Source organism: Thioalkalivibrio sp. ALE20, assembly GCF_000381405.1.
GTDB lineage: Bacteria > Pseudomonadota > Gammaproteobacteria > Ectothiorhodospirales > Ectothiorhodospiraceae > Thioalkalivibrio.
In genome coordinates this window covers 115,344-173,014 of record NZ_KB906475.1, presented here as the reverse complement: position 1 = coordinate 173,014, position 57,671 = coordinate 115,344, and the positions used below count along the sequence as shown (strand labels likewise).

The following is a 57,671-nucleotide window of genomic DNA, read 5'->3' as shown; positions in this document are numbered from 1 at the left end:
CTGACCGCGCGTGTCGAGGCCTTGGAGTTCCGCCGCATGTTCTCCGGCGAGATGGACGAGGCCAATGCCTACGTCGACATCCAGGCCGGTTCCGGCGGCACCGAGGCGCAGGACTGGGCCAACATGCTGCTGCGGATGTATCTGCGCTGGGCCGAGAGCAAGGGCTTCAAGGTGGAGGTCACCGAGCTCTCCGAGGGCGAGACCGCGGGGATCAAGAGCGCGGCGGTGCGTGTCGAGGGCGACCATGCATTCGGCTGGCTGCGCACCGAGACCGGCGTTCACCGCCTGGTGCGCAAGTCGCCGTTCGACTCCGGCAACCGGCGCCATACCTCGTTCGCGTCGGTGTTCGTCTCGCCCGAGGTGGACGAGAACATCGAGATCGAGATCGATCCCTCCGACCTGCGCGTGGATACCTACCGTTCCTCCGGGGCCGGCGGGCAGCACGTCAATACCACCGACTCGGCGGTGCGTATCACCCACGAACCCACGGGCATCGTGGCCGCCTGTCAGGCCGGACGCTCGCAGCACAAGAACCGCGAGATGGCGATGAACCAGCTGCGGGCCAAGCTGTACGAGCAGAAGATCCAGGAGCAGAACGCGGCCAAACAGGCGCAGGAAGAGACCAAGTCGGACATCGGCTGGGGCAGCCAGATACGCTCCTATGTCCTGGACCAGTCGCGGATCAAGGATCTGCGCACGGGCGTGGAGGTCGGCAACACCCAGGGCGTGCTCGACGGCAACCTCGATCCCTTCATTGAAGCCAGCCTGAAGAGCGGGCTGTAACCCCGGAAAACCCTCGATGACCGAAACCACCGACGAGAACAAGCTGATCGCGCAGCGCCGCGCCAAGCTCGACGAGCTGCGCACGGCCGGGAACACCTTCCCCAATGACTTCCGCCGTGACGCGCTGGCCGGGGAGCTGCACGCGGCCTATGGCGAGACCGAAGGCGAGGCGCTGGAGGCCGAGGGCATCGAGGTCTGCGTGGCCGGGCGCATGATCGGCAAACGGGTGATGGGCAAGGCCAGTTTCGTGCGCCTGCGGGACATGAGTGGCGACATCCAGCTGTTCGTGCAGCGCGATGCCCTGCCGGAAGGGGTGTATGCGGCCTTCAAGCAGTGGGATCTGGGCGACATCGTCGGCGCGCGCGGCACGCTGTTCCGCACGAAGACCGGCGAGCTGACCGTCAACCTGACCGAATTCCGCCTGCTGACCAAGGCCCTGCGGCCGCTGCCGGAGAAGTTCCACGGCCTGACCGATCAGGAGGCGCGCTACCGCCAGCGCTACGTGGACCTGATCACCAGTCCGGAATCGCGCGAGCTGTTCCGGCGGCGTACGCGGATCATCCGCTTCATCCGTGACTACTTCGAGGACGCGGGTTTTCTCGAGGTGGAGACCCCGATGATGCAGGTGATCCCGGGCGGGGCCACTGCACGTCCGTTCGTTACCCACCACAATGCGCTGGACATGCCGCTGTACCTGCGCGTGGCCCCGGAGCTGTTCCTCAAGCGCCTGGTGGTGGGCGGGTTCGAGAAGGTCTTCGAGATCAACCGCAATTTCCGTAACGAGGGGCTGTCCACGCGGCACAACCCCGAGTTCACCATGCTGGAGTTCTACGAGGCCTTCGTGGATCACCATGCGCTGATGGATCGCACCGAGGCGCTGCTGCGCGGGCTGTGCGAGCACGTGCTGGGGACCACCACCGTGGAATACCAGGGCGTGACCTACGAGTTCGGCCGGTCGTTCGCGCGCATGACCGTGCGCGAGGCGATCCTCGCCCACAACGACGACATCGCGGACGCCGACCTGGACGACATCGAGCGCGTGCGTGCGCACTGCGAGCGCAAGGGCATCGAGGTGAAGCCGGGGGTCGGGCTTGGCAAGCTGTGGACCGAGCTGTTCGAGGCCACCGCAGAGAATCAGCTGCACGACCCGACGTTCATCACCGCCTATCCCACCGAGGTCTCACCGCTGGCCCGGCGCAATGACGACAACCCGTTCGTCACCGATCGCTTCGAGCTGTTCGTCGGCGGGCGCGAGATCGCCAACGGGTTCTCCGAGCTCAACGACGCCGAGGATCAGGCCGAGCGTTTCCGCGAGCAGGTCGCGGAGAAGGACGCGGGTGACGACGAGGCCATGCATTTCGATGCCGACTTCATCCGTGCCCTCGAGCACGGCCTGCCGCCCACCGCCGGGGAGGGCATCGGGATCGACCGCCTGGTGATGCTGCTGACCGACTCCAGCTCCATCCGCGACGTGCTGCTGTTCCCGCACATGCGCCCGGAGGCCTGATTCCCCCGGCCGATGCCCGGGCGGGGGCGTGACCGGGGCGGTGGTCGCGGGTCAGGGTTTGTCCGGGGTGATGACGCCCCGCACGAGGAGTCCGGCGCACTGTGCCGCGGGAGCGGGACGGGCGAGCAGGACCCCCCTGGAGCGTGCCACAGCCGGCGGCTTCCAGGAAACGCTGCTGTTCGATGTTTTCCACCCCTTCGGCGACGGTCTCCAGGTTCAGGTTTTCGGCGAGGCTGAGGACCGTACGTACGATGGCCTTGCCGCTGCCGCCATTGTCGAGGTCGCGCACGAAGCTGCGGTCGATCTTGAGCACGTCCAGCGGGAAACGCTGGAGGTAGGCGAGTGACGAGTACCCGGTGCCGAAGTCGTCCAGGGCCACCCGCAGCCCCATGTCGCGAAATGCCCCCAGGGTGTGGATGACCCGCTGAATGTCGGCCATCAACATGCTCTCGGTCACCTCGAGCTCCAGCGCATCGGCCGGCGTGCCGGTTTCGGCGAGGATCCGGCGGATCCGCCGCGGCAGGTCCCGGTCACGGAACTGCGGGGCGGCCAGGTTGATGGAGATCCGCGGCGAGGGCAGTCCGCTGGCCTTCCAGCGCTGATGCTGGAGGCAGGCCTCGCGCAGGATCCATTCGCCCAGTTCCCGAATCAGTCCGGTTTCTTCCAGTACCGGGATGAAGGTCCCCGGCGACAGCACCTGTCCGTTGGGATCCTGCCAGCGGAGGAGGGCTTCGAGACCGGTAATGCGCCCGTTCCCGGCCTCGACCCGCGGCTGATAGTGCAGGAAGAAGCCTTCCTGCCGGTAGACGGCGCGCCGGAGCTGGCCTTCTAGGGCGACCCGTGCACGCGCCGTGGTGTTGAGTTCGCCGGAGCAGAAACGCAGTCCGTTACCGCCTTCCCGTTTGGCCTGATCCATGGCGGCACCCGCGCGGCGCAGCAGCTCCTCGGGTTCGCTGCCATCGTCGGGGTAGAGGGCCGCCCCGGCCGAGCCGGGAACGTAGACCTCTTCGCCATCCATCGCGAAGAGTTCCTTCAAATGATCCACCAATCCGGCCGCCTGGCGGACCAGGGTTTCGGCCTCGGCACTGTGGCCCAGCACGATGCCGAATTCGTCGCCACCGATCCGGGCCAGGGTGTCGCCTTCCTCGAGGGCGCCTGCCAGACGCTGGCTGACCCGCTGCAGCAGTGCGTCGCCGGCGGCGTGGCCGAGCCCCTCGTTGATCCCCTTGAAGCGGTCGAGGCCCAGATGGAGGATCAGCAACGGCGAACCGCGGTCGCGGGCGTATTCCATGCTTTCGTTCAGACGCTGCAGGAACAGTTCGCGGTTGGGCAGCCCGGTCAGGGGGTCGTGCCAGGTCAGGTATTGCAGCCGGTCTTCGGTCTCGCGGCGTTCGGTGATGTCGTGCACGATTCCGGCCATGCGCCGTGGACGGCCCTGCTCGTCGAAACGCACGGTGCCACGCTGATAGACCACCCGCGTGGTGCCGTCCGGGCGGCGAATGCGGTGTTCGATGTCATATTCCGGACCGTCCGGACGCAGGGAGGCATTGATCGCCTGCTGGACCCGCTCCCGGTCGTCGGGGTGAACGGCCGCCATGAACGATTCGTGGTTGGCACCCCACTGATCCCGGGTCATGCCGAAGATGCGATAGACCTCGTCCGACCAGCGGATCTCGTCGTTTTCGAAATCCGAGATCCAGGAACCCAGATGGGCGATGCGTTGCGCCTCGGCGAGTTCGGCCTCGCGCTGTTCCAGCGCTTCGCGGGCCTGGTGGCGCTCGGTGGAGTCGATGCCCAGGGTCTGCAGGTGGGTGAGCCGCCCGTGCTCGTCGAAGAAGGCGCGGGAGGTCCATTCGACCCAGCGCCGGGTACCGTCCGCCCGAATGACCGGGTTTTCGATGATCCGGACCGGCTGTTCCGGCGTGAAGCGCGCCAGGTCGGCGAGGTTGGCCTCCTGGTGTTCGGGGGGCAGATCCTCGATCCAGCGCCGGCCGACCAGATCCGCCCCGAAGTATTCCCGCGCCATGCGGTTGGCGAACAGGATCGTGGTGTCGGGCCGGTAGACCGTGATGATGTGCGGGTGGTCCTCGATCAGGCTGCGGTAATCGATGACCAGCGTATCGTCGGGCCCGTATTGATGTTGATCCGTTTTCATCCTTGATCCCTGCTTGGTGCCCGATCGCTATTGGCTCATTATGGAGATGGAAATTCGCCCGGTGCAATCGCGCCGGATCCGCCCGGCGAGTCCGGTTGCGCGAAACACCATGCGCAGATCGGGTATCCTTGTGAATCTGAATCCGTACTCAGGGAGCCATCAATGCAGCCCTTTGCCTCGCGCAATGTCTTCGGTGAGGAACTCGAGCCCTGTGGCCGCGACCCGGTGACCGGGTTCTATCGCGACGGGCGCTGTGCCACCGGACACGACGACACCGGCATCCATACGGTCTGTGCCGAAGTGACGCAGGCGTTTCTGGATTATTCCCTGGCGCAGGGCAACGATCTGGTGACGCCGATGGAGGCCTTCGGCTTCCCCGGGCTCAAGCCCGGAGACCGGTGGTGCCTGTGCGCCGGCCGCTGGGTGGAGGCGTATCGGGCCGGCGTGGCGCCGGGGGTATACCTGCGGGCGACCCACGAGGAGACCCTGGCGATCATCCCGCTGGACGTGCTGCAGGCGCACGCCCGCGATCCGGCAGAGTAGCGCGGACGCGTTCGCGTACGCCTCAGGCGGGGCGGGCCAGATACCAGCGGATGACCGCCCAGTCGTAGGCCGCGTGCGCGATCATCACCACCACCAGGTTCTCGGTCACGTGGTAGACCCAGCCGAGATACAGGCCGATGAGGGTGGCGAAGACGAAGTACAGATGGCTGACGTAGTGCGCCAGCCCGAACAGCACCGAGGCCAGCAGGATCGCGGCCCCGGGCGGCAGGTGAAGACCCAGCCACTGCTGTAGCACGCCGCGTACCAGAAGCTCCTCGCCGACCCCGGCGAGCACCGCGATCAGCACTACCGAGCCGGCCGGGGCCCCGCGAAACAGCAGATCCAGGAATTCCTGCAGCTGTGCCCGAATGTCGCGAAACGCCGGGTGGTCGGTCCAGCCCAGCACGGCGACCAGCAGGAACATCGGGGTGGTGACCAGCAGGCCCAGGGCCACGGCCTCGATGCTCCAGTCCATCGCGCCCAGCAAAGGCACTCCGGCGAGCGCCGCCAGCGCGAACGCCACGGGGATGAGTGCACCCTGGAACAGGGCCCCGGCGAGCAGGGGATGACGGGCGATGAACGGTCGCAAGGTGGCGGGAGGGGCAATGGTTGGTTGCGGGTGAGCGGGTCGGCCGGCCGGGCGATCGCCGCGGCCGGCAGTCCGCCCGGGGCTTTGCCTCAGGCCAGACGCGCGCGGTGGTCGAGGATCACGCGCACGCCGTGACGCTTGCCGCCGGGCAGGGCACCGAGCACGTCACGGCGCTCGGACTCCGCCAGGTGTTCGCAGGCCTGCGCCAGACCATGGCTGGGCAGACGGTCGGCCAGCCGCGCCAGGGTATCGGGATCCAGCGCCTGCAGCACCTCGGCCTGCGCCCGTTCGGTCAGCTTGAGGAAGCGCATGCGGGCGGCGGCCAGCTGGCCGGCGTCCAGCGCGCCCAGGATACCCGCCACGGCGGGGTCGGGACGCATGTCGGCCCAGTGCACGCCCCCAGCGGCATGATCGCCGCGGAATTCAGTGGCCGTGGGGAAATCCTGCACGGTGTCCATTGCCAGTTCGGTCATCTTCGGTCTCCTCGCATCGATTCAGTGAAATTAACCAACAACACGATGCGAAAGCCGTCCGGAGGTCCCCGATCGGGGAGCGGGCGGTGGGGCAGGCACGACCCGGTCACTACCAGGATGATGTGCGGGAACCCGTGATCCGGCGTGTATCCAGGTCACGACGGACCGGGTTCCGGGGCCTCGTTCAGGCGAGGAGGCGGCGGGTCCGGGTCCGACGGACAGCTGGATACACGTCATCCGCCGCGCCGGCGGCCTTCGTGCATCGGCAACTGCAACTGTCCATGGGTGTCGTCATACCTCGTATGGCTCAACATGCGCTCGTGGCACCCGGCCACGAACGGGCGCGAATCATAGCGAAAGCGCGGGTGGCGAAACAAGCCTTGCGGCGGAATGCGTTGACAGGTTCCGGTGCGGGTTATAGTTTGACCCGTTTCCCGGCGCGCGCCGGATCAGGGTGCGCGTATCCTGATCGCGCCGGTCGCCAGCGCCGCAAAGCCTACGCCCGGTGATCCCGGGCCCAATCAGGAATCGACCCGTGACCGACGTCTTTCCCCGCATCGAGCGACTGCCCCCCTACGTCTTCAACATCGTGAACGAGTTGAAGGCCGAGGCACGAGCTCGCGGCGAGGACATCATCGATTTCGGCATGGGCAATCCGGACCAGCCGACGCCGAAGCACATCGTCGACAAGCTGACCGAGGCGGTACAGCGCGGCGACACCCACCGTTATTCGGTGTCGCGCGGGATCCCGCGCCTGCGCCGTGCCGTCACCCGCTGGTATCAGGATCGTTTCGACGTGGAGCTCGATCCGGAAACCGAGGCGATCGTGACCATTGGCTCCAAGGAAGGCCTGGCGCATCTGGCGCTGGCCACCCTGGGGCCGGGAGATGCGGTGCTGGTGCCGAACCCGGCGTATCCCATCCACCCCTATGGCTGCGTAATCGCCGGCGCCGACGTGCGCCACGTGCCGCTGACGCCGGACGTCGATTTCTTTGCCGAGCTGGAGCGCGCGATCCGCGATTCCTGGCCCAAGCCGAAGATGCTGATCCTGAACTTCCCGGGGAATCCGACCACGCAGTGCGTGGATCTGGAGTTCTTTGAACGGGTGGTGGAGATCTGCCGCGAGCACGGGATCTGGATCGTGCACGATCTGGCCTACGCCGAGATCGCGTTCGACGGCTATCGGGCCCCCTCGATCCTCGAAGTGCCGGGCGCCAAGGACATCGCGGTGGAGTTCTACACCCTGTCCAAGACCTACAACATGCCCGGCTGGAGGGTGGGATTCATGTGCGGCAATCCCACGCTGGTGGCGGCCCTGGCGCGCATCAAGTCGTATCTCGACTACGGCACCTTCACGCCCATTCAGGTGGCGGCGATCTCCGCACTGGAAGGGCCGCAGGACTGTGTCGACGAGATCCGCGAGACCTATCGCGTGCGCCGCGACGTGCTGTGCGACGGCCTGAACAAGCTGGGCTGGGCAGTGGAAAAGCCGAATGCGACCATGTTCGTCTGGGTGCCGATCCCCGAGCCCTATCGCGAGATGGGGTCGCTGGAGTTCGCCAAGAAGCTGCTGCGCGACGCCAAGGTGGCGGTCTCGCCCGGGATCGGCTTCGGCTCCTACGGGGATGACCACGTGCGCTTCTCGCTGATCGAGAACGAGCAGCGCACGCGCCAGGCCCTGCGGGGGATCAAGGCGATGTTCCGGGCGGATTCCGTCCTCGCCGATGCCTCCGCGTAACCAGGCATTCGAAGACCAAAACCCGGATGCGGTGCATCCGGACGATCAGGGAAACAGGATCATATGACGCCGGTAAAGATCGGAATTCTCGGACTGGGAACGGTGGGCTGCGGCACGGTGAACGTGCTGGCCCGCAACGGGACCGACATCGCCGGGCGCGCCGGCCGCGGCATTGAAGTGGTGGCGGCCGCCGCCCGCGACATCGAACGGGAGCGTGACTGCGACACCACGGGGATCCGCCTGACCACCGATCCGGCGTCGGTGGTGGAGGACCCGGAAGTGGAGGTGATCGTCGAGCTGATGGGCGGAACCGATGCCCCGCGCGACCTGGTCCTGCGGGCGATCGACGCCGGCAAGCACGTGGTCACCGCGAACAAGGCGATGATCGCCCTGTACGGCAACGAGATCTTCGAGCGCGCCCATTCGCGCGGCGTGATGGTGGCGTTCGAGGCAGCGGTCGCCGGCGGCATCCCGATCATCAAGGCGATCCGCGAGGGCCTGGCGGGCAATCGTATCGAATGGCTGGCGGGGATCATCAACGGGACCGGCAACTTCATCCTGACCGAGATGCGCGACAAGGGTCGTGACTTTGAAGACGTGCTGGCGGAGGCCCAGTCGCTGGGTTACGCCGAGGCCGATCCGACCTTCGACGTGGAGGGCATCGATGCCGCCCACAAGCTGGCGATCCTGGCGTCCATCGCGTTCGGGATCCCGCTGCAGTTCGACCGCGTGGCGGTCGAGGGCATCAGCGGCATCACCCGCGAGGACGTGGGCTTCGCCGCGGAGCTGGGGTACCGCATCAAGCATCTGGGCATCGCGCGGCGCATGCCGGACGGCTACGAACTGCGGGTGCATCCGACCCTGATCCCGGAACGCCGGCTGATCGCCAATGTGGACGGGGTGATGAATGCCGTGCTGGTGCAGGGCGACGCGGTGGGGCCCACGTTGTACTACGGCGCCGGAGCCGGTGCCGAGGCGACCGCCTCGGCCGTGGTCGCCGATCTGGTGGACGTGGTGCGCGCGCTGACCACCGACCCCGAGAATCGCGTGCCGCATCTGGCGTTCCAGCCGGACGCGCTGTCGGAACGCCCGGTGCTGGCGCTGGAGGATGTGCAGACCTCGTTCTACCTGCGCCTGCGTGCCCAGGATCGTCCGGGGGTACTGGCCGACATTACCCGGATCCTGGGCGAGCATGGCATCAGCATCGAGGCGATCCTGCAGCGCGAGCCCGACCCGGAGCGGGGCGAGGCGACCATCATCATGCTGACGCACGCCGTGCGCGAGGGCGCGATGAACCAGGCGATCACGGCGGTGGAACAACTGCCGCACCTGCTGACACCGATCACGCGTATCCGCATGGAAGCGCTCTGAACAACCAACCGATCCGATCCACGACACGAGAATCCGCATGGCCCACGGACACCGCTACACCGGACTGATCGACCGCTACCGCGATCGGCTGCCGGTCCACGACGACACCCGCGTGATCTCCCTCGGCGAGGGGGCCACGCCGCTGATCCGGCTGAACAACATTCCCCGCGAGCTGGACAGCGAGGTGGAGATCTACGTCAAGTACGAGGGTCTGAACCCCACCGGCTCGTTCAAGGACCGGGGCATGACCATGGCGGTCACCCGCGCGGTGGAAGAGGGTTCGCGGGCGATCGTTTGCGCCTCCACCGGTAACACCTCGGCCGCCGCCGCGGCCTATGCCGCCCGCGCGGGGATCACTGCGTTCGTGGTCATCCCGGACGGCAAGATCGCGATGGGCAAGCTGGCGCAGGCGATGATGCACGGGGCCACGGTGATCCAGATCGCCGGGAATTTCGACGACGGCATGCGGCTGGTCAAGGAGGTGGCCTCGAATACCCCGGTGACCCTGGTCAATTCGGTCAACCCGTACCGTCTGCAGGGGCAGAAGACCGCGGCCTTCGAGATCATCGAGGAACTGGGCCGGGCACCGGATTATCACTGCCTGCCGGTGGGCAATGCCGGCAACATCACCGCACACTGGATCGGCTACAGCGAGATGGCCGCCCGCAGCAGCGAGGACGTGACCGACGCCTGCGCCTACTGCCAGGGGCACTGCAAGTATGCCGGCGGCGGCATGGTCGGGAACCGGCCGCACATGGTGGGCTATCAGGCCTCGGGTTCGGCGCCGTTCATGCGCGGGGCCATGGTGGACGATCCCGACACCGTCGCGACCGCGATCCGCATCGGTCACCCGCAGTCCTGGGACATGGCGTGGAAGGTGCGCGAGGAATCCGGTGGCTGGTTCGACGAATGCGCGGATGACGAGATCCTGGCCGCGCAGAAACTGCTGGCGGAGAAGGAAGGAGTGTTCTGCGAACCGGCCTCCGCCGCCTCGCTGGCCGGTGCCCTGCGCGACATTCGCTCGGGGCGAATCCCGGCGGGGTCCACCGTGGTCTGCACGCTCACCGGCAATGGCCTCAAGGACCCGGACACCGCGATCAGTCAGAGCGTGGTCCAGCCGACGCGGGTGCCCGCGGAGCTGGACGCCGTGTCGCAGGCGATCCGCGACAACCTCGCCTGAAGCCGTCGGCCTGAACCCCGGGGGCCGATTCCGGCCCCCGGGCAGGGTCAGTTTGCCGGTCGTTCGGGGATCTCGATCCGGGCGGCCTCGCGCAGGCGTTCGATCTCTTCCTGGATCGCGCGGCTTTCCAGGATCTCGATCAGTTCGGCCCGCACGTCTTCCATGGGCGGCGGGTCGACCGGGCGCGTCTCCTCCAGCCGGATCAGGTGCCAGCCGAAGCGGCTTTCCACCGGATCCGTCGTCGTCTCGCCGGGTTCCAGGCGCTGCACGGCATCGCTGAAGGCCGGCACCATGCGGCCGGCTTCGAACCAGCCCAGGTCACCTCCGCGTTGGGCGGAGCCGGGGTCGGTTGAATGCGTTTCGGCCAGCTCGGCAAACGAAGCCCCGTCCTCGAGTTCGGCCAGCAGGTCCCGGGCGGTCTCCTCGCTCTCGACCAGGATGTGGCGGGCGCGGTACTCCTCGGCGGCCATCTGCTCCACCTGCCGCTCGTATTCGGCGCGCAGGTCGTCCTCCGTGAGTTCCAGTTCGGCCGTCAGGCGTTCCATCATCTCGGAGGCGAGGAAATTGGTGCGGACCATCTCGAGGATCCGGCGCGTTTCTTCTTCCTCGTGCAGGCCACGCCGCTCGGCTTCCTGGCGCAGCAGCCGCAGGCTGATCAGTTCGTCGATCACGCCATCATCGCCGGCCAGCCCGGGGTCGTCGTCCAGGCCGGAATAGGTAAAAACATCGGCCCGGGTGATCGGTTCGCCATCGATGCGCGCGAGGATTTCGGCGTCTTCGGTCGTCGTGGCGGCATCGGTTTCGTGGCCATTGCGTTCGTCAGACGGACCATCGTTGCCGCAGGCGGCAAGCGAGGTGACGGCGGCCAGGATCGCGGCCGCGAGCAGGCCGCGGGGTGCGGACAGGGGGAACGTTGATGCGGCCATTCAGAACACCTGCTTGAAGGGGCGGACATCCACCGAGGCATACACCCCGGCCCGGACATAAGGATCGGCATCGGCCCATTCGCGGGCCGCTTCCAGCGACGGGAATTCGGCGACGATCAGGCTGGCGCTGAAACCGGCCGGCCCCGGATCGGGGCTGTCGATCGCGGGGCACGGACCGGCCAGCACCAGGCGTCCGGCATCGCGCAGGGCCTGCAGGCGTTCCAGGTGTTCCGGACGCGCCGCCAGGCGGGCGTCCAGCGAATCGGGGGCATCGTGGCCCTGGATCATGTAGAGCATCGGCATTCCGTGTCGGGGGGACAGGCGGGCATTGTAACGTCACGGGCGGGTGCGGCGTGATGGTCGGGTCACAGTTGCGCTACACTGCGCGCTTTGTCCGATCTGCGGTTCCCCATGAGTACGTTCGCGATCCACCCCGAGAATCCCCAGCCACGGCTGATCCGCCAGGTCTGCGACCGGCTGCAGGAAGGTGCGGTGATCGCCGTGCCCACCGATGCCTGTTATGCGCTCGCGTGCCTGCCCGGTGACAAGACCGGCGCCGATCGCATCCGCCGCATCCGCGAGGTGGACGAGACCCATCATCTCACCCTGCTGTGCCGTGACCTGTCCGAACTGGGGGTGTACGCCAAGGTGGACAACAGCGCCTTTCGGCTGATGAAAACCCTGACGCCGGGGCCCTACACCTTCATTCTCCCCGCCACCCGCGAAGTCCCGCGGCGGTTGCAGCATCCCAGGCGCCGGACGATCGGACTGCGGGTGCCGGACAGCCCCATCGTGTCCGCGCTGCTGGCGGAACTCGGTACGCCGCTGATGTCCGCCACCCTGCAACTGCCGGGGGACGATACCCCGCTGACCGAGGTGTGGGAGATCGAAGAACGTCTCGCGCATGCGGTGGACGCGATCCTGGACGGCGGCGCGGGAACGCTGGAGGCCACCACGGTGCTGGACCTGACCGGTGACGGCGTGGAAGTGGTGCGACAGGGCCTCGGGGACGTGGCCTTTCTGGAAGAATAGCCATGCGTAAATGGATCATCCTGGTCGCTCTGCTGGTCGCCATTGGTGCGGCGTGGCCCTGGTATGTCGGGGGACAGGTGGAAGGCACCCTCGACGCGCGCATGGAGCTGCAGGCGGGTGGTCTGGAACTGCGTCACGAGCCCGTTCGCTACGAGCGGGGCTATCGCGAGGCGCGTGCGGAAGGAACACTGCACCTGCGTCGTGGCGAGGACGCTTACGAACTACCGGTGGTACACGAGGTGCAGCACGGGGTGCTGGGCGCGAGGATCGCCACCCGCCTGGATCACGCGGCCCTCGACGACGCCCTCGCGGAGCATGACGGGCTGGCCGCGATCCTGCAGCGTCTTGCGCCCGAGGCGGAGAGCCGGACCGGCCTGGGTGGCGGCGTCACGACCCGCCTGCGCGTGCAGGATGCGCGCCTGGATGTTGCGCAATGGCCGGCAGTGGCACCGCTCCGGGACGCGGAGGGCCCGCTGTGGCTGGAGTTCGAGGACGCGCTGGGGCAGTTCGCCTGGTCGGACGAGCAGGCGATGGCGAGTCTGTCGATCCCGCGTCTGCGACTCGATCAGGCGGACGGAACCCTGGTGTTCGAGGGTCTGCGGCAGATCCTGGCGCTGGAGCCGGACGCCGACGGGGTCTATGGCGTGCTTCCGGATTATGAAGGCGGCGTGGCGGCCGACCGGATGGAATGGACGGGTCCGGGATGCGAGGGCAGTCTGCTTCTGGAGCGTGCCCGGATCAATGCATTCCAGAGCACCCATGGCGACCGGCTGGACGCCCGCGCGCGTCTGGAAATCGACCGGATGACGGTGACGCGGAGCACGCAGCGTCTCGTGCGTCAGAGCGGGCCGATGGATCTGCAGCTGGGGCTGGAGCGCTGGGACCGCGCAGCCATGGAGCAGCTCGCCGGAACCCTGCGTGACCCGGCGCACCGGCGCCAGGAGGCCGAGCAACGCCGCGATCTCACCCATGCCGCGATGATCGATGCCGTGAGCCAGTCGCTGGAGCGCAGCCCGGCAGTGACGCTCGGGGCGATCATGAACGACGAGCCGGAGCAGCGGCTGGAGCTGGAGGGCAACCTGGTCTTTTCCGGTACGCCCGAAGGTTTCCGCATGCGCCCGGTGGAGGCGATCGCGCTGGACATGCAGGCCGCGGTCGGGCTGCAATGGCCGGTGTCGCTGGCCGGGCTGACCGACCCGGAGCCGTTCGGCCGGGTGCTGGCCGCGGCCGAGGCGGATGCCTGGCTGGAACGCGACGGCGAGATCCTGAGCGGGACTCTGGCGATGCGTGACGGCCGCATCCACGTCAACGAGCGGGACCGCACCGCTAGTGCCCTGGGCCTGCTGTTCGCCGCCGCCGGCGGCATGTTCTGACACCGACCATCTCAGCCTCATCAGTCAACCATCAGGAAGGATCGCGACCGTGACCACCAATCAGGGGACGAATCAGCGTGTCATCTCGGGGATGCGGCCCACCGGGCGTCTGCATCTCGGGCATTATCACGGGGTCCTGAAGAACTGGATCGAGCTGCAGCACAACTACGAGTGCTTTTTCTTCGTTGCGGACTGGCATGCGCTGACCACGCATTACGAAGACCCGGGCGACCTGCAGCAATACGTGACCGAGATGGTGATCGACTGGCTGGCCGCGGGGGTGAGTCCGGGATCGGCCACCCTGTTCGTGCAGTCGCGCGTGCCGGAACATGCCGAGCTGCATCTGCTGCTGTCCATGATCACCCCGCTGGGCTGGCTGGAGCGGGTGCCGACGTGGAAGGACCAGCAGGAACAGCTGCGCGAGAAGGACCTGGCGACCTACGGGTTTCTCGGCTATCCGGTGCTGCAGAGCGCCGACGTGCTGGCCTATCGCGCCGGCATGGTGCCGGTGGGCGAGGACCAGGTCTCGCACCTGGAGGTCACGCGCGAGCTGGCGCGGCGCTTCAACCATCTGTACGGGCGCGAACCCGGGTTTGCCGAAAAGGCCGAGCAGGCCGTGGACAAGATGGGCAAGAAGGCGGCAAAGCGCTACCGCGATCTGCGCAAGCGCTTCCAGGAGCAGGGCGAGGACGAGGCCCTGGAGGTCGCCCGGGCGATGCTGGAATCCCAGCAGAACATCTCGCTGAAGGACCGCGAACGGCTGTTCGGTTATCTCGAGGGCGGGGGCAAGATCATCCTGCCCGAGCCGCATCCGAAGCTGACGCCCACCGCGAAGATGCCCGGGCTTGACGGGCGCAAGATGTCCAAGAGCTATGGCAACACCATCAGCCTGCGGTCCGAGCCGCAGGAGGTGGAAAGCCAGATCCGGACCATGCCCACCGATCCGGCGCGGGTGCGCCGCACCGATCCGGGGGCGCCGGAAAAATGCCCGGTATGGGAGCTGCATCAGGTCTACACCGGCGAGGAAAAGCGGGGCGAGCTCTACGAGGGCTGCACCACCGCCGGGATCGGCTGTCTGGACTGCAAGAAGCCCCTGATCGCGGCCATCCAGGAGGAGCTGGAGCCGATTCAGCAGCGCGCGCGCGAATACGCCAGTGATCCCGGGCTGGTGCGCTCGATCATGGTCGAGGGCTCGGAGGCCGCGCGCGAAGAGGCGCGCGAGACCCTGGAGGAGGTCCGGCGCGCGATGGGGCTGGACTACCTGCGGTAGAGCCGGTGAGCGAACACGCCGAAGACGTCAGCGTCGACCCCGTTGATCCGGCCGCCGCCGGGGAGGGCGAGCACGTCTGGCGGGTGCACGGCGAACCGGTCGCGGAGCTGCCCGAGGACCTGTACATCCCGCCGGATGCACTGGAAGTGTTCCTCGATTCCTTCGAGGGGCCACTGGACCTGCTGCTGTACCTGATCCGGCGGCAGAACCTCGACATCCTGGCGATCCCCATCGCCGAGATCACGCGCCAGTACATGGCCTACATCGAGGTGATGCGTGCCCTGCGCCTGGAACTGGCGGGCGAATACCTGGTGATGGCGGCACTGCTGGCCGAGATCAAGTCGCGCATGCTGCTGCCACGCCCGGCGGAGGCGGACGCGGAAGACGCCGGTGATCCGCGCATGGCGCTGATCCGTCAGCTGCAGGAATACGAGCAGTTCAAGACCGCGGCCGAACGCCTGGACGCGCTGCCGCGCATGGAGCGGGATTTCTTCGCTGCGGGCGCTGCGACCGACGCACTGGAAGGCCCGCCGCCCCCGGCACCGTCGCTGGATGCCCTGATGGACGCGCTCGCCGGGGTGATGCGGCGTGCCAGTCTGAACGCCCACCACCACGTGGCCACCGAACAGCTGTCGGTGCGCGAGCGCATGACCCGGCTGCTGCACGAGCTGGACAGCGAGACCTTCACCGACTTCGTCGGCCTGCTGGAACGGGCCGAGGGCCGCCAGGGCGTGGTGGTGTCGTTCCTCGCCATCCTCGAGCTGGCCAAGGCGGGGCTGGTGGAGTGGGGCCAGAGTGAACCCTACGCCCCCATCCGCCTGCGTCGGCGCGGCGGCGACGCCTGACCCCGACGCGCCCCGCCGCCCCATGTCCTCCCTTCCTCGGGGCTGCGGTCAGCTCGCGTGGTGGGTGGACGTGGCGCCGCGATCGAACGCCCCCTCGTACAGGCGCAGCAACGCCGGGATCACGAACAGTACCAGCACCGTGGCCACCGCCAGCCCGAACACGATCGAGATCGCCATCGGGATCAGGAACTGCGCCTGCACCGAGCGCTCGAACAGCAGCGGGGTGAGGCCCGCGATGGTGGTGACCGAGGTCAGGATGACCGCGCGCAGGCGCTGGCAGGACGCCTCGATGATCGCCTCGCGCAGGGCCAGACCGCTCTCCCGCAACCCCTGGTAGAAGCTGACCAGGATGATGGAGTTGTTGACCACGATCCCGGTCAGGCCGAACAGGCCGAACATCGACAGCACGGTCAGCTCCACTCCGAGGATCCAGTGGCCCAGCAGCGCACCGAGGATCCCGAACGGGATGATCGCCATCACGATCAGCGGCCAGCCCCAGGAGGCGAAGACCCAGGCGAGGATGATGTACATCAGGCCCAGCGCCAGCACCAGGCCCGTGCGCATGTCGGCAAACGTCTCCTCCTGATCCGCCGCGCGGCCCTCGAAGGACCAGTTCACCCCGTGGCGCTCGGCGACCGCGTCCAGCGGACCGTCTTCCAGTGCGGCGCGGATGCGCGCGGCATTGTTGACCGAGCGGTCGACTTCGGTAGATACCTCGATTGCGAGCCGGGTATCGGCATGCCGCAGGGTCTCGAAGCCGGGACGGGATGCGAGTTCCGCCACGTTCTCCAGCGGGGTCAGCTCGCCGTCCGGCAGGCGGATCTGCAGGCGGTCCAGGCTTTCCGTCGCGTGGCGTTCGTCGTCGGGCAGACGCACGCGCACCTCGACCTCCTCCAGGCCGTCCTGATAGATCTGCGCCAGATGGCCGTCGTAGGCGTCGCGCAGCTGCGCGCCGAGCTGCTCCGTGGTCAGCCCCAGCGCGCGGCCTTCCGGCAGGATGCGGAAGGTCAGCTGCTCGCGGCCGAACGGGGTGTCGTCCTGGGTGGCAAAGGTGCCCGGGAACTCGTCGAACAGGTCGGCCACGTCCAGTGCCGCGTCCTTGAGGATATGCGGGTCATCGCCGGTCAGACGCACTTCGAGATCGCGCCCGGGCGGGCCGGCCTGACGCTCGTCAATAGAAAAGGTCTCGATGCCGGGGGCCTCGCGGACGTTGTCCCGCCATGCCTGGATGAACGCCCGGTTGCGCACCTCGCGGGCCTCCGGCGAGATCAGCTCGACCTGGATGTTGCCGAACTGGTCGCCCTGCGGGGCGTTGCCGTCGCCGGGGTCGATGCCGCGTCCGAGCCGGGTCACCGAGGCACGCACCAGGCCGCCGCCGAGTTCCTCGTCGGTTTCCTCCAGCGCCTGTTCGACGTGGATGAGGAACTCTTCGACCCGTTCTGGCGGGGTGCCGGCCACGAAGTTCACGCCGGCATTGACGACCGTGCCCTCGGGCGAAGGGAAGAAGGTGAAGCCGATGCGTCCGGATGCCGCCAGGCCGATGGCCAGGATCACCGCGCCCACCGCCAGGGCGAGGGTGACCCCGGAGTGGTCCACGGCGCGCGTGACGGCACGGCGGAACGGGCCGTTGCGCAGGTTTTCGAAACCCCGGTCGAAGCGCGCCCGCAGGCTGCCGGCCGGCGGTTCCTCGAGGCGATCCATCACGCCCTTGAGATGGGCCGGAAGGATCAGGAAGGCGATCAGCAGGGTAGCCACGATCACGCAGATCACCACCAGCGGGATGTCGAACAGGATATTGCCGATGATCCCGCCGATCAGCATCAGTGGCATGAAGGCCGCGACGGTGGTCAGTGACGCGGCGACGACCGGACCGACCATGCGCTGAGCGCCCTGACGCGCCGCCCGACCGGCCGACAGGCCCCTCTGATGCAGGCTGTAGGCGTGCTCGGAGACGACGATGGCGTTGTCGACGATGATCCCCAGCGACATGATGAAGCCGAACAGCGACATCATGTTGATCGAGCCACCCACCAGCCACAGCACCACGAATGCGGCGGTGAAGGCGATCGGGATGCCGAGGGCGACGCGCAGGGCGATGTGGCGGTTCAGGAACAGGAACAGGATCCCGAGCACCAGCAGGAGCCCCCCGGCACCGTTTTTCAGCAGCAGGGTGATGCGCTCGGACAGCAGCTCCCAGAAGGCATCGGTCTCCTGCAACTGGACACCCGGGGGCAGGGCGGGCCGGGTGCGCTCCAGCCACTGTTCGAGGATGCGCGCGGATTCCAGGGCGTCGCCGGTCTCGCTGCGCATCAGCTGCATCTCGATGGCCCGTGTACCCTGCGAGCGGACACGCACCTCGCCGTCGCGGGGGCGCAGGTCGATGTCGGCGATGTCGCCCAGCAGCACCCGACCGCGTTCGGGGTCGCCCTGCAGCACCAGGCGTTCGAAGGAGACGATGTCGCGGGCCTGCTCCAGGCTGCGCAGCTGTCGGGCGGTGTCGTCGCGTCCGACCGAGCCGGCGGGCATGTCGCGGCTCATGCCGGCGACGGCCGTGCCGATGTCGGCCAGGGTCATGTCCAGGCGGTAGAGATTGAAGGCCGGCACCTGGATGGCCATCTCGTCTTCCGTGAGGCCGGTGAACTCGACCCGCGCGATGCCGGCGTCCAGCAGCTCGCGTTCGTACTGCCGGGCCAGCGTCCGCAGCTGTTCCGGGTCGTCGGGGCCGGTGATCAGCAGGCGCGAGACCGGCTCGTAGTTGATCACCTGATTGACGATCGGGGTCTCGGCATCCGCCGGCAGGTTGCGCTGCTGATCGACCCGGTCGTTGACCTGTTCCAGCGCATGCGACATGTCGGCGCCGGGTTCGAACTCCAGGGTGATGGTCGCCACGCCCAGCGCGGAGGTGGAGGTCATCTCGCGCAGGTCGTCGACCGTGCGCAGGTCCTGCTCCAGCGGGTCGGTGATCGACTGTTCCACGTCTTCGGCGGCAGCGCCCGACCACACGACCTGGACCGTGATAATGTCGAGATCAAAATCGGGGAAGAACTGCGAGTTCAGCTGGTTCAGGGCATAGGCGCCCGCCAGCAGCATCAGCGCGATCAGCAGGTTGGCGGCCAGGCGGTGTTCCAGGAACAGCCGGATCGGGCCGCGACCGGCCGCGCCCTCCGTATCGCCCCCGGCCGGGGCGCCACCCGGCATGGGTGCGCTGGTTTCACTCATCGCCGGCGTCCTGCGGCTGGAGGTCCGGGTCGCCCTCGCGTACGGCTTCGGCCGCGGTGGGCAGGTCCTCGCCGTCCTCGACCTCCACGCGCAGGCCCTCCACCGCATTGGGCAGGCGGGTGGCGATCAGGACGTCGCCGGCTGACAGGTCCGGGTTGCGAACCAGCGCCAGGGTGTCCCCGGCCTCGCTGCGGTATTCGCCCAGACGTTCGACGTTCAGGGACTGCAGGCGGCCGTCGATCACGCGGAACACGGTGTCGCGCCCGTACAGGGCCTCGAACGGAACGGCCAGGCTGTCGTCTTCCTCGGGCAGGCGCAGGTTCAGTTCAAGGAAGCGGTTCAGACCCAGCGAGCGTCCGCCTTCGCGGATTGCAAACACGCCGTGCGAAGCGCTGGCGCCAGGCCGGGTTTCGCCTTCGATGCGGACCAGTTCGCTGGTGATCTCGCGCCCGCCGTTGCGGGCCGAGGCTTTTAGCGTTGCCCCCTCGGCCAGCAGCGCCTCCAGCCGCGGTTCCAGCGACACGGGAAGTCCGGCCCGGATCTCCACGTCGTCCACGTCGAACAGGCGTACCAGTTCGTCGCCCACCCGGGCGCGTTCGCCCGGCGAGGTCCGGACGGCGGTCACGCGGGCATCGAACGGGGCGCGGATCTCGGTGCGTTCCAGGTCCAGTTCGGCCTGTTCGGCCGCGGCCCGCGCCCGGTTCAGCCGGGCCTCGGCCCCGGCCAGCCGCATGGGGGCGTCGGCGATCGCCTGTTCCCGGTTCTGGATGGTGAGTTCGGCCTGCTGCAGGCGCTCCTGGGCTTCGTCCACGTCACTGTCGGATGCCATGTCGCGTTCGCGCAGGTTGCGGGTGCGTTCGAGGTTGCGGCGAGCAATCTCGCGCAGTTCGCGTTCGCGCACCAGGGCCTCGCGATCGAATCGCGCGCGCAGCTGTTCGCTTTCCAGCGCGCCTTCGAGTTCATCGACCTCGGCGCGCGCCTGCCGCAGGGCCAGGCGCGCCTCGGCGGGGTCGATCCGGATCAGGACGTCGCCCCTGGCGACCCGCTGGCCTTCGCGCGCGGAGACCCGGGCCACGTCGCCCTGTACTGCGGCTCGCAGGGTCGCGTCGTGGGCCGAGGCACTGCGCCCGTAGAGCATCACCGAGGGCTCATGGGTCCCGGGTTCGGCGACGAAGCCGCGCACCGGCCAGGCACGTTCCTCGCCCTCGGGGGCGGGGGCCTCCGGGCCGGTGGCGCGCAGGATCATGAATCCGGCCACGCTGAGCGCGACGATCAGTACGGGGATGAGGGCACGGCCGACTCGCGGCATGACACGGGACATGCAGTTCTCGCTCGGGTCCTAGGCTGGATGGGGCGCGGGCCTGATGCCCGGGCCTTGGAGACGGTGCACCGGATGAAGTTCCCGTCCGCGGGAGACCGGTATCAGTGTCTCCTGATATGGCCAATCCTAACATCGGCGGCACGAGGGCCGCAGGCGTGGGGAATGCCTTTCTCAGGCCAGGTTATAGCGATGCAGCTTGCGCCACAGGGTCGTACGGTCGATTCCGAGACTGCGCGCGGCCCGCGAGCGGTTGCCATTATGAGCGGCAAGGGCCTGGCGCAGGCGCCGGGCCTCTTCGGACTCTCTCGGGGATACCTGCGGGGCCGCGTCCGTGGAGGTCCCTTCCGGAAAAGCCGTTGCCGGCGCGGCGGCCTCCGGCTGTGGTGAAACGGTCCCGGGAGGCCGGCCTTCGGGCAGGGGAAAATCCTCCACGCGACCGTTCACCGCGTGCAGCTGGAGGCAGGCGAACACGTTCTCCAGTTCGCGGAAATTGCCGGGCCAGGGGTGGGCTTCCAGTTTGCGCCTTAACGCCGGCGCCAGCTGCAGCGCGTGTTCCTCGACGAAGCGGTCGAGGGTGGCGGCCAGGTCACGCGGCCGGGTCCTCAGGGGCGGCAGCTCCACCGTGGCGACAGCCAGGCGGTAGAACAGGTCGGCGCGGAACTGTCCCGCATCCACGCGGGCCTGGAGGTCCTGATTGGAGGCGGAAAGGATGCGTACGTCCACCTGCCGCGTGGTGTTCTCGCCCACGCGTTCGAACTGTCCGTCCTGCACCGCGCGCAGCAGCTTGGCCTGCAGACGCAATGGCAGTTCGCCGATCTCGTCGAGGAACAGGGTGCCGCCGTGGGCGGATTCGAAACGGCCCTCGCGATCGTTCACCGCGCCGGAAAAGGCCCCGCGCACATGGCCGAACAGCTCCGATTCCAGCAGCTCGTCGGGGATGGCCGCGCAGTTGACTTCGACGAATGGTCCGGCGGCACGCGGGCTCCATTCATGGATGCCGCGGGCCAGGCGGGTCTTGCCGGTTCCCGACTCCCCCAGCAGCAGCATGCGAATGTCGCTGCCCGCCGCCCGGCGGGCGAAGACCATCTGATGATGGCATTCCGGATCGGCCGAACGGAACGCGTCCGGCAGCCCCTCCCCACGATTCATTTTCATGGCCTTCCTCTCCGGGAAACTCACCGGGAGTATGGCAGCGGCGTTGCAACGCCGCCACCGCTGTTGCAACAAAAAAATTTCTGCAGCAACAGATGCTTATATTCGAATTCCCGGGTAGCGCGTGTTGCAACACCCTGAGTGCGCGGTGTTTTTTTCACGAGGACAAATATCTGAAATTTAATAATATTATAATATTGGCATTTCTCTTGCTTGTATCGGGGCGTGCTTTTCTCTACAACGAAAAAAGACCAACGGAACAGGCACGCTGTCGGGGAGGTGCGAATGACGCTCATGCGAACGGCCAGCCTGATGCTGTGCATGGTCATCGTGGTTGGCACGGCCGGTGCACAGACCGCCTGGACGCCGGCCCAGAGCCCGGGAACCACGAGTCCGGGCAACACCGGGGTCCATGTTGCGCAGCCGCTCGCCGCGGAGCGCCACACCGTCAGCGGCACGGTGATCCCGTTCAGTGAAGTGACCCTGCGGGCGCAGTCGGGTGGCCGGGTGATCGCGGTCGAAGGGGTCGAGGGCGACCGCTTCGAAGCGGAAGAAGAACTGGTCGCGATCTCCGACGATCGCCTCCAGGCTCAACGCCAGGCGGCGCTCGCCGAGATGCGCACCACCGAGGCGGCGATCCGCGAAGCACGCATGCAGTACGACCGCGAGGTCATTTCTCCGCGTTCGCAGGACATCGGGCAGATGCCGGGCATGGGCATGCCGTCGATGTTCGACCAGATGTTCACGCGCAACATGGGGCAGTTCATGGGATTCGGTGACCCGACCCTGGACCGCACCACGGATCTCTTTTCCCGCCACATCGGGGTCGATCAGGCCCGAGCACGCTGGGAGCAGGCCCGGGCCCGCGTCGAGGAGCTCGACGTCGCGCTGGAAGACACCCGCTCCCGCGCTCCGTTCGACGGGGTGATCATGCACAAGCACGTGGAACAGGGCGATACCGTCCAGCCCGGGCATCCTCTGGTCACCTTCGGGCACCTGGATTATCTGCGGGTGGAGGCGGCCGTTCCGGTTCGCCTGGTGCGTCAGCTGGACGTGGGCGACATCGTTCCGGTGACGCTCGACGGCCATTCGGAAGAAGTCAGCGCGCGGGTCTCGCGGATCTTCCCGCTGGCCGATCCGCAACGCCATACCGTGACCGTGAAGTTCGATCTGCCGCAGGAGGTCCGCGGCGGCCCGGGCATGTACGCCGAAGTGCATCTGCCGGGCGAAGTGACGCGCGAAGACCGGGTGGTGATCCCGGAGAGCGCGATCATTCCGGGCGGGGCCCTGCCGCGCGTGGCCGTGCTGGATGCCAATGACGAGGTGCGCATCCGCATGGTCCGGCTGGGGGCGTCGCGTGATGGGGGCGTGGTCGTGACCTCGGGGCTGGAGCCCGGAGCGCGGGTGTTGCAGCACCCCGGCGGCCGTCATTGATGCGCTTCGAACACGGACAATGACAGGACGTTCGCGCCAGACATGAGCGATCAGGAACCTCGCAATCAGGAACGGCCCGGCGCTCACGCGACCGATCCCGGCATCGCCGGGCGCATGGCCCGCGCATTCGTCCATTCGCCGCTGTCGCCGCTGCTGCTGCTGGCCAGCATCGCGATCGGCATCCTCGGCCTGATCGTGACGCCACGCCAGGAAGACCCGCAGATCTCGGTCCCGATGGTCGACATCATGGTGGAGTATCCGGGCGTACCGTCGGAGCAGGTGGCCAGTCTGGCCGCGCGGCCGCTGGAACGCCTGATGAGCGAGCTCTCGGGGGTCGACAACGTATATTCGGTGTCGCATCGCGGCGAAGCCATGGTCACCGTGCAGTTCGACGTCGGCGAGGAGATGGAATCCTCGGTGGTGAAGGTCCACGACAAGCTGATGTCGAATCGCGACCTGATGCCTCCGGGCGTCAGCGAGCCGATGGTGAAGCCCAAGGGTGCGGATGACGTGCCGGTGGTGACGCTGACCTTCTGGTCGCACGAGGTCGATGACGCGATGCTGCGCCAGATCGCCCTGGACGCGCAGCAGCAACTCAACGAGGTACCCGACACCGCGCAGAGCTTCGTGGTCAGTGGCCGCGAGGAGAAGCTGCGCATCGAGGTGCGGCCGGAACGACTGGAAGGTTACGGGGTCACCCTGGATCAGATCGCGGGCGCGGTGCGGCAGGCCAATTCCGAACGCGGCGCGGGCGCGATCGAGGCGGGTGGGCGACACATGTCGGTGCACACCGGCTCGTTCCTGACCAGTGCCGAGGATGTCGAACGCCTGCTGATCTCGGTGGAAGACGGTCGCCCGGTCTATCTGCGCGACGTGGCCGACGTGAGTTATGGCCCGGGGGAGGTGGATCGCTTCGTGCGTCACTATTCCGGCCCGGCTGCCGAGGCGCCCGATGCCGCACCGGAGGGTGCGTCCGCCGTGACCCTCGCGATCGCCAAGAAGCCCGGCAGTAACGGGGTCACGGTCGCCAATGGCGTGCTCGAACGCCTGGAGCGCCTGAAGGGCTCCGCCATCCCCGACAACGTGGGCGTCGAGATCTCGCGCGACTACGGCAAGACGGCCAACGAAAAGGTCAATGAGCTGATCTTCAAGCTCTTTGTCGCGACCTTCGCGGTGACTCTGCTGGTCGCGCTGTTCCTCGGGCTGCGCGCCGCGCTGGTGGTGCTGATCGTGATTCCGGTGGTGATCCTGTTCACCGTGTTCAGCGCGTGGCTGCTCGACTACACCATCGACCGGGTGAGCCTGTTCGCGCTGATCTTCGCGATCGGGATCCTCGTGGACGATGCCATCGTCGTGGTGGAGAACATCTACCGCCGCTGGCTGATGAAGCGCGGCCTGGATGCCGAAACCAACGTGGACGCGGTACGCGAGGTCGGCAACCCGACGATCCTGGCGACCTTTACCGTGATCGCGGCGCTCCTGCCCATGGGCTTCGTCTCCGGGATGATGGGTCCCTACATGCAGCCGATCCCGGTTCTGGGGTCGGTCGCCATGCTGTTCTCGCTGGTCGCGGCCTTCGTGTTCACCCCGTGGCTGACCCAGCGGCTGCGCCCGAGCATGGCCTACCTGGAGAAGGCCACCGAAAAGGAACACCGGCAGGCCGAGCGGCTGGGCACGTTCTTCCGCCGGGTGATCCCCGGGCTGGCGGACAATCCCGCCCGGGGCTACGCCTTCCTGGCCGGGATCGTGGTGGTGTTCTTCCTGATGGCCAGCCTGTTCTACACCACGGATGTCCGGGTGAAGATGCTGCCGCTGGACAACAAGCCCGAATTCCAGGTGATGATCAATTTCCCCGAGGGCACGGCGCTGACCGAGACGGCCTCGCTCAGCGAAGCGATGGTGGCGGAACTGCGGGAGTTCGAGGAAGTGACCGGGCTGCAGGCGTATGTCGGCACTGCAGCGCCGTTCAATTTCAATGGTCTGGTGCGTCATTACTACCTGCGCCAGGACCCCTGGCTGGGCGACATCCAGGTTCAGCTGGTGGACAAGGGCGATCGCGCGCGCTCCAGCCACGAGATCGCCACCGAGGCCCGTGAGCGTCTGACACCACTGGCCCGCGAGGCGGGTGCGCGCATCGAAGTGGTGGAGATGCCGCCGGGGCCCCCGGTCCTGCAGTCGGTGGTCGCCGAGGTCTATGGCCCGGATGCCGATACCCGGCGTCAGGTCGCGCGCGACCTGGAAGAAATGTTCCGCGGGGCCGAACACGTGGCGGACGTCGACAGCTTCCTGCAGGCCCCGCACGACGTCTGGCATTTCGATGTGGACCGTGACAAGGCCCTGCGCCGTGGTGTCACCGTGGAGACCGTGAACCAGACGCTGGAGGCCGCGATCGGTGGCCGGGTTCTGGGCGACATCAAGGCGCGTTCGCTGGTGGAGCCGCACCTGATCGAGCTGCGCCTGCCACGCCCCACACGTTCCGATATCGGGCGTCTGGAACAGCTGCCGGTGGCCTCGCAGCATGGCGGGACGGTCAGCCTGGGCGAGCTGGGCCGGTTCGTCGAGCGCCCGCAGGACGAACCCATCTATCACAAGAACCTGCGGCCGGTGGAGTATGTCACCGGCGAAGTGGTGGGGCGTCTGGCGGCACCGGTCTACGGGATGCTCGAGGTACAGGAGCAACTCGCCGATTACGAGCTTCCCGACGGCAGCCGGGTGCAGCCGCACTGGCTGGGGCCGCCGCCGAACGACGGGTCCACGGCGTTCGAATGGGCCGGCGAATGGACGGTCACCTACGAGACCTTCCGCGACATGGGTATCGCGTTCGCCATCGCCCTGATTCTCATCTACATGCTGGTGGTCTGGGAGTTCGGCAACTTCGTGCTGCCGGGCATCATCATGGCCCCGATCCCGCTGACCCTGATCGGGATCATTCCGGGCCACTGGCTGTTCAACGCCGAATTCACCGCGACTTCGATGATCGGGTTCATCGCCCTGGCAGGGATCATCGTGCGCAATTCCATCTTGCTGGTCGATTTCGGCCGCCAGGCGGTGGATCAGGGACATGACGTCCGCGAGGCGATGATCCTCGCCTGTCAGGCGCGCACGCGGCCCATCGTCATCACCGCGTTCGCACTGCTCGCCGGTTCCAGCGTCATCCTGTTCGACCCCATTTTCCAGGGCATGGCGATCTCGCTGATGTTCGGGACCATCGTGGCCACGCTGCTGACCCTGGTCGTCATCCCGCTGGGCTGCATCTCCGGGCGGCGCGCGTTCTGTCCCGCCTCACTGGAAGACGGCGACGGCACCAACGGCTCCGGCTGTGCTACCCCGACGAATGGCAGTGCCGGGACCGGCCGTGACGACAATCCCTTCGGCCCGGCCGAGGGCGGACCGGTCACGCGCGCAGTCCAGTACTTCGGGCTCTACCTGCGCTGCCTGGCGGTCGCCTTCGTCGAGGGCATGCGCGACCTGTTCCTGGCCTTGCTGAAGCTGGTGCGCGGACGTTTCGGGACGCGCCCGGGGCCGGGCGGTGGCCCGGGATCCGGCGGTTCCGGCTCGGGCTCCGGGCCTTTTCCAGCCCCGTCGTCCGGTCCTGCGCCGGGTCCCCCCGCGTCGGGGGCCTCGGACGGCCCCTCCGGCCGTGAAGGGGACGCGGGCGCGAACGCCGAATCCACGCCGGACGACGGGCTTGGATCGAAGGAGGGAGATACGGAGGCGCCGCGGAAATCCGGAAGCGATTCCCGTTCCGCCGGATCGGAGAACTCCGGGACGAGTGCGCCGCCGGATCACGATTCCACCACGGATTCCACCACGACGGACCAGAAGTCGGACTCGGGGGAAGACCAAAAAGACGCGTCGTCTCCGGAGGACGGTCCCGGTGCACGCCAGTCGGGTGGCCGCCGACGCCGGGGTATTCGGCTGAAATGAGCAATCACTGAAAGAACCTCAAGGAGGTTAATGATGAAGAAGCGATTCAACGCACGCATGCTCGGTCTGGCCATGGCCGGCGCCGCAGTGGTCTCGATGTCCGTGCTGGGCGCGGCCCAGGCGGAAGAAGGGAACCAGGGCGCTCAGGGGCAGCCGATGGCCCAGCATGCTCCGGTTCCCGGGCCCTGGGGCCAGCCGGGTCCGTATGGACAGGGCATGGGCGGGCATCAGGGCGGCGAAATGATGCAGCGTCGCGATGCCTCCGGTGACTTCAGCTTCGGCATGTCCGGGCGCAGCCACGGGCAGGGCTACGGTCAGGGCCGCGGTCATGGCTACGGTCACGGCTATGGCCCCGGCCATGGGTACGGGCCCGGTCATGGCCCCGGCTACGGGTACGGTCCGCAGCAGGGCCATGGCCCCGGCATGATGCACGGCCCCGCGTACGGGCCCGGCCATGGCGCCGGCATGCGCGGTCCGGCGGCGTACGGCCAGATGCCGGAGTTCGACCCCGAAGATCTGCCCGAGGACATGCCGGAGGAGATGCGCGAGCGCATCGAGAAGATGCATGCCGAGCGGCAGGAACGCATCGAGGAAATGGAAGCCATGCGCGAGGCCCGGATGGAGGCGATGAAGAAGGGGCGCCAGGCCTACATGGAGGAGATGGAACGCCAGCGCGAGATGCGCATGGAGCAGATGGAAGAGCGTCGCGACTCGGGGGATTACTGAGCACCGGGTGACGCATGGGAGCGAGGCGAATGGCGTTCGGAAGCAACGGCATGCAACCGGGAGCAACGGCGGGGCGGAGCGTCCTGCTGCTCGCCCTGGTGACGGTCGGATTGATCGTGGCCGCTGCGGCCGCCGAGGCCCGGGAACGCCACAATCCGTGGCATGCCGGACCGCCATCCGCGGCCGATGCGGGGGAGCCGGGAGGTTTTTCCCGGGGCGAACCCCGGTCGGCCGGATCGTTCCCTCCGCCGGACTACGATCCGGCCCGGCGGGGACGCGAGGAGCGCTCGCGCGTTCCCGCAGGTGAAGCACGCCCGGCTCCGGGGATGTCGCCCTACGGTTACGGGTTCAGTCCGTATCCGTATGGCGGCCACCGGGGACCGGGGGCAAGTGAACCGGGCATGTCGGGGTACGGATTCCCGTTCTTTGGCGGCCCGGGCGCATGGGGACCCTTTTCGGGGCCCTGAATCACCTGCCTTCGGGCAGGGTCCGGTGCGTGATCGCCCTCCGCGCATCGGTGGCAGAAATGGGAGGGCATGTCTCCGATAGGAGGAGGTAACACTATGAGCAAGTTTCTGAAAGCAGCCGTTCTTGCGGCATCCATGGCCGGTCTGGCCGCTGCCCCGATGATGGCTTCCGCGCAGTGGGGCGGGCCGGGCTATGGTGGTCCGGGCTACGGGGCTCCCTACGGTCCCGGTTATGGCTACGGCCCCGGCTACGGTGGCATGCCGTTCTTTGGCGGTCCGGGTTACGGCCGCGGCCACAACATGGGCGACATGTTCGGCGACATGATGGGCGATTTCGACTTCTCCGCCCGCGGTCGCGGTCATGGTCACGGCTACGGTCACGGCCGTGGTGACGGCTACGGCTATGGTCGTGGTCATGGCTACGGTCCCGGCTACTATGGCCATCCGGGCTACGGTTACGGCCCCGGCCACGGCTATGGCCCGCAGCAAGGTATGCCGCAGCAGGGCATGCCGCAGCAGCAGCAAGAGCAGTGATCTGCTCGCACGGGCTCGCCCGTGCATGATCGGCTGCCCGGTTCGCCGGGCAGCCCGTTTTAGAATTCAATGGATCCGGGAGCCGCAATGCTGACCGTGGTGGCCAACCTCAAGGGCGGAACGGGCAAGAGCACCGTCGCTTTCAATCTCGCGCTCTGGCTGCTCGCGAAAGGGCACCGCGTACAGGCCGTGGACCTGGATCCGCAGGGGACTCTCGGCGATGTCCTGGAAGTGCGGCAGGAGGAGGGGTACAGCCCCGCGCTCCCCGCCACGACCGATGCCGACGTCGCGCTGGGTCGGCAGGGGGATTTCGATCACTGGCTGGTGGACGTCGGGCCCTCCGCCATGGACACCCTGATGCAGGCGGTCGCCGCCGCGGACCGGGTGCTGATCCCCGTGCCGCCGAGTCAGGCCGACGTGTGGTCCACTCACCGTTTCGTGCGCGAGATCCAGGAGCTTCGGACCAATCGCGAAACCGGCCCCGGCATCGAGGTGTTCATCAATCGCGCCGATACGCACCAGTTCGTGCGCGAGACCGAGGAGACTGCGGAGGCCCTGCAGCAGATCGAGGGTATCCGTTTTCTGCGCCCTCGGCTGAAGCAGCGCACGGCCTTCCGGCGGTCGTTCAGCGAGGGTCTCGCGGTGAACGAGCTGGAGCCTTCCGGCAAGGCGGCGGAGGAGCTGGACCGACTGGCCCGGGCGATTTTCGGACAGGAAACGAGGTGACAAATGGAATCAGGTGAAGACAAGCCGCGCCACGGTTTCATCAATCGCTACTGGGTGCTGATCGTGATCGTCCTCTGGTTGATCGCCTGGTCCGCCCGTGACTGGCTGGCGCCGGCCGAGCCGGAGGACCCGCCCGCGGAGTCCGGCGTGGTCCTGGAGGAAGAGCCTTCTGCCGAGGACCAGGAAGCTGCCCGGGAAGAAGCTGCCCGGGAAGAAGCTGCTCGGGAAGAAGCTGCTCGGGAAGAAGCGGACAGGGAAGAAGCCGCCAGGGAAGAAGCCGTGGAGGAGCCGGTGGAGGTCGAGGCGCTGCTGACCGAAGCACGGGAGACGTACTGGCGCGAGGGTGCCGCAGCCGCGAGGACCGTCCTCGAAGGCGGGCTGGAAACGCAGGCGTACGAAAGCCGGGAACGGGCGGACATCCTCGGGGAACTGGGCAATCTGCAATACGCCACCGGCGACGTTGAAGCCGCCATGGGAAGCTGGGACCGGGCGCTGGAGAAGCTTCCGGAGGGCGAACGCCGGGCGATGATGGCCCCACTGCGTCCGATCTATTCCCGGCATCATCCGCAAGGGGCGGACCACCTGGAACGGTTCCGCTGAGGTTTGCGGCACCCTCCACATCACGTGTGCTGTAGTCACCGACCGGAGGAACGATGGGTGCGAAAGACAGGCCAGCTGACGGCGACAGTCAGTATTACGAGGTCAAGGAAGAGGCGGACGATGCGCAACGACGGGCCCGGCGACTCGAACTGATCGTCTATGCTTCCCTGGTCGCATTCGTCGTGCTGGCGGTGTACGGTTTCTGGTTGATCACCAGCCTGACCCGGGACGTGTCACAGCTGACCGAGGAGATCTCCTCGATGACCCGGGTGGTGGACCGCGACATGTCGGCGATTGTGCGCCACATGGAGGCGATGGAGGGCCGCATGGTGGACATTGCCGGGTCCACGGCCGAGATGGAGCAGAGCGTTGCGTCCATCAGCGAGGACACCGGCCGCATGAGCACGGACATCGGGTCGATGACCCGGGATACCGAGGTCATGGCCGGGTCCGTGATCGGCATGCAGCGCGACATGTGGAGCCTGAATCGCAACGTGGGCGGTCCCATGGGTATGATGAACATGTTCAACCCACTCTCGGGGCAGGGCGGTCCCTATCCGGGGTCGGGCGGTCCCTACCGTCCGCCGTCGGCGCCGCGCTAGCCGTGCGCGCGGTCTGCCCGGGCCCGAACCAATACGGAGATCGGAATGTTCAATCGACCTGGCAGCCGCGTCCGCAAGCAGCTCAAGCTCCTGAGTGACCGTCTGGCGGAGGAAAACCCGGTCCTCGAGGGCGTGGTCAATCCGTTCCGGGAGCTGGATCGGGTCGGATATGCCTCGGGCCTGCTGGATCCGGAAGAAGAGTCCTACGCCTTCACCATTTCCTGGTGGCCGATGATCTCGGTCCTGGGGACCTTCTCCTCGGGCAAGTCCACGTTCATCAACGAGTTCGTGGGCGATACCGTGCAGCGCAGCGGCAGCCAGGCGGTGGACGACAAGTTCACCGTGATCTCCTACGGCGGCAGCGAACGGGTGCAGGAACTCCCCGGGCTGGCGCTCGACGGAGATCCGCGCTTCCCGTTCTATCGGGTCTCCGACGAGATCGAACGCATCACCGATGGCGGCGGGCGTACGGTGGATCATTTCCTGGCGATGAAGACCGCGCGATCGGAGCAGCTGCGCGGACGCATCCTGATCGACTCGCCCGGGTTCGATGCCGACGAGCAGCGCACCACCATCCTGCAGCTGACCGACCACATCATCGATCTGTCGGATCTGGTGCTGGTGTTCTTCGACGCACGGCACCCCGAACCCGGCGCCATGCGCGACACCCTGGAGCACCTGGTCAACCGGGTGGCCGAACGCAACGATTTCACCAAGCTGGTGTTCATCCTCAACCAGATCGACACGACCTGGCGCGAGGACAACCTCGAGGAAGTCGTCGCAGCCTGGCAGCGCGCGGTGGTGCGCCAGGGGAATGCAACCGGGCGTTTCTACTGTATCTACAACGAAAGCGGCGCGGTGGAGATCGGTGACCCGCAGGTGCGCGAGCGCTATGAGGAAAAATCCGCGCACGACCGTGAGGAGATCCACGCCAAGATCCGCGAGATCAGTTCTTCACGGTCGTACCGGATTATCGGGGCCCTGCAGGCGATCGCCGAATCCATCGAGATGGATGCCCTGCCGGCGATCAAACGCAGTCTGGATCGCTGGCGGCGCCGTGTACTGCAGTTCGACGCCGGCATGATGGGGGTGCTGGTGGCGGTGCTGGCCGTGATCGGCTACCAGGCGACCGACGGTGTCCGCCCGTGGATCGATGGCCGGGTGTGGCAGACCCTGCTGGACAACCCGTGGTGGACGTCGCTGGGCGTGGTGCTGGTTCTCGGCGCGCTGGGCGGTATCCATTTCTTCAACCGTCGCTGGCTCGCACGGCGGATTGCACGCGAGCTGCCGAAGGAATCGGCGGCCGGGAACTGGCAGGCGGCCTTTCTCAAGAGTACCCGGCCGATGCGTTCGCTGTTCGCACGGGGGCCGCGCGGTCTGGGGCGGCGGAGCCTGGCACGGCTGCATCGCCTCCGTGATCAGGCCGAGGCCTACATCCAGAAGCTCAACAACCAGTTCGTGGACGCGAGCCCCGTGGACCCCGGCAGTGGCCGGGCCTCGGCGGCGGATGTTCATCGACCGGCGGAGGCGGCCGAACGGCGGCCGGCGCCGGAATCCGGGCCGGGTCAGGAGGGTGCGGCCGAGGGCAGTGATGCAGGGAGCAGCGGAACGCGGTAGGCTTCGGTCGGCTTGAGCCGGTGCCTGTCTGCCGCCGACAACAAGCGAATCGGTCACCGATGTGCACGGACCGCGTGCCATCCGCACCGAAGGAGGAGAGCAATGACCGTACTGGCGTGGGTCATGTTTGCGCTGGCAATGATTCTGGTACCGATTTCGGTCTGGGCCAGTCTTGCCGCCCTGGGTGTTTGCGCGGGTTGCGCCCTGATTCGGGACTGGCGACGAGCGCGCCAGGGTTCCGGACACTGAGAATCCGCACTTCACGCCATTCGGAGCCGGGTGGTGCAGGGGGCGCCACCCGGCTTCGCCATGTATAACAACAGGAGGAAAACTCAATGAGCGACGAACAGAAGAAAATGGCCATCATCGCGACCAAGGGCAGCCTGGACTGGGGGTATCCCCCGTTCATCCTGGCCTCGACCGCGGCGGCCCTGGGCTATGAGTGCGAGATCTTCTTTACCTTCTATGGCCTGAAGCTGCTGGAGAAAAAGCTGGATCTTCAGGTGACCTCACTGGGCAATCCGGGCATGCCCATGCCCATGCCCATGCCGGTTCTTGTGCAGGCCCTGCCGGGGATGCAGAAGATGATGACCGTGATGATGAAGAAGAAGATGAAGGCGAAGGGCGTCTCCGATCTGGAGGATCTGCGCGAGCTGTGCCAGGAGGCCGAAGTGCGCATGATCGCCTGCCAGATGACGGTGGACCTGTTCGAAATGGACACCAGTCACTTCATTGATGGCGTGGAATATGCCGGGGCGGCGGCGTTCTTCGAGTTCGCCGGAGATTCCGACATCTGCCTGTTCATGTAAACGGGCGGGGCGTTCGCGCCATCCGGGCCCCGGAGCCGAGCTCCGGGGCCTTTTTGTTGGCGGGGTTCACGTCGCATTCGTCGTGCCCGCGGACCCGCAAAGCCTGCGTGAGTCGTTATACTCTGCGGCCATGAAACGACTGCATCCCGATTCCTTTCCGACCCTCGAGGATTTCGTCGGCAACACGCCGCTGGTGCGCCTGCAGCGCCTGGCCGCGGATCTGCCGTCGACCGTGCTGGTAAAGCTCGAGGGCAATAACCCCGCCGGTTCGGTCAAGGACCGGCCCGCGGTCAACATGATCCGTGCCGCCGAGCAGCGCGGCGACATCCGTCCCGGCGATACCCTGATCGAGGCCACCTCCGGCAATACCGGCATCGCGCTGGCGATGGCGGCCGCGATCAAGGGCTATCGCATGATCCTGATCATGCCGGACAACATGTCGGCCGAACGGCGCGCGTCGATGAAGGCCTATGGAGCCGAGCTCAAGCTGGTCACGCGCGAGGAAAGCATGGAAGGGGCGCGTGATCTCGCTCAGCGCATGGCGGACGCGGGAGAAGGCTTCCTGCTTAACCAGTTCGGCAATCCCGACAATCCCAATGCGCATTATCAGGGCACCGGGCCGGAGATCTGGCGCGACACCGAGGGCACGGTCAGCCATTTCGTGTCTTCCATGGGCACCACCGGGACCATCATGGGGGTTTCGCGGTACCTGAAGGAGCGCGATCCGGAGATCGAGATCGTCGGCGTGCAGCCGGGAGAAGGGGCTTCCATCCCGGGGATCCGGCGCTGGCCCGAGGCCTATCTGCCGACGATCTTCGAGGCCGCGCGGGTGGACCGCACCGTGGACGTGACCCAGGAGGAAGCGGAGACCACCATGCGCCGGCTGGCGGCAGAGGAAGGCATCTTTGCCGGGGTGTCGTCCGGCGGCGCGGTGGCGGCCACCCTGAAGCTCGCCGCACAGGTCGAAGGCGGAACCTTCGTGGCCATTATCTGCGATCGCGGCGACCGCTACATTTCCACCGGCGTCTACCCCGACTGAGGCTGGCATGTCTGCTCCCGTACTGGTTTTTGACCTGGAAACGGTGCCCGATATCGAGGGCGCGCGCCGGCTGTACGACTTTGATGGCCTGACCGACCGGGAGGTCGCGGATGCGCTGTTCGCGATGCGCCGCGCGCAGACCGGCTCGGAATTCCTGCGCCATCCGCTGCATCGCATCGTGTCCATCGGGGTGCTGTACCAAGGCGGGGAAGCGCTCAAGCTGTCGGCCTTCGGCCGCGACGGCGAGGACGGGCACACGCCGGACGAGGCCGAACTGCTGCGCCAGTTCTTCGGCGTGATCGACCAGCGCACGCCCACGCTGGTGAGCTGGAACGGGAGTGGCTTCGACCTGCCGGTGCTGCACTACCGCGCGCTGGTCAATGGCGTGCAGGCGCCGCGGTACTGGGAGCAGGGCGACGACGACCGCGAGTTCCGCTACAACAACTACCTGTCGCGCTTCCACTGGCGCCATGTCGACCTGATGGACGTGCTCGCCGGCTTTCAGGGCCGCGCGGTGACCGGACTGGACACCATGGCCAGCCTGCTGGGTTTCCCCGGCAAGCTGGGTATGGACGGCTCCATGGTCTGGCCGGCATGGCGCGACGGACGCGCCGGCGAGATCCACGACTACGTGGAGCACGACGTGCTCAATACCTACCTCGTGTGGCTGCGCTTCGAGCACATGCGGGGGCACCTGACCGACGATGCGCTGAAGTCCCGCCAGGACCAGCTGGCGGATTACCTGGCCGCCAGCCCGGCGGAGCACCACCTTGAATTTCTCGAAGCCTGGCGGGGCTGACGGCATGGGCAAGAAGATCGACCGCACACCGTTCGAGGCCGTGATCGAGGACGTTACCCTCGATGGCCAGGGCGTGATCCGGCGTGACGGCAAGGCCTGTTTCGTGCACGGGGCACTGGCCGGCGAGCGGGTGCGCGCGGTGCAGACCGGGCGCAAGCGCCGTTTTGATATGGCTGAAGTGGTGGAGGTGCTGGAGCCCGCGGCCGGCCGTGTGGATCCGCCCTGCGCATTCTTCGGTCTGTGCGGCGGCTGCAAGCTGCAGCACGCCTCGATCGACCTGCAGCGCGAGATCAAGGAACAGGCCCTGTTCGATGCGCTGGAGCGGATCGGGCACGTGACGCCCGAGGCGCGGTTCGAGCCGCTGACCGGGGCGACCCTGGGCTATCGGCGAACGGCCCGGCTGGGCGCGAAGCATGTCCCGAAGAAGGGCGGGACCCTGGTCGGGTTTCGTGAACGGGGCAGTCCCTATCTGGCGGAGATGGACCACTGCGAGGTGCTGCATCCGGCGGTGGGGCACCGCATCCGTGCGCTGCGGGAGCTGCTGGACGGCCTGCAGGCGCGTGACCGGATCCCGCAGATCGAGGTCGGCGTGGATGACGACGACCGCGTGGCGCTGGTGTTTCGTCATCTCGATCCGCTGGCCGATGCCGATCGGGCGCGGCTGGCGGCCTGGGCCGAGGAGGAACGGATCGGCGTGTTCCTGCAGTCGGGCGGGCCGGAGACCGTGGTCCATCTGGCGGGGCCGGATGCCCCGCTGGTCTACCGGCACCCGGATTTCGGCGTGGAGGTCGGTTTCACGCCCATGGATTTCGTCCAGGTCCACCCCGAGGTCAACCGTGCCATGGTGCGCCAGGCGGTGGCCGCCATGGAGCTGGAGCCGGAGCACCGGGTGCTGGACCTGTTCTGCGGGCTGGGCAACCTGACCCTGCCGCTGGCGACCCGGGCGGCCGAGGTGACCGGGGTCGAGGTGGATGATGCGATGCTCGCGCGGGCAGCGGACAGCGCGCGCGGGCAGGGGATCGACAACACTCGCTATGCCCGCGCCGACCTGGACGACGCCGAGGCACTCTCGCGGGCCGACTGGCTGCACGAGGACTGGGACCGGGTCCTGCTCGATCCCCCGCGCACCGGGGCGGCCGCCGCCGTGGAGGCGCTGGGCCCGCGCCGGATCGAGCGCATGGTCTACGTGTCCTGCAACCCGGCGACCCTGGCCCGTGACGCCGAACGTCTGGTGCATCATCATGGCTACCGGCTGGAACGGGCCGGGATCATGGACATGTTCCCGCACACCGCGCACGTGGAATCCATGGCCGTCTTTTCCCGGGCCTGAGGGCGCGGCCGGATCGCGTGGTAACTCCAAGGAGGCAGTGAATGCTCGAGATCGTGAAAAGTGGCGGCTGGCTGATGGTGCCGATCCTGCTGTGCTCGGTGCTGGCCGTGGCGATCATCCTGGAACGTTTTATCTCGCTGCGGCGAGGGCGAGTGGTACCGCAGGGCCTGCTGGCGCGCGTATGGGAACAGATGCGCGAACACGGCCTGTCGATGGAGGACATCGAGCGCCTGCGTGAAAATTCCCCGCTGGGGGCCGTGCTGGCCGCGGGTCTGGCGACCCATGACCGTACCCGCCAGATTACCCAGGAAAGCATCGAGGAGGCGGGCCGGCGGGTGGCCCATGAACTCGAACGCTACATGAACACCCTCGGCACCATCGCGATGATCACGCCGCTGCTGGGGCTGCTGGGCACCGTGGTCGGCATGATCGAGGTCTTCACGGTGGTCACCGAGATCGGCGTGGGCAGCCCGCGGGATCTGGCCGGCGGCATCTCGCAGGCGCTGATCACCACCGCCACCGGCATCGGGATCGCGATTCCGGCGCTGATCTTCCATCGCTACTTCCGCGGCCGGATCGACGAGCTGGTGCTGGAGATGGAGCAGGAAGCCACCAAGCTGGTCGAGATCATGCACGGCGAGCGCAGTGCCAGCAGCGTCGAGGCCGGAGGCCGGGCGTGAAGTTCCGCCCGCCCACACAACGCGAGGAGCCCGGCGTCAATCTCACGCCGCTGATCGATGTGGTGTTCCTGCTGCTGATCTTCTTCATGGTCTCCACCACGTTCGACCGGCACGCCGACATCGACATCACCCTGCCATCGGCCGACCGGGAAGCGGAACAGGTGGACGATCGCGCCTGGATCGACATCGTGGTGGACGCCGACGGCCGTTATTTCGTGGACGGGCGGGAACTGGTGAACCGTCGGGCCGAAACCCTGGAACAGGTGCTGGGCGAAGTTCTCGAGGCCCGCGGCGATGACCCCGTGGTGATCCGCGCGGACGCCAGTGCCAGTCACCAGTCGGTGGTGCGGGCGCTGGACGTGGTGGGCCGCCTCGGTGTCAGCGCGGTGTCGATCGCGACACTGGGTGATGACGGCCGGGCGGCGGACGACTGAGCGGCATGTACACGACCGAACCGGGATATGGGGCCGGACTGGCGGGAGTCTGGAGCGCGGTCGGGCGGGACTGGCGCCGCGGTGACCGGGCACGCGCGCTGGCGCGGCTGGGGTTCCTCAGTCCGCCGGAGGACCGTGGCCGCCTGATCTGGATTCGGGCCGGGGCCGACCCCGAGAGCCTGCGCCTGGGGATCGAACTGCTGGGATTCGTGCGCCACAAGCGTCAGGACGTGCGCCTGGTGCTGACCTTCGAGCGCGCCTGCCCCGAACTGTTCGAACAGCACATGCAGCCGTTTCGCAAGGTGGGCGTGGGGTACGGCCCCTGCGATCGGCCACGGGTCGTGCGCCGCGTGCTGGACCGCTTCCAGCCCGCGGGCATCATCCTGGCGGGCGGCGTGACCCCGCCCAACTTGCTGGAAGCCACACAGGCCCCGGTGATCGCGGTGAACGCGGCACCGCCGGCGCGGCCGGCGGCGCGGGGTCTGGAGCTGGCCTGGCCCCGCGATCCGGAAGAGAGCCGGCGCTGGAATGAGCACGCCGGCGACGGCGGTGCCGCGCGGTGGCTGGAACCGGCGGATCCGATGGCGCGTTTCGTCGAAGCGCAGGCGGATGTGGTCCTGCGCTCGCTGGTGGGTGGCGAGGTACGCCGGCTGTGGTGGTGGCACGGCACTGCGGCCGGCTGGCCGGCCTGGCGCGCCGCCTGGGAGGCCTCCGGTTTCGCGGAGGAGGACATCCTGCTGGCCAGTCTGGAAGAGGACCCCGGTCACCCGCTGCCGGGGCGTTCATTGCGGGTGAGCGAATGGGATCGCAATGCGCTCGCGCCCGGGAATGTCGTGCAGCTGGACGACCCGCGCTGGTTCGCCGCGGCGGCCAGCGCGGCGCAGGCGGTGCATCTGGATGCCCCGGGATCGCGGGTGCTGTGGCAGGCGCTTGCGGGCGGGACCGCGGTCAGTCTCGGGCGCGAAGGGACCCTGGAACTGCCGGTGGAGGTGCACGCCGATCCGCAGGCGGTGCTGGCCCGCTGGACGGCGTTGCGCGACGATGCCGCCGTCCGCCGGCAGCTTGGGGATGCCGCCCGCCGCCGGTTCTGGGACGAGCGCCGGCGGGTGGATGACCATTTCGAGACGCTGCTGGCCGAGGTCTGGGACTGGTGAGCCCGTCGCCGGGGAACGGAGGCCGCGCATGAATACGGCCTGGCTGAGTCGATGGTGGTGGCGGCACTGGAGCCACCGCGGCCCGGTGGCCGCGACGTTGTATCCCCTGTCGCTGGCCTACGCCGGACTTGCGGAATACAACCGCATGCGCCTGGAAGAGATCCGCCGGACTACCCGACTGCCGCTGAAGGCGGTGATCGTGGTCGGGAATCTGACGGTCGGCGGCAGCGGCAAGACCCCGATGACGGACTGGCTGGCGCGGCGTCTGACGGAGGCGGGATATCGTCCGGGCATCGTGTCCCGTGGCTATGGCCGGCGTGGCGAGGCGGGGCAGGCGGTGCATCCGGATTCGGATCCGTCCGAGGTCGGGGACGAGCCCGTGCTGCTGGCCCGACGGACCCGGCTGCCGGTCCAGGTGGACCGCGATCGCGTGCGTGGCGCACGCGCGCTGGCCGACCGCGGCGCGGACGTGGTGATCGCCGATGACGGCATGCAGCACCATCGACTGCCACGGGATCTGACCGTGTTGATGGTGGACGGGCGCCGGGGCCTCGGCAACGGTCTGTGTCTGCCGGCCGGGCCGCTGCGCGAGCCGAAGGCGGCACGTGCGCGGGCCGATTTCGTCGTGCGGACCGGTGGCGAGGCCGGCGCCGACGAGATCCCGATGCAGCTGGTACCGGCCTCGCGCCTGCGGCGGGTGGACGGCAGTGACGAGATCATGCGCCCGAGGTTTCTGGGCGGGCAGGAGGTCCACGCGGTCGCCGGCATTGCCGACCCGGAACGTTTTTTTTCCATGCTGGAGCAGCGCGGCATCTACGTGATCCGGCACCCGTTTCCGGACCACCATCGCTTCCGCGCGCGTGATCTGGCGTTTGATGACAACCTGCCGGTTCTGATGACCGAGAAGGATGCCGTAAAATGCCGGTCGTTCGCGCAATCCCGCCACTGGTACTGGCCCGTGGCGGCCAGCCTTCCAGCCACTTTCGAGTCGGCCCTGCTGCAGCGTCTCAGGACCAGCATCCGGCTCCGCCATCTGGGGTAAGTACAACATGGACAACCGCCTTCTCGACATCCTCGTCTGCCCGGAGACCAAGGGCCCGCTGAAATACGACCGCGAGAATCAGGAGCTGATCTCGGTTCAGGCCGGTCTGGCGTACCCGATTCGGGACGAGATCCCGGTGATGCTGGTGGACGAGGCCCGGCGCCTGTCGGACGAGGAAAAGGAACGCTGGCGCGACGTCTGAGGGCGCCGTGGAACCCTTCGTTGTCGTCATCCCGGCGCGGCTGGCCTCCAGCCGTCTGCCGGAGAAGCCGCTGGTGCCGGTCGCCGGTCGTCCGCTGATCGCGCATGTCGTCGCGCGTGCGCGGGAGAGTCGTGCCTCCCGCGTCATCGTGGCGGCCGACGATGAACGGGTGCTGGCCGCAGCCCGCGAGGCGGGCGCTGAGGCGGTGTTGACCGCCGCGGAGCTCCCGTCGGGCACCGACCGCATCGCCGCGGTGGCCGCGACGGAGGGCTGGGGTGACGAATCCCTGGTGGTGAACCTGCAGGGGGACGAACCCCTGACACCCGGCGGGCTCCTCGACGAGCTGGCGGCCCTGCTGGCGGAATCGCCGGAGGCCGGGATGGCGACCTTCGGCGTGCCGCTGGGCAGTGCGGCCGATGTGCACGATCCGAACCAGGTCAAGCTGGTGACCGACGACCACGGGCGAGCGCTGTATTTTTCCCGCGCGCCCATTCCCTTCGACCGTGAGGCCGCGCGCGCCGGCCGCGAACCCGACACGTCGGCGGCCGTGCGTCACCTCGGGCTGTACGCGTATCGCGCCGGGTTCCTGCGGCGCATGAGTGCGACCCCGCCGGCGCGCCTCGAACGCCTCGAGCAGCTGGAGCAGCTGCGAGCCCTGGCGATGGGCGCGCATATACAAGTGGGGCTGCGTGCGGAGGCGCATCCGCCCGGTGTCGATACCCCGAGCGATGTAGAACGCGTGGAAGCGGCGCTGGCGCAGTGGCGGGGATCATGACCGGCGGGTGGCCGCGTCGCCGGACGGCGGGTTACGCCGCGGGTGTCCTGATACTGGCGCTGGTGTTGACCGGATGTGGCGAGGGGCCGTCGGAGGCGCCCGCACCCGAACGGCCCGTCAAGCTGGTCACCGTGAGCGAGCGGGACACTCTCATCGAGCGCCGCTTCTCCGGGCGTACCCAGGCGGCGGAACGTGCCTGGCTGGCGTTTCGCGTCGGAGGTGTGGTCGAGTCGGTCGCGGTGGAGCGCGGCGAACGCGTGGACGAGGGCGACCTCCTGGCGCGCCTGGACCCGCGCGATTTCCAGCGCCGGGTGCGTGAACTGGAGGGCGGTCTGGTGGAGGCCCGCGCGGAGCAGCTGATGCTGGAGCACGGCGCACGCGAGGAAGAACGGCGCCAGCTGGAGGCGCGGCTGGAGGCGGCCGGGGCCCGCGAGGAACAGGCCGAGTCCGAATACCGCCGGGTGGCGCGCATGCGCGACGACGGTCATGTGAGTCAGTCGGAATATGACCGCGCCCGCCGGGCCCTGCGCGAGGCCGCGGCGGACCGGCGTTCGGCGCAGGAGGCGCTGACCATCGCGCGGGCCGGCGGCCGCGAGGAGGAGCGCGAGGCCGCCCGGGGCCGGATCCGGCGCATCGAGGCGCAGCTGGAGCAGGCGCGCGACGCACTGGAAGACAGCGAACTCAGGGCCCCGTTCACCGGTTACGTCGCCGAACGCGACCTGGAACCACATGAACCGGTGCAGGCCCATCACCCGGTGGTCCTGTTCGAGGATCTGGAATCCATCGAGATCGAGGTCGGCATCCCCGAGGGGCTGCTGGCCTGGCGGGACCGGCTGGAGGCGGTGGAGGTACGCATTCCGGCGCTGGACGACGCGCGTTTCTCCGCCAGCATCCGGTCGGTCGGGGTGGACGTGCTGCCGGGACGGCAGACCTATCCGGTCAAGGTGTCTATCGATGCTGCCCGCGAGCGGGAGGGCGCCGCCGACCGCGGGCGTCTGCTCCCGGGGATGACCGCCGAGGTCGCCTTCCGGGCGCGTCCTGAAGCGGGTGTCGGCGTGGTGCTGCCGCCGTCCGCTCTGGTGGAACACGCGGAGGGCTACGCGGTGTGGGTGCGGGACCCGGAGGACGGCCGCGTCGCCCCGCGCCAGGTGGAAGTGCTCGGCGCGGATGGTCGCGGGGTGCGCGTGCAGGGCGATCTGGAGCCGGGTGACGAGGTGGTCTCCGCGGGTGCCGGACGGCTGCGCGAGGGCCAGCGTACCCGTCGGTTCAATGACGAGTCCCCGGCTTCGGGGCGCGACACCGGGGCCGGGGGCAACCGGCCGTGAACCCGCCCGGCGGCGACAACGCCGGGTCCGGGTTCAACGCCGCGACCTGGGCTATCCAGCGGGCCCGGCTGGTAGTGTTCCTGACGGCCCTGCTGGTCCTCGGCGGGACCTGGGCCTTCATCGACATGGGCAAGCTCGAGGATCCCGAGTTCACCGTGCCGACCGCGCTGGTGCAGACCGCGTATCCCGGTGCTCGAGCCACGCGGGTGGAGGAGGAGGTCACCGAGGTCCTGGAGCGCCATATCCAGCAGCTCGACGAGCTGGATGAACTGGAGTCGGTGAGCCGCCATGGCGAATCGGTGATCTTCGTCCACGTCGACGAGGCTCTGGGGGATCAGGCCCAGCGCCAGGTATGGGACGAGCTGGAACGCACCGTGCGCGCGGCGGTGCCGGATCTTCCGGAGGGGATTCGCGGTCCGCTGGTGGACGACGACTACGGGGATGTCTTCGGCACCCTGCTGGCGATCCACGGCGAGGGCTACAGCCACCGCGAGCTGCACGACTACGCTGATGAACTGCGCCGTGAACTGTTGCGCCTGCCCGGGGTGGCACGAGCCGAGCTGTTCGGCGATCGCGGCGAGCGGATTTTCGTCGAGACCCGGCGTTCGCGTCTGGCCGCACTGGATCTGCATCCGGGGGTGATCATCCAGGCTCTGGAGCGCCAGAACGTGGTGGCGCCCGGCGGGGCGATCGAACTGGAGGAGGACCGCGTACGGCTGTTCGTCTCCGGGGTGTTCGAATCGGTGGACGACGTTCGCCACCTGGCCATCCACAACCCCGAGACCGGCGAGCGTTTCCAGCTGCGCGATGTGGCCGAAGTGCACCGCGGTGACGCCGAGCCGCCGGAACGCATGCTGCGCTACAACGGCCAGCCGGCGGTCGCGCTGGGGGTGAGCCCGACCGAAGGGACCAACGTGGTCGCCCTGGGTGACGACGTCCTGGAGCGCATCGAGGCGTTGCGCGGGGATCGCCCGGTGGGAATCGACATCGACACGGTCAACTTCCAGCCGGAGACCGTGCGCGCGGCGATCCTGGATTTCGGCGGCAACCTGGCCACGGCCGTGGTCATCGTGCTGGGGGTGCTGCTGGTGGCGCTCGGGTGGCGCACCGGCCTGATCGTCGGCATGGGCGTGCCGCTGACCATCCTGGCGACCTTTTTCGTGATGTGGGTGGCCGGCATCGAACTGCACCGGGTCTCGCTGGGGGCCCTGATCGTGGTCCTGGGGATGCTGGTGGACAACGCGATCGTCGTTGCCGAACTGATGATGACCCGCATCCAGCGCGGCACCGAGCGGCTGCAGGCGGCGCGCGAGGCGGTCAGCGAGACCGGCGGGCCGCTGCTGATCGGGACCCTGATCGCAGCGCTGGCGTTCTCGCCGATCAGCATGACGCCGACCCTGGTGGGCGAGTTCACCCGCTCGCTGTTCTGGGTGGTGGCGATCGCGCTGGGCCTGTCGTGGCTGCTGGCGGTGACCCTGACGGCCCTGCTGGCGTGGCGCTGGTTGCCGGCTCCGGCGAATGGCGACCCGACCGGTACGGAGACGCCCGGAATCGGCACGCAGCTGCTCGCGTTCTATCGCCGGGCGCTCACGGCCATGCTGCGCCATCGCCGCCGGACCCTGGCGTCGGTGGTCGGCCTGATGCTGGTCGCGGTCGCGTCCTTTGCGCTGGTACCGCAGATCTTCTTCCCGCCGGCCGACCGGGCGCAGTTCATGATCGATCACTGGCGGGGAGAAGGGACGCGCATCGAGTCCACCGCAGCCGATGTGGCGCGTCTGGAATCCTGGCTGTCGCAGCACCCCGAGGTGGAAAGCTACACGGCCTTCATCGGCGAGGGGTCGCCGCGGTTCTATCTGCCGATGATGCCCGAACTTCCCAATCCGGCGCTGGCCCAGATCCTGGTGCAGGTCGAAGACGTGGATCGACTGCATGACATCATCGCGGAGACCCGCGAATGGATGGACGGTCGCTTCCCCGGGGCGGAACCTCGGGTGCGGCCGATGCAGCTGGGGGAGCCCGTGCGCTATCCGGTGGAGCTGCGGCTGTCCGGGCCGCAGGACCGGGCCGAACTGCGCGCCACCGCCGACCGCGTGCTGGAATGGATGGAAGGTCACCCCGACCTGGAACGGCCCCGGCATGACTGGCGCGAACGCACACTGACGCTGGACGTACAGGTGGATCAGGACCGGGTCCGAGCGGCCGGGCTGTCCAGCGCCGAGGTGGCCGAGACCCTGGAGGCCGGAGTCAGCGGCATGCCGATCGGGGTCTTTCGCGATGGCGATCAGGCCCTGCCGGTGCTGTGGCGCTTTCCGGAGGATGAACGCCGGGATCTGGCACAGCTGCACACCCTGGAGATCTGGCCGCGCGACGGCGGTGCCGCGGTGCCACTGGGCCAGGTAGCCGAGGTGGAGCCCGTGTTCGACGAGGCGGTGATCTGGCGCCATGACCGGCGCCCCACCGTGACCCTGCAGGCGGACCTTGCCCCCGGTGCCACCGCCAGCGGTTTCGTGCGCGAGGCCGACCCGGTGATCGACACCCTGCTGCAGGGCACCGGGAATGCGGGGCAAGTGGAGCGGGCATGGGGCGGCGAGTTCGAGGCGGCCGCTGATGCGCAGGCCAGTGTGCTGGCGCCGGTGCCCATTGTCCTGGGACTGATGGTGGTGTTACTGCTCTGGCAGTTCAACAGCTTCCGCAACACCCTCGTGGTGGCGCTCAGCGTCCCGCTGGCGGTGGTGGGCGTGGTCGCGGGTCTGCTGCTGTTCCGGCAGCCGTTCGGTTTCATCGCCCTGCTGGGGGCAATGAGCCTGGGCGGAATCCTGCTGCGCAATGCGATTGTGCTGGTGGAGCAGGCCGAGCTGGAACGCCGCCGCGGACTGGAACCCCTGGAGGCCCTGATCGAGGCCGCGGTCAATCGTTTCCGCCCGGTGCTCCTGACCGCCCTGACCACCATCCTCGGCATGATCCCGCTGGCGCTGTCCGGACCGTTCTGGGCGCCGCTGGCCATCGCCGTGATGAGCGGCCTTGCCGCCGGCACGGTGCTGATCCTCGGCGTGGTGCCGGTGCTGTACGCGACGCTGCACCGGCTCCCGCGTCCGGCCTGAAACAGCCCGAGCGGGCCCGGTCGACTTAACCGGTGGCCTCTCGCAGTCGCCGGGCCCAGTCGCGCAGGGCCTCCGGCAGTTCTTCGTCGGTGTCGGGCAGTTCCCGTGCCAGCAGCCGCAGGCGATAGCGCACGTCGTTCTGCAGCGCGGCGGTTTCCACACGCAGGGATGCATCCTGGGCGATGCTGTCGCGGATCAGGTCCAGGGACAGCCCGCGCAGCCCGGCCCGGTCCAGCAGGCGGGTCAGCGGCTCCAGATGGCGCCGGAGGATGGCCTGCGACGCCGGATCGAGCTGTTCCATGCGCTCGAGGCCCTGTTCCACGCATTCGATCCCGGCACGCAGGGCTTCCCAGTCGACCGGAGAGCCGGTCTCCTGCGGGGCCGATTCGGCGACGGGGCAGTGGTCCATGGCCTGCAGCAGGACGCGAAGAGCGTCGCCATCGAGCTGGCCGGCGTGGCCCTTGAGGATCGCCGAGAGGGCCGCGGGATCCTGCCGGCCGCACAGGGCGGAGGCAAGCTCCATCACCGCCAGGCAGCGACCCGCCGGCTCCAGCGTCTCGCCTGCGTGACCGCGTGGGTAGCCGCTGCCATCGAGGCGCTCATGGTGCTGCAGGACCGCATGGCTGGCCCCCGGGTGGCACGCGGGAAAACGCTTGAGCGTGAGCCAGGCGATCACCGGATGGCTGCGCAGCTGGCGTTCCTGTTCGGGCGTCAACGGGGCGCGGGATTCGAAGATCGCCGGGTCGATATGCAGATAGCCGATGTCATGGAACAGTCCGGCCGTGGCCAGATCGCGGGCAAAGGCGGTGTCCGGCGGGCGCAGCTCCATTCCCAGCAGCGTGGCGCCCAGCGACACCTGGACGGCGTGTTCGAACGCCTCCGGCATGCGTTCCTGCAGAATGGACAGTTTGCCTGCCAGCGCCGGGTCCAGGGTCAGGGAGGAGGGCACCGCGACGGCTTCGCGGGGCCGCGAGGCCACGGCCATCAGGGCGCGGGTCAGCGGGTCTTCTTCCGCGACACGTTCGGAGGTGGCGCGCAGGGCCGCCCGGTCCACCGGTTCGGCGACGTCGATGCTGGCGTCCAGCGGGCGCAGCAGTTTGTGTGTGGTGAGGCGCTCGAACAGCCGCCGGTCCAGAGGCTGGCCGGCCTCGATGAGCTTCTGGCCGTGAGCGTTGTAGATGGCCTCGCTGGTACGCATGTCGCGCACTTCGCCGGCTTCTGTCACGTGGGTGACGAAATGGGCGGTGTCGGGCGGGCCGCCGTGTTCCTCCGTGCCGGCATGTTCGGGGCGCTGTGGCATGGGGGCCGATTCTAACAACAAGTCAGTCGTGCAAGCCGAGTATGCGCGGGAGCTGCCCGAGACGGCCCAGACGCGGCGGGGCGGGAACCGGGTGTTCCCAGGGCAGCGCGTCGGGGTTGTACCAGGCGGCGTTGAGACCCGCATCCAGCGCCCCGAGGATGTCCGCCACGGGGTCGTCGCCGACATGGAGGATGGCCGGTGCCGGTACGCCGGCACGCCGGCGCGCCTGTTCGAAGATTCGCGGATGGGGTTTGGCGGCGCCCGCTTCGGCTGCGGGAACGGCGAAATCGAAATAACGACCCAGAGGCGTGCGGAACACGTCGGCGTTGCCGTTGCTGATGGCGCCGAGGGTGAATCGGCCATGCAGGCGGGCGAGCACCGCATCGGCCTCCGGGAACGGGGTCACCTCGTTGCGGGCATGCCAGAAGACCGCGAAGCCTTCCTCCACGAGGGTGTCCGGACAGACCTGGCAGCGTTGTGCAAGACCGCGCAGCCATCGCTTGCGCAGGCGGGTCAGGTCGTGGCGCTCTTCTTCGGGTGCGGCCCGCATGAAGCCCGCGCGGTCGGCCACCAGCTCTTCGGGCTCGAAGCGGGCGCAGACTGCGGGCGCGCGTTCGCGCAGCCAGGCGTAGAAACGGTCTTCGGCATGACGGATGACCGGCATCACCGGCCAGAGGGTGTCGTCCAGATCGAACGTGATGCATTCGATCGAATGATCGGGTGCCGCGGCGGGTCGAGATTTCGATTTCATCGAACGTTATTGTCGGAGTTTTGCGTCGAGCGTCGCTTTTCCGAACCTCAAGCAGGTGTAAAATGAAGGGGAATTTCAATCGTGCAGCTTTCATTCTGCCCGAAAAGGAGAATCACAACATGAAGAAGCTCTTTCTGCGCAGTCTTCCCGTGGCCCTGCTGGGTGCGATGATGATGACCGGTACCGCTCAGGCCGTCGATCCCGAGGACGCGATCGAGTATCGCCAGGGCGTGTTCAAGGCCTTCAGCTGGAATTTCGGCCCGATGGCGGGCATGGCCCAGGGCGAGATCCCGTTCAACGAGGAGATGTTCCTGGAGCGTGCCGATCAGCTGGCGCGCCTGGCCGACATGCCGTGGCAGGGCTTTACCGAGGGCTCCGATCTCGGTGAAACCGATGCCATGATGGAGGTCTGGGAAGATCAGGAGACCTGGGAACAGAAGATCGCGGACTTCGAAGAAGAGGTTTCGCGCATGACGGCCCTGATCGATGAAGGGGCCGATGAAATGCAGCTGCGCCGTCAGGCCGGCGAGATCGGCCAGTCCTGCAAGGCCTGCCACGACAGCTTCCGCGCTGACTGATCGGCAGGCGGGGCCACCCGGCGGTATACGCCGCCGGGGCGGCCCGTGCCGAACGGAGACATACCGGGGCCGGTCGCTGCAGCGGCGGGCCTTTCTGGTTGCGGCCCGCGCACCGTGCCCGGGCCGGGCACGACTTCAGCGTAACCCGGGGGCCGTGGCGTCCTCCGCCGGGTCTACCCGGATCTCCAGCGATACGTCATCCCGGGCGCGGGTGGTGCGGCGGCGAACGGGCGGGTGAACGTCGCGGGCGTCGCTTTCCAGCCGCGAACGGATGCCGGCAAAATCGTGCCAGCTCCCGGGCTCCAGGGTGATCTCCGTTGCGACCCGTTCGTGCTCGGCGCCGCGCTGCAGGGGCGTCTGATGGAGATGGGTGATCGCCACGCGCACGCGGCCATCGGGTTGCATGCGGGGTTCCACGGCGAAGCCGCGCGCCGTGTCGCGATAGATGGGGTCGATGGCCACGCCGGCACGGCCGGCAAACAGGCGGTAACCGGCGGGCAGCGTCTCCCCGACCATCAGAACGGCGCGCCCTCCGTCGCGCAGCCGCAGGAACTGCTCGCGGTCCTCGTCTCGCCGGGTGGTAAAGCGCCGGATACGGCCGGCGGTTTCGTCGTCGTGGTCGCGGCGGCGGCGCACGCGCAGGATCAGATCGGGGGACGCCCGGTCGAGCTCCGCCACCATCTGGCGGATCTCCTCGATCTCGTGCGCCGGCGCGCGCACCAGAAGGCGGAAGCCATCCGGCTGCAGGGTGGCGCCGGGGAACAGTTCGCGCAGGTCGTGCACCACGGCTTCGGCCCGGCGATTCTGCAAGTCGATGACCGTGACACGGTCGGCCGCGTCGCGAGCCGTGGAACGGAGAGGCAGGGCGAGGAGGCAGGCGGCCGCGCTCGCCCGCAGGAACCGTCGGCGTCGGTCAGAGATGGACACGTCGCAGTTCGTCCGAATCCCGGCCGGCTTCCCAGCTCGCTTCGAATTCCTCCGCGCGGCGCCGGGTCCGGCCTCGATGATCGGTTTCACCCCGCAGGATGCGCTGGCTGCCCGAACGCGTGAACTGCATCCAGCCGGACTGATCGGCGATGACCGTCATCACCAGAGGTGCGTTTTCGTCGGGGCCCAGCACCCGCACGGAGACCGCGGTGGTCAGGCGCTTGAGCGTGCCGACCAGTTCGGGCAGACGGTCCTTGAGTGCCAGGTCGTCGTCCACCAGCAGGCGAATGTCGGTGGAGCGGTGGCGCTGGGCCATGCGCGCGAGGGTACCGGGGAGGTCGTCGTCCGCGACTTCTTCCAGCAGCGGTACCGGAGCGTGGATCCACAGGATCCGCCCGGCGTTTTCGCTCATCTCCCGCAGCATTTCGCGGGCCTGCTCGCGCGGGTCTTCCGTGTTCATGCCTTCTCCTTTGTCATCCGGCCCGCCTCATCCGGCGCGGGCCATGGAATTCCGGATGCGCCGCAGCATGCGCCGGTGGGGGATGCCGGCATCCTCGAACGTGTCACTGATGATAAAGAAATCGTGACGGGCATAGAATCCCAGGCGAGTCGCCTGGGCGTTCAGCCAGACTTCGCGCCAGCCGTGGCGGATCGCCGCGTTCAGGGCGCATTCGAGCAGATGCGATCCGATGCCGTGACCGCGCCAGGGCCGGCGCACGGCCATGCGTCCGATCTGGCCGCTGGGCAGCAGGCGCAGGGTGCCGATGGGTTCGCCCCCGGGTTCCTCCGCCAGCCAGTGCAGGGCCCCGGCGTCGAGGCCATCGAATTCAAGGTCTTCGGGCACCTGCTGTTCCTCCACGAAGACTTCGCGGCGAATCAGGGACAGTGCCTTCCGGTCGGCAGGCCAGCTGGCCTGCCGAAAGTTGATGCGCTGGGACATAACCACCTCCTCCTCGTGGCCGGTTACCCAAAGGCCACGCCGGACAGACGAGTCTAGTTCAGACTCGCGTTCCCTGCCCGTGAGGCAGTCCGCGTTCCGGGCGTTCCATGACGGTCTGCATCAGGTCGACCCGAGCGGAACTGAAACCGATTTCGCAGTACGCCAGGTAGTAACGCCACATGCGCAGAAAAGCCGGCGAATAACCGAGCGCCTCGATCGCCCCCCGGGTGCGCATGACCTCGCGGTACCAGTGCACCAGGGTGCGGGCGTAGTCGGCACCGAAGAACGCGCGCTCGGTGACCTGCAGGCCGGCCGCGGCCGCCGCGTCGCCGAAGCGCGCCGGGGTCGGGAGCATGCCGCCGGGAAACACGTACAGCTGGATGAAGTCCGCGTTGTGGCGGTAATAGTCGAACGCGGCTTCCTCGATGGTAATGACCTGAACCGCGGCTCGCCCGCCGGGCCGCAGGCAGCGGTGCACCTGCTCGAACCAGGTGGACCACCAGCGTTCGCCGACGGCCTCGAACATCTCGATGGACACGACGTGGTCGAAGGTCTCGTTCAGTTCGCGGTAGTCCTGCAGACGCAGGTCGACCCGGTCCGCCAGTCCCGCCTGCCGGATCCGCTCGCGGGCGTACTCCAGCTGCTCGTCAGACAGGGTGACGCCGGTCACCCGGTAGCCGCGCCGGGCCGCGAACTCCGCAAAGCCGCCCCAGCCACAGCCGATCTCGAGGATGTGGGCGCCGGGTTCCGGAGCCAGGCGCGTCAGCAGGCGTTCGTATTTGTGCTCCTGGGCGCGCTCCAGGGATTCGTCGCCGCGACAGAAAAGCGCGGCGGAGTAGCCCATGCCGCGATCCAGCCACAGGCGGTAGAAGTCGTTGCCGAGATCGTAATGAAAGCGGATATTGGCGCGGCTGCCCCGGCGCGAGTTGCGCCGCAGCCAGTGGCGCAGGGCATCCACTCCGCGTTGCCAGGCGGGGCGCTGGTAGACGCGGCCGAGCCGGTGCTCGTTCTCCATCGCCAGACGCAGCAGGGCATGCAGATCGGGCGTGGTCCATTCGCCGTTGATGAACCCCTCGGCGAAGCCGATGTCGCCGTGGCGGGCCAGTCGCACAAGCGTGGCCCACGGCCGCCGCAGGTGCCAGACCGCCTCGCTGCCCGGGCCCTGCCCGGCGATCTCGCGGCGTTCGCCATGCGGACCGATCAGGGTCAGGTGACCATGGTCCAGTCCATGGATACGCCGCGCCAGCAGGTCCAGGGCCCGGCCCGCCGCGGACCGGGACATGGCCGGAAGCCGTTCGCTGCGTTGCAGTTCCATCAGCTCATCTCCTTTTCGGGCGGGTCGGGGCGCGGGTGGTAGCGCCCGCCGCGCCACCAGATCTTCAGGGCCTGCCAGTGGATCAGGAACAGGACCTGGAGGGTCATCCAGGGCATGCGGGCCCACTGGCGCAGCAGGGTCGCGTCGGTCATCGGCCGGACATGGCCGTGCTGGGTGGCGACCAGCAGCAGCCGGTCGTCCTGGTACTCGCGGATCGCCACGCGCATCGAGCTGCCTTCGCGCAGTTCGGGCGCGGTCACGGCGAACGCGTAGCGTGCGTCCATATCGATGAACGGCGAGACGTGAAACACCTTGTCCTTCTCCGCGCGCAGCATGCCCCCCGCGCTGTCTCCGGCCGGCAGCAGATAATGGTGATGCTGGCCGAAGGTGTTGCGGACTTCCAGCAAAACGGCCTGCAGATGCCCGTCGATGTGATGGCAGTACCAGATGCTCAGGGGGTTGAAGGCATGGCCGAGGACCCGGGGCGTGGCCTGCAGAAGAATCGCGCCGCCATCAGGTTCCAGTCCGCCCTCGCGCAGCCGGGCCTCGACCCACGGCCGCCAGGGCGTGCCGTCGCGGCGGCCGTGGTCACGGGTGTGCAGGCTGAACAGGTTGAAGCGATCCAGCGAGAACCAGCGGCGGTTGCGCGCCAGATCCTCGACGCGGTCGATGTCGAACAGCGCGCTCACCAGCCGGTAGCGAAAACGATAGTCCGGCCCGTGCAGGCGACGGTGCATGACATGGCCGGGAAGCAGGGCGGCATCCATCAGGTTTGTCCCGTCACGGTGCGGACGGAGGTTCCCGCGGGTTGCCTGGTGTCCGCCCGGGGAGCAGCCAGGGGTTCGGAACCCGCCGTCCAGGGCATTTCCAGTCCCAGTGCGCGCCCCACGCTCCGTGCCGAACGCAGGCCATCCTCGTGAAAGCCGTCGCCCATCCACGCCCCGGCGAAATACAGGCCGTCCTCGCCCTGGTGTTCGGCCAGTGCGGCACGCGCCCGTTCGGCCGGTGCGTCCATCACCGGGTGTTCCCACAGGAACTCGCCCAGGGTCAGCGACGGATGCGGGTCGTGCAGGGGATTGAGGCTGACGATGTAGTTCTCGCGACGCTGCAGCCGGTGCAGGGCGTTCATCCAGTAGGATACCGAGACACCGCGTTCGCCGGTTGCGCGTGCGCGAGAGAGGTAGTTCCACGAAGACCAGACCCGCCGGGAGCGCGGCATCAACCGGACGTCGGTATGCAGCAGGGCGCGGTTTTCCTGAAACTGGCAGGCGGCCAGGCGGGCGCGGGTGGCTTCGGGGCCGCCGTCGAGCAGCCGGCGGGCATCGCCCGCGTGGCAGGCGAACACCACGCGGTCGAACTCCTCGGGTTCGCCGGATCCGTGCACCCGCCACTGCGAGGCGCGAGCCTCCACCGCGGATACCGCGCCGTGCGCCACCGAGCCGGGGACCAGACGCTGCGCCAGACGCCGGACGTAGCTGCGCGAACCGCCGACCACCGTGCGCCACTGCGGGCGATCGCGCAGATCCAGCAGACCATGATTGAGGAAGAAGCGCAGGAAGCTGGCCGCCGGGAATTCGCGGATGCGCGCCGGCGGACACGACCAGATGGCCGCGCCCATCGGCAGCAGATAGTCTTCGGTGAAGCCGCGCCCCAGGCGATGACGGGCCAGGAACTCGCCCAGCGTGCCCTCCGGCATCTCCTGACGTGCATTCAGTTCGTGGCCCAGGCGGTTGAAGCGCAGGATATCGGCAACCATCCGCAGGAACCGCGGACGCAACAGATTGGTGCGCTGGGCGAACAGCGTGTTCAGGTTGTTCCCGGCATATTCGATGCCGGCGGGTTGTTGCGAACAGGCAAAGCTCATGTCCGTGGGACGGGTCTCGACGGCCAGCTCCGCGAACAGGCGGGTGAGCAGCGGATAGTTGCGTTGGTTATAGACCACGAACCCGGTGTCGATGGCGGTCGGCCCCTCGGGGTCGGCCACATCCACGGTATGCGCATGGCCCCCGAGCTGCGGCGCCTGTTCGAACAGCCGAACGTCGTGGTGCTGCTGCAGGATCCAGGCCGAGGCGAGTCCGGAAATACCGCCGCCGATGACGGCGATGCGCTGTCTTTGCATGTCCGGGCTCTCCAGCGGCCGGGGTTGATATCTATCTTATACAATACCTGTACAATGGCTGTAAATGATGCCGAAGGAGACGAGCATGGCGGAGACCAACCCCGACTGGCCCGAACCGGTGCGCCGCGCACTCGACGAATACCCGATCGTACTGGTGACCTCCGGTCTCAGCGACACCCGCGAAGCGGAAGCCCTGCTGGACCGGCAGCGGCCCGGCGAGTGGACCCGCCTGGAATGGGGCATGGGGTCGGCCGGGAACCGCGCGGCGTTCCACCAGTTGCAGCAGGCCACCGGCATGCGCATGCTGCCCCTGGTGGTCACGCGGGAAGGCGCCCTGGGCGGGGTGCCCGAACTGCGCGCCTGGCTGGGCGAAGCCACGCCGGACACGCCGCGGACCGACGCGCGGGACCCGGTCCTGACCGTACTGGGCGCCGGCGGATTGATCCCGTTCGTGTTCTTCGGGGCAGGGGCATGGATCGCCCATCCGGAATGGCAGGCTTTCGCACTCAACGCGCTGGCGCTATATGGTGCGGTCATTCTGGCGTTTCTGGGGGCGATTCACTGGGGCATCCACCTGGCGGACCGCTCCCATCGCGTGGGGCCGCTTTCGGGCCCTGCCTGGGCGGTCATCCCGCCCGTGCTGGCCTGGCTGGCGGTCCTGCAACCGTTGCCCGAGGCGATCATGACCCTGGCGGTCCTGTTCCTGGGCGTGTTGTGGGTGGACCGGCTGAGCCTGCGTGACCGGCGACTGCCGCCGGGCTATCTGACCCTGCGCATGGTGCTGACCACCGGCGCGATCCTCTCCCTGGCCGCGGGCCTGGGGGCGGTCACGGTCGGTTGATCCGATCCGCTCTGATCCAAGGAGAACATGATGGACGCCGCTTCGCACAGCGACGAGGAACCCGATAACCGCACGCCGGCCAGCGAACTGGCCGGGCACTACCGCGAGATCCTGGCCGGGCTCGGCGAGGACCCGGAACGCGAGGGCCTGAAGGACACCCCGCTGCGTGCCGCGAAAGCCATGCAGTACCTGACCCGCGGCTACGAACAAGACCTGGACACCATCGTGAACGGGGCTCTGTTCACCTCGGACAACGACGAGATGGTCCTGCTGCGCGACATCGAGCTGTATTCGCTGTGCGAACACCACGTGCTGCCGATCATCGGCAAGGTGCACGTGGCCTACCTGCCGGACGGCAAGGTGATCGGCCTGTCCAAGATCGCACGCATCGTCGACATGTTCGCCGCCCGCCTGCAGATCCAGGAGAACCTGACGCGTCAGATCGCCGAGGCCCTGCAGCAGGTCACCCAGGCCAAGGGCGTGGGCGTGGTGGTGGATGCCCGCCACATGTGCATGACCATGCGCGGCGTGGAAAAGCAGCACTCCTCGATGGCCACCTCGGTCATGCTCGGCGCCTTCCGCGAGGACTCGCGCACCCGGCGCGAATTCCTCAACCTGATCGGTCGCAGCTGACAGTTACCCGCAGCCCGCCTGGTTCGGGGGCAGGCACTACGGGGCAAGGGGCTCCGGTTCTCCGCCCGGGGCCTCGATCCCGCGGTGGTGCAGCAGGGTCCCGGAGGCCTGCAGCAGGGCGGTGCGGGCCTGGCGGAAGGCCACGATGCTGTCGGTGCGCTCCAGGCGACTTTCCAGCAGGTCACGCTGCGCCCGGGCCAGGGCGAGGGCGGTGCCGGTGCCGGCACGGAAACGGGCCTTCTCCACGCGCAGCTGTTCCTCCTGAAGCTTCACCGTCTCCTCGCGGGCGTTGATCTGCTCGCGCAGGCGCGCGGCCTCGAACCAGGCCGCGCGCACGTCCTCCACCGCCAGCTGCTCCAGGTTGGCCAGGGTCTCGTGGACCTGCTGGCGGGTCAGCCGCGCGCGGCGATGCTCGGCCTGCGCCGCGCGCTGCCCGATCGGCAGCTCGAACTCCAGACCGGCGGCCAGATCGTAGCCGGAGCCGCCATCGCCGGTGGCACTGGAGGCAAGGCTGTCGGCATAGCCCGACTGGCCCAGGGTCACGAAAAAATCCAGCCGTGGGAGCAGGCCGTTGCGGGTACGCACCAGTTCCAGCTCGTCGCGACGGGCCCGCACCCGCGTCTCGTTGAGGTCGGGCCGGTGGTGCCGGGCCAGGGCCACCCAGGTCTCCATAGGCTCCAGGGAATAACGCTCCAGCTCGGGCTCGGAGACCGGCTCCAGCCGGGTATCCCACAACCCGCCCTGGCCGTGAATGCGGCGCGCGAGCGCGTCCTGTGCCACCGCGCGATCGCTGCGGGCGTCGATCAGCCCCTGGCGGCGCAGCGCGACCTCGGCGCGCGCCGACACCTCCTCGGTCTCCGGCAGGTCGCCGGCGCGGATCCGGCCGCGGGTCTCTGCCAGCTGGCGTTCGGCCACCTCCAGCGCCTCCTCGAAGATCCCGACCCGCTGGCCGGCGAGGACCAGATCCCAGTAGCGCGCCTCCACGTCGTTCAGCAGTTCTTCCACGTAGCCGCGCAGCTCGTGTTCCGAGGCGCGCACGTCCAGCCCCGCCTGTTCCAGCCGGACCCGGTTGGATTCGATGCGTCCGCCGCGCAGCAGCGCCTGGGTCAGGGTGACCCCGCCGCGCGCGGTGTACTGCGCCTGGTCCACGCGGTTGCTGTCGCTGCGCTGACTACGCACGGACAGGGTGAGTTCGGTGCCGGTCGGCAGCTCCTGGCGCAGCCCGACCTCGCCACTGCGGCGGGTCGAGACCACCTCGTCGGTGACCCCGATCTGGTCGAGCTGGCGCACGCTGCGGTCGCGGCCGGTCTCCACCTCGGCGAACAGTGCGGGGTCGAACACCGCCTGCTCCTGGGCGACAAAGGTGTCCTGGATCGCCGGCTGCAGGCGTTCCGCGCGCAGCCCGGCGTGGTTCTCCAGCGCCGAGGTCACCGCTTCCTCCAGCGTCAAAAGAAGCTGGTTCCCGGTATCGCCGGCGGGAGTCCCGCCCGACGGGGCGACGCCTTCGGGCACCGCCAGTACCTCGTCCGGCAGATCGAGTTCCAGCGCGGAGGCGGCGGGTGCGGCCAGCAGCCCGGCCAGGCCCGCACCCGCGAGCAAGGCGACCATCGTGGACGGTGAGCGGCGATCAGTCATGGGCATCCACCATGCGGTAAACGGGCGGTCGTTGCTGCGAGCGGCGGTAGAACAGCAGATAAAGGGCCGGAATCAGGAACAGCGTGATCAGCGCGGAGGACAGCAGGCCGCCGATCACCACCCGCGCCATCGGTGCCTGCGCCTCGCCGCCTTCGCCCGCGCCAATGGCCAGCGGGAGCAGGGCGAGGATGGTGGTCAGGGTGGTCATCAGGATCGGTCGCAGGCGTTCCCCGGCGGCGGTGATGACGGCCTGCACGAGCTCCATGCCGTCCGCGCGGTGGCGCCGGGCCATGCGGTCCACCAGCAGGATGGCATTGTTCACCACGATCCCCACCAGCAGCAGGATACCGATCAGCGACTGCACGTTCAGAGTGGTGCCGGTGACCCGCAGCGCGAGGACCACCCCGATGATGGCCAGCGGCACCGAGAACATCACGATCAGCGGGTCACGCAGCGATTCGTACAGGCTGGCCATCACCATGTAGACCAGCAGCACCGCCAGCAGGGTGCCCAGCAGCAGCTCCGAGAACGCCGCTTCCTGTTCCTCGATGTCGCCGGTGACCGAGTAGTCGATCTCCGCCGGCAGCGGGATCCCCTCCAGCGCCGCACGTACGTCCGCGGCCACCTCGCCCAGGGAACGCCCGCCGATGTTGGCGTGCAGGGTGCTGATCCGTGCCTGTTCGCGGCGCTCGATGGAGTCCGGCCCGATCGCCCGATCGAAGTCGACCACGCTGCGCAGGGCCACGCGGTCGCCGTCCTCGTTGCGCAGGGTCAGGTCGCGCAGGTCATCCAGGGTGGCGGTGACCGCGTCGCGCAGCTGCACCCGCACCGGGACCTCGTCTCCGGCCGCGCGCAGGGCCCCGGCACGGGTACCGCCCAGGGCGGTCTCCAGGGTCTGCGCAATGGCCTCGACTTCCACGCCGAGGTCGGCGGCCCGGTTGCGGTCGATGCGGGTGGCGAACTCCGGCTGGCCACCGTCCTCGGCGACCCGTGTGTCGGTGATGCCGGGGACGTCGTCCAGTGCCTGTTCGAAGCGTTCGGTAACCGCGCGCATGGTGTCGAGATCGAAGCCGCGCACCTCGACCGCCAGGCTCTCCTCGTCGTCGCCACCAAAGCCGCGGAAGAAGATTCCGCCGCGCGCCCGCACGCGGATCTCCGCGCCGGGGGGATCGCCCAGCGCACTGCGCAGGGCATCGGCAATCTCTTCGGACGAGCGCTCGCGGGCATCGCGCGGGCCGACATTGATGCGCATGTTGGCGGCCGCCGGCGACGAGGCGCGGAAGGCCGAGGCGCCGATACTGTTCACCAGGTGCTGCAGTTCGGGTACCTCGTCACGGACCTGCTCTTCCAGATCGAGCATCACCGTCTGCAGGTCGTCCAGTGGCGTGCCCGGCTCCATCGACAGGTTCACGCGGATCTCGCCCTCGTCGGTGGCGGGCATGAACTCGGTGCCGACTCCGCGCAGCCCCGCCAGCGCGATGATCAACAGCGCCAGGCTGATGCCCACCACCGACCACGGATTATCCAGCGCCGGACGCAGCGCCCGCGCATAGGCCCGTTCCATGCGCTCGCGCATGCGCGGCGCGGACGCGGGGCGGCGCATGCGCGCCATCAGCATCGGCACCAGGGTCAGCGCGACGATCAGGGAGGCGAACAGGGCAAAGGCCACCACCACCGCCAGGGGCCGGAACAGATGGCCGGCCAGCTCCTCCGCAAAGAACAGCGGCAGGAAGATCGCCAGGGTGGTCAGGGTGGAGGCGACGATCGCCGGTGCCACGCGCCCGGTGCCCTCGGCCGCCGCGGTGGTGGGCGCGAGGTCGGGAACCTGTTCG

50 protein-coding genes and 1 pseudogene (2 of these 51 cut by a window edge) are annotated in these 57,671 nt (G+C 68.2%); 33 read left to right on the top strand and 18 right to left on the bottom strand.

What is annotated here, in order from left to right; all coding sequences use genetic code 11:
* Positions 1-783 (top strand): peptide chain release factor 2 gene (gene prfB, locus F790_RS0109325; protein WP_156824328.1); it begins 316 nt to the left of the window's first position. Within the gene, positions 1-783 belong to an annotated coding region that runs on past the window's edge; the region does not span the whole gene.
* Between the two features lie 16 nt (positions 784-799).
* Positions 800-2,290: a lysine--tRNA ligase gene (gene lysS / locus F790_RS0109320; protein WP_019591484.1), complete on the top strand. Its 1,491-nt coding sequence runs from the start codon at positions 800-802 to the stop codon at positions 2,288-2,290.
* Positions 2,291-2,341: 51 nt separating this feature from the next.
* Here lysS and F790_RS13820 read toward each other — a convergent pair.
* Positions 2,342-4,445, bottom strand: a pseudogene (locus tag F790_RS13820) (putative bifunctional diguanylate cyclase/phosphodiesterase).
* Positions 4,446-4,607: 162 nt separating this feature from the next.
* Here F790_RS13820 and F790_RS0109310 point away from each other — a divergent pair.
* Complete coding sequence (locus F790_RS0109310) at positions 4,608-4,988, top strand: DUF2237 family protein (protein WP_018869605.1); 381 nt, start codon at positions 4,608-4,610, stop codon at positions 4,986-4,988.
* A 22-nt stretch (positions 4,989-5,010) separates the two neighbouring features.
* Here F790_RS0109310 and F790_RS0109305 read toward each other — a convergent pair whose 3' ends face one another.
* Both F790_RS0109305 and F790_RS0109300 read right to left on the bottom strand, forming a co-directional pair.
* On the bottom strand, positions 5,011-5,577 hold the full coding sequence (locus F790_RS0109305) for a CPBP family intramembrane glutamic endopeptidase (protein WP_019570072.1): 567 nt from the start codon (positions 5,575-5,577) through the stop codon (positions 5,011-5,013).
* 89 nt (positions 5,578-5,666) lie between these two features.
* A complete protein-coding gene (locus tag F790_RS0109300; protein WP_019590075.1) occupies positions 5,667-6,050 on the bottom strand; it encodes a magnesium transporter MgtE N-terminal domain-containing protein in 384 nt (127 codons plus the stop codon).
* 535 nt (positions 6,051-6,585) lie between these two features.
* Between F790_RS0109300 and alaC the strand changes: the two genes are divergently transcribed.
* The 3 genes from alaC to thrC all read left to right on the top strand — a co-directional run bounded on the left by alaC (position 6,586) and on the right by thrC (position 10,339).
* A complete protein-coding gene (gene alaC / locus F790_RS0109295) occupies positions 6,586-7,788 on the top strand; it encodes an alanine transaminase (RefSeq protein ID WP_019591482.1) in 1,203 nt (400 codons plus the stop codon).
* 63 nt (positions 7,789-7,851) lie between these two features.
* Complete coding sequence (locus F790_RS0109290; protein ID WP_018869601.1) at positions 7,852-9,159, top strand: homoserine dehydrogenase; 1,308 nt, start codon at positions 7,852-7,854, stop codon at positions 9,157-9,159.
* Positions 9,160-9,196: 37 nt separating this feature from the next.
* Entirely contained in the window at positions 9,197-10,339 is a 1,143-nt protein-coding gene (thrC, locus tag F790_RS0109285) for a threonine synthase (RefSeq protein ID WP_018869600.1), read from the top strand.
* A 47-nt stretch (positions 10,340-10,386) separates the two neighbouring features.
* Here the strand turns inward: thrC and F790_RS0109280 are convergent, their stop codons facing one another.
* Together F790_RS0109280 and F790_RS0109275 are read right to left on the bottom strand one after the other, a co-directional pair.
* On the bottom strand, positions 10,387-11,265 hold the full coding sequence (locus F790_RS0109280) for a peptidylprolyl isomerase (RefSeq protein WP_019570068.1): 879 nt from the start codon (positions 11,263-11,265) through the stop codon (positions 10,387-10,389).
* A complete protein-coding gene (locus F790_RS0109275) occupies positions 11,266-11,562 on the bottom strand; it encodes a YciI family protein (protein WP_018869598.1) in 297 nt (98 codons plus the stop codon). It abuts the gene before it with no gap.
* Positions 11,563-11,676: 114 nt separating this feature from the next.
* Here F790_RS0109275 and F790_RS0109270 point away from each other — a divergent pair, with 114 nt between their 5' ends.
* The 4 genes from F790_RS0109270 to F790_RS0109255 are packed head-to-tail and all read left to right on the top strand — an operon-like array spanning position 11,677 to position 15,785.
* Positions 11,677-12,297: an L-threonylcarbamoyladenylate synthase gene (locus F790_RS0109270; protein WP_038036659.1), complete on the top strand. Its 621-nt coding sequence runs from the start codon at positions 11,677-11,679 to the stop codon at positions 12,295-12,297.
* 2 nt (positions 12,298-12,299) lie between these two features.
* Complete coding sequence (locus tag F790_RS0109265) at positions 12,300-13,670, top strand: DUF945 family protein (RefSeq protein ID WP_019591481.1); 1,371 nt, start codon at positions 12,300-12,302, stop codon at positions 13,668-13,670.
* Positions 13,671-13,719: 49 nt separating this feature from the next.
* Complete coding sequence (locus F790_RS0109260; protein WP_019591480.1) at positions 13,720-14,940, top strand: tryptophan--tRNA ligase; 1,221 nt, start codon at positions 13,720-13,722, stop codon at positions 14,938-14,940.
* Between the two features lie 5 nt (positions 14,941-14,945).
* A complete protein-coding gene (locus F790_RS0109255; RefSeq protein ID WP_019591479.1) occupies positions 14,946-15,785 on the top strand; it encodes a ScpA family protein in 840 nt (279 codons plus the stop codon).
* Positions 15,786-15,833: 48 nt separating this feature from the next.
* Here the strand turns inward: F790_RS0109255 and F790_RS0109250 are convergent, their stop codons facing one another.
* From F790_RS0109250 to F790_RS0109240, 3 genes are all read right to left on the bottom strand, one after another.
* Positions 15,834-19,004, bottom strand: a complete 3,171-nt coding sequence (locus F790_RS0109250) for an efflux RND transporter permease subunit (RefSeq protein ID WP_019591478.1) — start codon at positions 19,002-19,004, stop codon at positions 15,834-15,836.
* On the bottom strand, positions 18,997-20,313 hold the full coding sequence (locus tag F790_RS0109245) for an efflux RND transporter periplasmic adaptor subunit (protein WP_019591477.1): 1,317 nt from the start codon (positions 20,311-20,313) through the stop codon (positions 18,997-18,999). Before F790_RS0109245 ends, F790_RS0109250 begins: the two co-directional genes overlap by 8 nt.
* 183 nt (positions 20,314-20,496) lie before the next feature.
* Positions 20,497-21,480: a sigma-54-dependent Fis family transcriptional regulator gene (locus tag F790_RS0109240; RefSeq protein ID WP_019591476.1), complete on the bottom strand. Its 984-nt coding sequence runs from the start codon at positions 21,478-21,480 to the stop codon at positions 20,497-20,499.
* 282 nt (positions 21,481-21,762) lie between these two features.
* Between F790_RS0109240 and F790_RS0109235 the strand changes: the two genes are divergently transcribed.
* The 20 genes from F790_RS0109235 (at position 21,763) to F790_RS0109140 (ending at position 44,800) form a co-directional block, all read left to right on the top strand.
* Positions 21,763-22,911 (top strand): efflux RND transporter periplasmic adaptor subunit, encoded by a 1,149-nt coding sequence (locus F790_RS0109235; protein WP_019591475.1) that lies wholly within the window; start codon positions 21,763-21,765, stop codon positions 22,909-22,911.
* Between the two features lie 42 nt (positions 22,912-22,953).
* On the top strand, positions 22,954-26,838 hold the full coding sequence (locus F790_RS0109230) for an efflux RND transporter permease subunit (protein WP_019591474.1): 3,885 nt from the start codon (positions 22,954-22,956) through the stop codon (positions 26,836-26,838).
* Positions 26,839-26,871: 33 nt separating this feature from the next.
* Positions 26,872-27,564 carry a hypothetical protein gene (locus F790_RS0109225; protein ID WP_019570060.1) on the top strand — a complete coding sequence of 231 codons (693 nt, stop codon included), beginning with the start codon at positions 26,872-26,874 and terminating at the stop codon, positions 27,562-27,564.
* Between the two features lie 563 nt (positions 27,565-28,127).
* Positions 28,128-28,565 (top strand): sulfur globule family protein, encoded by a 438-nt coding sequence (locus tag F790_RS0109220; RefSeq protein WP_019022161.1) that lies wholly within the window; start codon positions 28,128-28,130, stop codon positions 28,563-28,565.
* Between the two features lie 87 nt (positions 28,566-28,652).
* Positions 28,653-29,291, top strand: coding sequence for a ParA family protein (locus tag F790_RS0109215; RefSeq protein ID WP_019591473.1), 639 nt, complete (start codon positions 28,653-28,655; stop codon positions 29,289-29,291).
* A 3-nt stretch (positions 29,292-29,294) separates the two neighbouring features.
* Positions 29,295-29,891, top strand: coding sequence for a hypothetical protein (locus F790_RS0109210; protein ID WP_019591472.1), 597 nt, complete (start codon positions 29,295-29,297; stop codon positions 29,889-29,891).
* A 53-nt stretch (positions 29,892-29,944) separates the two neighbouring features.
* Positions 29,945-30,493 carry a hypothetical protein gene (locus tag F790_RS0109205; protein WP_018869584.1) on the top strand — a complete coding sequence of 183 codons (549 nt, stop codon included), beginning with the start codon at positions 29,945-29,947 and terminating at the stop codon, positions 30,491-30,493.
* A gap of 45 nt (positions 30,494-30,538) precedes the next feature.
* Positions 30,539-32,110 carry a dynamin family protein gene (locus F790_RS0109200; RefSeq protein WP_019591471.1) on the top strand — a complete coding sequence of 524 codons (1,572 nt, stop codon included), beginning with the start codon at positions 30,539-30,541 and terminating at the stop codon, positions 32,108-32,110.
* A 335-nt stretch (positions 32,111-32,445) separates the two neighbouring features.
* Positions 32,446-32,919, top strand: a complete 474-nt coding sequence (locus tag F790_RS0109195) for a DsrE/DsrF/DrsH-like family protein (RefSeq protein ID WP_018869582.1) — start codon at positions 32,446-32,448, stop codon at positions 32,917-32,919.
* A 130-nt stretch (positions 32,920-33,049) separates the two neighbouring features.
* The gene (gene cysM / locus F790_RS0109190) at positions 33,050-33,958 is read left to right on the top strand and encodes a cysteine synthase CysM (protein ID WP_019591470.1); all 909 of its coding nucleotides are present in this window, start codon (positions 33,050-33,052) and stop codon (positions 33,956-33,958) included.
* A 7-nt stretch (positions 33,959-33,965) separates the two neighbouring features.
* On the top strand, positions 33,966-34,757 hold the full coding sequence (locus F790_RS0109185; RefSeq protein WP_018869580.1) for a 3'-5' exonuclease: 792 nt from the start codon (positions 33,966-33,968) through the stop codon (positions 34,755-34,757).
* A 4-nt stretch (positions 34,758-34,761) separates the two neighbouring features.
* On the top strand, positions 34,762-36,087 hold the full coding sequence (gene rlmD / locus F790_RS0109180; protein WP_019591469.1) for a 23S rRNA (uracil(1939)-C(5))-methyltransferase RlmD: 1,326 nt from the start codon (positions 34,762-34,764) through the stop codon (positions 36,085-36,087).
* Between the two features lie 41 nt (positions 36,088-36,128).
* Positions 36,129-36,767, top strand: a complete 639-nt coding sequence (locus F790_RS0109175; RefSeq protein WP_018869578.1) for a MotA/TolQ/ExbB proton channel family protein — start codon at positions 36,129-36,131, stop codon at positions 36,765-36,767.
* Complete coding sequence (locus F790_RS0109170) at positions 36,764-37,201, top strand: biopolymer transporter ExbD (RefSeq protein WP_018869577.1); 438 nt, start codon at positions 36,764-36,766, stop codon at positions 37,199-37,201. Before F790_RS0109175 ends, F790_RS0109170 begins: the two co-directional genes overlap by 4 nt.
* Before the next feature lie 5 nt (positions 37,202-37,206).
* Positions 37,207-38,355 (top strand): glycosyltransferase N-terminal domain-containing protein, encoded by a 1,149-nt coding sequence (locus F790_RS0109165; protein WP_019591468.1) that lies wholly within the window; start codon positions 37,207-37,209, stop codon positions 38,353-38,355.
* A 28-nt stretch (positions 38,356-38,383) separates the two neighbouring features.
* Positions 38,384-39,397, top strand: a complete 1,014-nt coding sequence (gene lpxK / locus F790_RS0109160; protein WP_019591467.1) for a tetraacyldisaccharide 4'-kinase — start codon at positions 38,384-38,386, stop codon at positions 39,395-39,397.
* A gap of 7 nt (positions 39,398-39,404) precedes the next feature.
* Positions 39,405-39,599 (top strand): Trm112 family protein, encoded by a 195-nt coding sequence (locus F790_RS0109155; protein ID WP_018869574.1) that lies wholly within the window; start codon positions 39,405-39,407, stop codon positions 39,597-39,599.
* 7 nt (positions 39,600-39,606) lie between these two features.
* Positions 39,607-40,374, top strand: a complete 768-nt coding sequence (kdsB, locus tag F790_RS0109150) for a 3-deoxy-manno-octulosonate cytidylyltransferase (RefSeq protein ID WP_019591466.1) — start codon at positions 39,607-39,609, stop codon at positions 40,372-40,374.
* Complete coding sequence (locus F790_RS0109145; protein ID WP_026332913.1) at positions 40,371-41,699, top strand: efflux RND transporter periplasmic adaptor subunit; 1,329 nt, start codon at positions 40,371-40,373, stop codon at positions 41,697-41,699. The genes kdsB and F790_RS0109145 overlap by 4 nt, the downstream gene beginning before the upstream one ends.
* Positions 41,696-44,800, top strand: coding sequence for an efflux RND transporter permease subunit (locus F790_RS0109140; RefSeq protein ID WP_019591464.1), 3,105 nt, complete (start codon positions 41,696-41,698; stop codon positions 44,798-44,800). The genes F790_RS0109145 and F790_RS0109140 overlap by 4 nt, the downstream gene beginning before the upstream one ends.
* A 25-nt stretch (positions 44,801-44,825) precedes the next feature.
* On the opposite strand, the gene F790_RS0109135 is transcribed toward F790_RS0109140, so the two are convergent.
* Positions 44,826-46,100: an HD-GYP domain-containing protein gene (locus F790_RS0109135; protein WP_019591463.1), complete on the bottom strand. Its 1,275-nt coding sequence runs from the start codon at positions 46,098-46,100 to the stop codon at positions 44,826-44,828.
* 22 nt (positions 46,101-46,122) lie between these two features.
* On the bottom strand, positions 46,123-46,851 hold the full coding sequence (locus tag F790_RS0109130; RefSeq protein ID WP_019591462.1) for an HAD family hydrolase: 729 nt from the start codon (positions 46,849-46,851) through the stop codon (positions 46,123-46,125).
* 62 nt (positions 46,852-46,913) lie between these two features.
* Here F790_RS0109130 and F790_RS0109125 point away from each other — a divergent pair, with 62 nt between their 5' ends.
* Positions 46,914-47,429 carry a cytochrome c gene (locus tag F790_RS0109125; protein ID WP_019022146.1) on the top strand — a complete coding sequence of 172 codons (516 nt, stop codon included), beginning with the start codon at positions 46,914-46,916 and terminating at the stop codon, positions 47,427-47,429.
* A gap of 135 nt (positions 47,430-47,564) precedes the next feature.
* Here F790_RS0109125 and F790_RS0109120 read toward each other — a convergent pair whose 3' ends face one another.
* From F790_RS0109120 to F790_RS0109095, 6 genes are read right to left on the bottom strand one after another with little or no spacing between them, the layout of a single operon-like run.
* Positions 47,565-48,356, bottom strand: coding sequence for a secretin N-terminal domain-containing protein (locus tag F790_RS0109120; protein WP_038036658.1), 792 nt, complete (start codon positions 48,354-48,356; stop codon positions 47,565-47,567).
* A complete protein-coding gene (locus F790_RS0109115; RefSeq protein ID WP_019591460.1) occupies positions 48,343-48,816 on the bottom strand; it encodes a hypothetical protein in 474 nt (157 codons plus the stop codon). Before F790_RS0109115 ends, F790_RS0109120 begins: the two co-directional genes overlap by 14 nt.
* Before the next feature lie 27 nt (positions 48,817-48,843).
* The gene (locus tag F790_RS0109110) at positions 48,844-49,296 is read right to left on the bottom strand and encodes a GNAT family N-acetyltransferase (protein ID WP_019591459.1); all 453 of its coding nucleotides are present in this window, start codon (positions 49,294-49,296) and stop codon (positions 48,844-48,846) included.
* A 58-nt stretch (positions 49,297-49,354) separates the two neighbouring features.
* Positions 49,355-50,611 (bottom strand): cyclopropane-fatty-acyl-phospholipid synthase family protein, encoded by a 1,257-nt coding sequence (locus F790_RS0109105; protein ID WP_019590054.1) that lies wholly within the window; start codon positions 50,609-50,611, stop codon positions 49,355-49,357.
* Positions 50,611-51,378 carry a DUF1365 domain-containing protein gene (locus tag F790_RS0109100; RefSeq protein WP_019591458.1) on the bottom strand — a complete coding sequence of 256 codons (768 nt, stop codon included), beginning with the start codon at positions 51,376-51,378 and terminating at the stop codon, positions 50,611-50,613. Before F790_RS0109100 ends, F790_RS0109105 begins: the two co-directional genes overlap by 1 nt.
* Positions 51,378-52,730, bottom strand: coding sequence for an NAD(P)/FAD-dependent oxidoreductase (locus F790_RS0109095; RefSeq protein WP_019022141.1), 1,353 nt, complete (start codon positions 52,728-52,730; stop codon positions 51,378-51,380). The genes F790_RS0109100 and F790_RS0109095 overlap by 1 nt, the downstream gene beginning before the upstream one ends.
* A gap of 85 nt (positions 52,731-52,815) precedes the next feature.
* On the opposite strand from F790_RS0109095, the gene F790_RS0109090 reads away from it, so the two are divergent.
* Positions 52,816-53,571: a DUF3429 domain-containing protein gene (locus tag F790_RS0109090; RefSeq protein WP_019591457.1), complete on the top strand. Its 756-nt coding sequence runs from the start codon at positions 52,816-52,818 to the stop codon at positions 53,569-53,571.
* A 30-nt stretch (positions 53,572-53,601) separates the two neighbouring features.
* Complete coding sequence (folE, locus tag F790_RS0109085; protein WP_019022139.1) at positions 53,602-54,204, top strand: GTP cyclohydrolase I FolE; 603 nt, start codon at positions 53,602-53,604, stop codon at positions 54,202-54,204.
* Positions 54,205-54,240: 36 nt separating this feature from the next.
* Here the strand turns inward: folE and F790_RS0109080 are convergent, their stop codons facing one another.
* Positions 54,241-55,845, bottom strand: coding sequence for a TolC family protein (locus tag F790_RS0109080; RefSeq protein ID WP_369773036.1), 1,605 nt, complete (start codon positions 55,843-55,845; stop codon positions 54,241-54,243).
* Positions 55,832-57,671, bottom strand: partial view of an efflux RND transporter permease subunit gene (locus tag F790_RS0109075; RefSeq protein WP_019591456.1) — the 3' portion only. It continues 1,232 nt past the right edge of the window; only the last 1,840 of its 3,072 coding nucleotides appear in the window; the start codon falls outside the window, past its right edge; the stop codon is at positions 55,832-55,834. The genes F790_RS0109080 and F790_RS0109075 overlap by 14 nt, the downstream gene beginning before the upstream one ends.

Bases quoted from the DNA above. Each gene is read 5' to 3' on its own strand.
- lysS (WP_019591484.1), top strand. From the start codon at position 800: ATGACCGAAACCACCGACGAGAACAAGCTGATCGCGCAGCGCCGCGCC.
- F790_RS0109310 (WP_018869605.1), top strand. From the start codon at position 4,608: ATGCAGCCCTTTGCCTCGCGCAATGTCTTCGGTGAGGAACTCGAGCCC.
- F790_RS0109300 (WP_019590075.1), bottom strand. From the start codon at position 6,050: ATGACCGAACTGGCAATGGACACCGTGCAGGATTTCCCCACGGCCACT.
- F790_RS0109290 (WP_018869601.1), top strand. From the start codon at position 7,852: ATGACGCCGGTAAAGATCGGAATTCTCGGACTGGGAACGGTGGGCTGC.
- thrC (WP_018869600.1), top strand. From the start codon at position 9,197: ATGGCCCACGGACACCGCTACACCGGACTGATCGACCGCTACCGCGAT.
- F790_RS0109280 (WP_019570068.1), bottom strand. From the start codon at position 11,265: ATGGCCGCATCAACGTTCCCCCTGTCCGCACCCCGCGGCCTGCTCGCG.
- F790_RS0109275 (WP_018869598.1), bottom strand. From the start codon at position 11,562: ATGCTCTACATGATCCAGGGCCACGATGCCCCCGATTCGCTGGACGCC.
- F790_RS0109270 (WP_038036659.1), top strand. From the start codon at position 11,677: ATGAGTACGTTCGCGATCCACCCCGAGAATCCCCAGCCACGGCTGATC.
- F790_RS0109265 (WP_019591481.1), top strand. From the start codon at position 12,300: ATGCGTAAATGGATCATCCTGGTCGCTCTGCTGGTCGCCATTGGTGCG.
- F790_RS0109250 (WP_019591478.1), bottom strand. From the start codon at position 19,004: ATGAGTGAAACCAGCGCACCCATGCCGGGTGGCGCCCCGGCCGGGGGC.
- F790_RS0109245 (WP_019591477.1), bottom strand. From the start codon at position 20,313: ATGCCGCGAGTCGGCCGTGCCCTCATCCCCGTACTGATCGTCGCGCTC.
- F790_RS0109240 (WP_019591476.1), bottom strand. From the start codon at position 21,480: ATGAAAATGAATCGTGGGGAGGGGCTGCCGGACGCGTTCCGTTCGGCC.
- F790_RS0109235 (WP_019591475.1), top strand. From the start codon at position 21,763: ATGACGCTCATGCGAACGGCCAGCCTGATGCTGTGCATGGTCATCGTG.
- F790_RS0109230 (WP_019591474.1), top strand. From the start codon at position 22,954: ATGAGCGATCAGGAACCTCGCAATCAGGAACGGCCCGGCGCTCACGCG.
- F790_RS0109225 (WP_019570060.1), top strand. From the start codon at position 26,872: ATGAAGAAGCGATTCAACGCACGCATGCTCGGTCTGGCCATGGCCGGC.
- F790_RS0109220 (WP_019022161.1), top strand. From the start codon at position 28,128: ATGAGCAAGTTTCTGAAAGCAGCCGTTCTTGCGGCATCCATGGCCGGT.
- F790_RS0109215 (WP_019591473.1), top strand. From the start codon at position 28,653: ATGCTGACCGTGGTGGCCAACCTCAAGGGCGGAACGGGCAAGAGCACC.
- F790_RS0109210 (WP_019591472.1), top strand. From the start codon at position 29,295: ATGGAATCAGGTGAAGACAAGCCGCGCCACGGTTTCATCAATCGCTAC.
- F790_RS0109205 (WP_018869584.1), top strand. From the start codon at position 29,945: ATGGGTGCGAAAGACAGGCCAGCTGACGGCGACAGTCAGTATTACGAG.
- F790_RS0109200 (WP_019591471.1), top strand. From the start codon at position 30,539: ATGTTCAATCGACCTGGCAGCCGCGTCCGCAAGCAGCTCAAGCTCCTG.
- F790_RS0109195 (WP_018869582.1), top strand. From the start codon at position 32,446: ATGAGCGACGAACAGAAGAAAATGGCCATCATCGCGACCAAGGGCAGC.
- cysM (WP_019591470.1), top strand. From the start codon at position 33,050: ATGAAACGACTGCATCCCGATTCCTTTCCGACCCTCGAGGATTTCGTC.
- F790_RS0109185 (WP_018869580.1), top strand. From the start codon at position 33,966: ATGTCTGCTCCCGTACTGGTTTTTGACCTGGAAACGGTGCCCGATATC.
- rlmD (WP_019591469.1), top strand. From the start codon at position 34,762: ATGGGCAAGAAGATCGACCGCACACCGTTCGAGGCCGTGATCGAGGAC.
- F790_RS0109175 (WP_018869578.1), top strand. From the start codon at position 36,129: ATGCTCGAGATCGTGAAAAGTGGCGGCTGGCTGATGGTGCCGATCCTG.
- F790_RS0109165 (WP_019591468.1), top strand. From the start codon at position 37,207: ATGTACACGACCGAACCGGGATATGGGGCCGGACTGGCGGGAGTCTGG.
- lpxK (WP_019591467.1), top strand. From the start codon at position 38,384: ATGAATACGGCCTGGCTGAGTCGATGGTGGTGGCGGCACTGGAGCCAC.
- F790_RS0109155 (WP_018869574.1), top strand. From the start codon at position 39,405: ATGGACAACCGCCTTCTCGACATCCTCGTCTGCCCGGAGACCAAGGGC.
- F790_RS0109145 (WP_026332913.1), top strand. From the start codon at position 40,371: ATGACCGGCGGGTGGCCGCGTCGCCGGACGGCGGGTTACGCCGCGGGT.
- F790_RS0109135 (WP_019591463.1), bottom strand. From the start codon at position 46,100: ATGCCACAGCGCCCCGAACATGCCGGCACGGAGGAACACGGCGGCCCG.
- F790_RS0109130 (WP_019591462.1), bottom strand. From the start codon at position 46,851: ATGAAATCGAAATCTCGACCCGCCGCGGCACCCGATCATTCGATCGAA.
- F790_RS0109125 (WP_019022146.1), top strand. From the start codon at position 46,914: ATGAAGGGGAATTTCAATCGTGCAGCTTTCATTCTGCCCGAAAAGGAG.
- F790_RS0109115 (WP_019591460.1), bottom strand. From the start codon at position 48,816: ATGAACACGGAAGACCCGCGCGAGCAGGCCCGCGAAATGCTGCGGGAG.
- F790_RS0109110 (WP_019591459.1), bottom strand. From the start codon at position 49,296: ATGTCCCAGCGCATCAACTTTCGGCAGGCCAGCTGGCCTGCCGACCGG.
- F790_RS0109105 (WP_019590054.1), bottom strand. From the start codon at position 50,611: ATGGAACTGCAACGCAGCGAACGGCTTCCGGCCATGTCCCGGTCCGCG.
- F790_RS0109100 (WP_019591458.1), bottom strand. From the start codon at position 51,378: ATGGATGCCGCCCTGCTTCCCGGCCATGTCATGCACCGTCGCCTGCAC.
- F790_RS0109095 (WP_019022141.1), bottom strand. From the start codon at position 52,730: ATGCAAAGACAGCGCATCGCCGTCATCGGCGGCGGTATTTCCGGACTC.
- F790_RS0109090 (WP_019591457.1), top strand. From the start codon at position 52,816: ATGGCGGAGACCAACCCCGACTGGCCCGAACCGGTGCGCCGCGCACTC.
- folE (WP_019022139.1), top strand. From the start codon at position 53,602: ATGGACGCCGCTTCGCACAGCGACGAGGAACCCGATAACCGCACGCCG.
- F790_RS0109080 (WP_369773036.1), bottom strand. From the start codon at position 55,845: ATGCCCATGACTGATCGCCGCTCACCGTCCACGATGGTCGCCTTGCTC.